46 protein-coding genes and 1 riboswitch (1 of these 47 running past the window's edge) are annotated in these 57,671 nt (G+C 72.2%); of the genes, 23 read left to right on the top strand and 23 right to left on the bottom strand.

Annotated elements, in window-relative coordinates; translation table 11 throughout:
• Positions 1-1,272: the 3' portion of a DUF5691 domain-containing protein gene (locus G6W55_RS26420; protein WP_175523308.1), read on the top strand. The gene continues 378 nt to the left of window position 1, outside the view; only the last 1,272 of its 1,650 coding nucleotides appear in the window; the start codon falls outside the window, past its left edge; its stop codon occupies positions 1,270-1,272.
• On the opposite strand, the gene G6W55_RS26415 is transcribed toward G6W55_RS26420, so the two are convergent.
• Positions 1,250-1,666, bottom strand: coding sequence for a cobalamin B12-binding domain-containing protein (locus G6W55_RS26415; protein WP_030788043.1), 417 nt, complete (start codon positions 1,664-1,666; stop codon positions 1,250-1,252). The two genes, G6W55_RS26420 and G6W55_RS26415, sit on opposite strands and share 23 nt — an antisense overlap.
• Before the next feature lie 397 nt (positions 1,667-2,063).
• Here G6W55_RS26415 and G6W55_RS26410 point away from each other — a divergent pair, with 397 nt between their 5' ends.
• Together G6W55_RS26410 and G6W55_RS26405 are read left to right on the top strand one after the other, a co-directional pair.
• A complete protein-coding gene (locus tag G6W55_RS26410; RefSeq protein WP_175523307.1) occupies positions 2,064-2,987 on the top strand; it encodes a triacylglycerol lipase in 924 nt (307 codons plus the stop codon).
• A 269-nt stretch (positions 2,988-3,256) separates the two neighbouring features.
• Positions 3,257-4,756: a M23 family metallopeptidase gene (locus G6W55_RS26405; RefSeq protein WP_175523306.1), complete on the top strand. Its 1,500-nt coding sequence runs from the start codon at positions 3,257-3,259 to the stop codon at positions 4,754-4,756.
• A gap of 67 nt (positions 4,757-4,823) precedes the next feature.
• On the opposite strand, the gene pcrA is transcribed toward G6W55_RS26405, so the two are convergent.
• Entirely contained in the window at positions 4,824-7,313 is a 2,490-nt protein-coding gene (gene pcrA / locus G6W55_RS26400) for a DNA helicase PcrA (RefSeq protein WP_175523305.1), read from the bottom strand.
• A 245-nt stretch (positions 7,314-7,558) separates the two neighbouring features.
• A riboswitch (cyclic di-AMP (ydaO/yuaA leader) is annotated at positions 7,559-7,728 on the top strand.
• A 7-nt stretch (positions 7,729-7,735) separates the two neighbouring features.
• Between pcrA and G6W55_RS26395 the strand changes: the two genes are divergently transcribed.
• From G6W55_RS26395 to G6W55_RS26385, 3 genes are all read left to right on the top strand, one after another.
• Complete coding sequence (locus G6W55_RS26395; RefSeq protein WP_175523304.1) at positions 7,736-8,893, top strand: NlpC/P60 family protein; 1,158 nt, start codon at positions 7,736-7,738, stop codon at positions 8,891-8,893.
• A gap of 117 nt (positions 8,894-9,010) precedes the next feature.
• Positions 9,011-10,018 carry a tellurite resistance/C4-dicarboxylate transporter family protein gene (locus G6W55_RS26390; RefSeq protein ID WP_175523303.1) on the top strand — a complete coding sequence of 336 codons (1,008 nt, stop codon included), beginning with the start codon at positions 9,011-9,013 and terminating at the stop codon, positions 10,016-10,018.
• A gap of 481 nt (positions 10,019-10,499) precedes the next feature.
• Positions 10,500-11,579 carry an NlpC/P60 family protein gene (locus G6W55_RS26385; protein WP_175523302.1) on the top strand — a complete coding sequence of 360 codons (1,080 nt, stop codon included), beginning with the start codon at positions 10,500-10,502 and terminating at the stop codon, positions 11,577-11,579.
• A gap of 24 nt (positions 11,580-11,603) precedes the next feature.
• Here the strand turns inward: G6W55_RS26385 and G6W55_RS26380 are convergent, their stop codons facing one another.
• Both G6W55_RS26380 and G6W55_RS26375 read right to left on the bottom strand, forming a co-directional pair.
• Entirely contained in the window at positions 11,604-12,407 is an 804-nt protein-coding gene (locus G6W55_RS26380) for a response regulator transcription factor (RefSeq protein ID WP_217687382.1), read from the bottom strand.
• Positions 12,404-13,696, bottom strand: coding sequence for an ATP-binding protein (locus G6W55_RS26375; protein ID WP_175523301.1), 1,293 nt, complete (start codon positions 13,694-13,696; stop codon positions 12,404-12,406). The genes G6W55_RS26380 and G6W55_RS26375 overlap by 4 nt, the downstream gene beginning before the upstream one ends.
• A 179-nt stretch (positions 13,697-13,875) precedes the next feature.
• Here G6W55_RS26375 and G6W55_RS26370 point away from each other — a divergent pair, with 179 nt between their 5' ends.
• Positions 13,876-15,501, top strand: coding sequence for a PspC domain-containing protein (locus G6W55_RS26370; RefSeq protein WP_375372474.1), 1,626 nt, complete (start codon positions 13,876-13,878; stop codon positions 15,499-15,501).
• Positions 15,502-15,996: 495 nt separating this feature from the next.
• Here G6W55_RS26370 and G6W55_RS26365 read toward each other — a convergent pair whose 3' ends face one another.
• Both G6W55_RS26365 and G6W55_RS26360 read right to left on the bottom strand, forming a co-directional pair.
• Complete coding sequence (locus G6W55_RS26365) at positions 15,997-16,530, bottom strand: DoxX family protein (RefSeq protein WP_175523300.1); 534 nt, start codon at positions 16,528-16,530, stop codon at positions 15,997-15,999.
• A gap of 169 nt (positions 16,531-16,699) precedes the next feature.
• The gene (locus tag G6W55_RS26360) at positions 16,700-17,989 is read right to left on the bottom strand and encodes a hypothetical protein (RefSeq protein ID WP_175523299.1); all 1,290 of its coding nucleotides are present in this window, start codon (positions 17,987-17,989) and stop codon (positions 16,700-16,702) included.
• Between the two features lie 201 nt (positions 17,990-18,190).
• Here G6W55_RS26360 and G6W55_RS26355 point away from each other — a divergent pair, with 201 nt between their 5' ends.
• Both G6W55_RS26355 and G6W55_RS26350 read left to right on the top strand, forming a co-directional pair.
• Positions 18,191-19,105 carry a DUF4429 domain-containing protein gene (locus tag G6W55_RS26355; RefSeq protein WP_175523298.1) on the top strand — a complete coding sequence of 305 codons (915 nt, stop codon included), beginning with the start codon at positions 18,191-18,193 and terminating at the stop codon, positions 19,103-19,105.
• Positions 19,106-19,296: 191 nt separating this feature from the next.
• On the top strand, positions 19,297-19,620 hold the full coding sequence (locus G6W55_RS26350; protein ID WP_244369837.1) for a hypothetical protein: 324 nt from the start codon (positions 19,297-19,299) through the stop codon (positions 19,618-19,620).
• A 22-nt stretch (positions 19,621-19,642) separates the two neighbouring features.
• On the opposite strand, the gene G6W55_RS26345 is transcribed toward G6W55_RS26350, so the two are convergent.
• A protein-coding gene (locus G6W55_RS26345; protein ID WP_375372473.1) for an IS5 family transposase occupies positions 19,643-20,472 on the bottom strand; the annotation gives its coding sequence in 2 pieces (ribosomal slippage) (positions 19,643-20,131 and positions 20,134-20,472; 828 coding nt in all).
• Positions 20,473-20,539: 67 nt separating this feature from the next.
• A complete protein-coding gene (locus tag G6W55_RS39630; RefSeq protein WP_175523295.1) occupies positions 20,540-21,265 on the bottom strand; it encodes a helix-turn-helix domain-containing protein in 726 nt (241 codons plus the stop codon).
• A 252-nt stretch (positions 21,266-21,517) separates the two neighbouring features.
• Between G6W55_RS39630 and G6W55_RS26335 the strand changes: the two genes are divergently transcribed.
• From G6W55_RS26335 to G6W55_RS26325, 3 genes are read left to right on the top strand one after another with little or no spacing between them, the layout of a single operon-like run.
• Positions 21,518-22,192, top strand: a complete 675-nt coding sequence (locus G6W55_RS26335) for a DUF4097 family beta strand repeat-containing protein (protein WP_175523294.1) — start codon at positions 21,518-21,520, stop codon at positions 22,190-22,192.
• A 36-nt stretch (positions 22,193-22,228) separates the two neighbouring features.
• A complete protein-coding gene (locus G6W55_RS26330; protein WP_175523293.1) occupies positions 22,229-23,263 on the top strand; it encodes an ATP-binding cassette domain-containing protein in 1,035 nt (344 codons plus the stop codon).
• Positions 23,260-24,024 carry an ABC transporter permease gene (locus G6W55_RS26325; protein ID WP_175523292.1) on the top strand — a complete coding sequence of 255 codons (765 nt, stop codon included), beginning with the start codon at positions 23,260-23,262 and terminating at the stop codon, positions 24,022-24,024. Before G6W55_RS26330 ends, G6W55_RS26325 begins: the two co-directional genes overlap by 4 nt.
• 11 nt (positions 24,025-24,035) lie before the next feature.
• Here the strand turns inward: G6W55_RS26325 and G6W55_RS26320 are convergent, their stop codons facing one another.
• Entirely contained in the window at positions 24,036-24,830 is a 795-nt protein-coding gene (locus tag G6W55_RS26320; protein WP_030788096.1) for a class II aldolase/adducin family protein, read from the bottom strand.
• 161 nt (positions 24,831-24,991) lie between these two features.
• On the opposite strand from G6W55_RS26320, the gene G6W55_RS26315 reads away from it, so the two are divergent.
• Positions 24,992-25,465 carry a pyridoxamine 5'-phosphate oxidase family protein gene (locus G6W55_RS26315; protein WP_175523291.1) on the top strand — a complete coding sequence of 158 codons (474 nt, stop codon included), beginning with the start codon at positions 24,992-24,994 and terminating at the stop codon, positions 25,463-25,465.
• Between the two features lie 16 nt (positions 25,466-25,481).
• On the opposite strand, the gene guaA is transcribed toward G6W55_RS26315, so the two are convergent.
• A complete protein-coding gene (gene guaA / locus G6W55_RS26310; protein WP_085207907.1) occupies positions 25,482-27,056 on the bottom strand; it encodes a glutamine-hydrolyzing GMP synthase in 1,575 nt (524 codons plus the stop codon).
• A 320-nt stretch (positions 27,057-27,376) separates the two neighbouring features.
• Between guaA and G6W55_RS26305 the strand changes: the two genes are divergently transcribed.
• Positions 27,377-27,658 (top strand): chorismate mutase, encoded by a 282-nt coding sequence (locus G6W55_RS26305; protein WP_030788107.1) that lies wholly within the window; start codon positions 27,377-27,379, stop codon positions 27,656-27,658.
• Between the two features lie 687 nt (positions 27,659-28,345).
• Here G6W55_RS26305 and G6W55_RS26300 read toward each other — a convergent pair.
• From G6W55_RS26300 to G6W55_RS26270, 7 genes are all read right to left on the bottom strand, one after another.
• Positions 28,346-30,124, bottom strand: coding sequence for a GMC oxidoreductase (locus G6W55_RS26300; protein WP_175523314.1), 1,779 nt, complete (start codon positions 30,122-30,124; stop codon positions 28,346-28,348).
• Positions 30,125-30,177: 53 nt separating this feature from the next.
• The gene (locus G6W55_RS26295; RefSeq protein ID WP_175523290.1) at positions 30,178-31,809 is read right to left on the bottom strand and encodes a succinic semialdehyde dehydrogenase; all 1,632 of its coding nucleotides are present in this window, start codon (positions 31,807-31,809) and stop codon (positions 30,178-30,180) included.
• A gap of 143 nt (positions 31,810-31,952) precedes the next feature.
• Positions 31,953-33,623 carry a serine/threonine-protein kinase gene (locus tag G6W55_RS26290; RefSeq protein ID WP_175523289.1) on the bottom strand — a complete coding sequence of 557 codons (1,671 nt, stop codon included), beginning with the start codon at positions 33,621-33,623 and terminating at the stop codon, positions 31,953-31,955.
• 109 nt (positions 33,624-33,732) lie between these two features.
• Positions 33,733-35,379 carry a serine/threonine-protein kinase gene (locus G6W55_RS26285; protein ID WP_175523288.1) on the bottom strand — a complete coding sequence of 549 codons (1,647 nt, stop codon included), beginning with the start codon at positions 35,377-35,379 and terminating at the stop codon, positions 33,733-33,735.
• Between the two features lie 58 nt (positions 35,380-35,437).
• Positions 35,438-37,207, bottom strand: a complete 1,770-nt coding sequence (locus G6W55_RS26280; RefSeq protein ID WP_175523313.1) for a serine/threonine-protein kinase — start codon at positions 37,205-37,207, stop codon at positions 35,438-35,440.
• Positions 37,208-37,351: 144 nt separating this feature from the next.
• Positions 37,352-39,862 (bottom strand): protein kinase, encoded by a 2,511-nt coding sequence (locus tag G6W55_RS26275; RefSeq protein ID WP_175523287.1) that lies wholly within the window; start codon positions 39,860-39,862, stop codon positions 37,352-37,354.
• A 130-nt stretch (positions 39,863-39,992) separates the two neighbouring features.
• Positions 39,993-42,035, bottom strand: coding sequence for a serine/threonine-protein kinase (locus G6W55_RS26270; protein WP_175523286.1), 2,043 nt, complete (start codon positions 42,033-42,035; stop codon positions 39,993-39,995).
• A 248-nt stretch (positions 42,036-42,283) separates the two neighbouring features.
• Between G6W55_RS26270 and G6W55_RS26265 the strand changes: the two genes are divergently transcribed.
• On the top strand, positions 42,284-43,330 hold the full coding sequence (locus tag G6W55_RS26265; RefSeq protein WP_309243822.1) for a serine hydrolase domain-containing protein: 1,047 nt from the start codon (positions 42,284-42,286) through the stop codon (positions 43,328-43,330).
• Positions 43,331-43,371: 41 nt separating this feature from the next.
• On the opposite strand, the gene G6W55_RS26260 is transcribed toward G6W55_RS26265, so the two are convergent.
• A complete protein-coding gene (locus G6W55_RS26260; RefSeq protein WP_030788134.1) occupies positions 43,372-45,078 on the bottom strand; it encodes a glycerol-3-phosphate dehydrogenase/oxidase in 1,707 nt (568 codons plus the stop codon).
• Positions 45,079-45,372: 294 nt separating this feature from the next.
• Here G6W55_RS26260 and G6W55_RS26255 point away from each other — a divergent pair, with 294 nt between their 5' ends.
• Both G6W55_RS26255 and G6W55_RS26250 read left to right on the top strand, forming a co-directional pair.
• A complete protein-coding gene (locus G6W55_RS26255) occupies positions 45,373-46,587 on the top strand; it encodes a nucleotide sugar dehydrogenase (RefSeq protein WP_175523285.1) in 1,215 nt (404 codons plus the stop codon).
• Between the two features lie 160 nt (positions 46,588-46,747).
• Positions 46,748-47,350, top strand: a complete 603-nt coding sequence (locus G6W55_RS26250) for a hypothetical protein (RefSeq protein WP_175523284.1) — start codon at positions 46,748-46,750, stop codon at positions 47,348-47,350.
• A 76-nt stretch (positions 47,351-47,426) separates the two neighbouring features.
• Here G6W55_RS26250 and G6W55_RS26245 read toward each other — a convergent pair whose 3' ends face one another.
• The 4 genes from G6W55_RS26245 to G6W55_RS26230 all read right to left on the bottom strand — a co-directional run bounded on the left by G6W55_RS26245 (position 47,427) and on the right by G6W55_RS26230 (position 51,988).
• Complete coding sequence (locus tag G6W55_RS26245) at positions 47,427-48,551, bottom strand: GuaB3 family IMP dehydrogenase-related protein (RefSeq protein ID WP_030788143.1); 1,125 nt, start codon at positions 48,549-48,551, stop codon at positions 47,427-47,429.
• A 143-nt stretch (positions 48,552-48,694) separates the two neighbouring features.
• Complete coding sequence (gene guaB, locus G6W55_RS26240; protein ID WP_175523283.1) at positions 48,695-50,203, bottom strand: IMP dehydrogenase; 1,509 nt, start codon at positions 50,201-50,203, stop codon at positions 48,695-48,697.
• Between the two features lie 178 nt (positions 50,204-50,381).
• Complete coding sequence (locus G6W55_RS26235; RefSeq protein ID WP_030788147.1) at positions 50,382-50,969, bottom strand: sigma-70 family RNA polymerase sigma factor; 588 nt, start codon at positions 50,967-50,969, stop codon at positions 50,382-50,384.
• 407 nt (positions 50,970-51,376) lie between these two features.
• Entirely contained in the window at positions 51,377-51,988 is a 612-nt protein-coding gene (locus G6W55_RS26230) for a response regulator transcription factor (RefSeq protein ID WP_003948568.1), read from the bottom strand.
• 379 nt (positions 51,989-52,367) lie between these two features.
• Between G6W55_RS26230 and G6W55_RS26225 the strand changes: the two genes are divergently transcribed.
• Positions 52,368-52,697 (top strand): WhiB family transcriptional regulator, encoded by a 330-nt coding sequence (locus G6W55_RS26225; RefSeq protein WP_030788151.1) that lies wholly within the window; start codon positions 52,368-52,370, stop codon positions 52,695-52,697.
• Between the two features lie 90 nt (positions 52,698-52,787).
• Here G6W55_RS26225 and G6W55_RS26220 read toward each other — a convergent pair whose 3' ends face one another.
• Positions 52,788-53,687: a LysR family transcriptional regulator gene (locus tag G6W55_RS26220; RefSeq protein WP_175523282.1), complete on the bottom strand. Its 900-nt coding sequence runs from the start codon at positions 53,685-53,687 to the stop codon at positions 52,788-52,790.
• A 92-nt stretch (positions 53,688-53,779) separates the two neighbouring features.
• On the opposite strand from G6W55_RS26220, the gene G6W55_RS26215 reads away from it, so the two are divergent.
• The 5 genes from G6W55_RS26215 to G6W55_RS26195 all read left to right on the top strand — a co-directional run bounded on the left by G6W55_RS26215 (position 53,780) and on the right by G6W55_RS26195 (position 57,449).
• A complete protein-coding gene (locus G6W55_RS26215) occupies positions 53,780-54,448 on the top strand; it encodes an MOSC domain-containing protein (RefSeq protein ID WP_175523281.1) in 669 nt (222 codons plus the stop codon).
• Positions 54,449-54,538: 90 nt separating this feature from the next.
• Positions 54,539-55,312: an SDR family oxidoreductase gene (locus tag G6W55_RS26210; RefSeq protein WP_175523280.1), complete on the top strand. Its 774-nt coding sequence runs from the start codon at positions 54,539-54,541 to the stop codon at positions 55,310-55,312.
• Between the two features lie 93 nt (positions 55,313-55,405).
• Positions 55,406-56,113, top strand: a complete 708-nt coding sequence (locus G6W55_RS26205) for an ester cyclase (RefSeq protein WP_175523279.1) — start codon at positions 55,406-55,408, stop codon at positions 56,111-56,113.
• Positions 56,114-56,291: 178 nt separating this feature from the next.
• Positions 56,292-56,882 (top strand): DUF4352 domain-containing protein, encoded by a 591-nt coding sequence (locus tag G6W55_RS26200; protein WP_175523278.1) that lies wholly within the window; start codon positions 56,292-56,294, stop codon positions 56,880-56,882.
• Between the two features lie 60 nt (positions 56,883-56,942).
• The gene (locus G6W55_RS26195; protein WP_254876455.1) at positions 56,943-57,449 is read left to right on the top strand and encodes a hypothetical protein; all 507 of its coding nucleotides are present in this window, start codon (positions 56,943-56,945) and stop codon (positions 57,447-57,449) included.
• Positions 57,450-57,671 lie beyond the last annotated feature (222 nt).

Below are 57,671 nucleotides of genomic sequence, written 5' to 3'. Positions count from 1 at the left end.
TCCCTGCCGGCGCTGCTCGACGCGGCCCGCGCGCGGACCGACCTGCGTCCGGCGGCGCTGGAGTTCGCCGGGCCGCGCGCCCTGTGGCTGGCCCGGCTGAACCCGGACTGGCGGTTCGCCCTGCGGGCCACGCCGGGTGGGGGCGGCGCGCTGCCCGGCCCGCGGGAGACCGAGCGGATCGCGACGCTGTGGCGGGAGGGCCTGTTCGCCGAGCGGGTCGCGGTCCTGTCGGCGCTGCGCGCCCGGGACGCGGACGCCGGGCGGGAGCTGCTCGTCTCGACCTGGCCGACCGAGCGCGCCGAGGACCGGCTGATGTTCGTCGACTCGCTGCGCACCGGGCTCGGCGCGCGCGACGAACCGTTCCTGGAACAGGCGCTGACCGACCGCAGCCGTACGGTCCGGGCGACCGCGGCGGAGCTGCTGTCGGCGCTGCCGGGGTCGGCGCTCGCGGCGCGGATGGCGGTCCGGGCCGGGGCCTGCGTGTCGGTGGACCGCACCCGGGACACGCCGACGCTCGTGGTCGAGGCGCCCCACGAGTGCGATCCGGGCATGGAGCGGGACGGCGTGTCGCCCAAGCCGCCCGCCGGCCGCGGGGAGCGGTCGTGGTGGTTCGGCCAGCTCGTGGAGTCGGCGCCGCTCGCCACCTGGCCGGCGCGGCTGGGCGGCCGTACGCCGCGCGAGATCCTGGCGCTGCCGGTGGCGGACGACTGGCTGGGCGAGCTGCACGCGGCGTGGTGCCGGGCGGCCGTCCGGCAGCGGGACGCCGACTGGTCGCGGGCGCTGCTCGGAGCGCCGTCGGCGCCGGGGGCGGGCGGTCCCGGCGCGGTCTCCCTCGCCGAGCGGGCGAAGCTGCTGGGCACGCTGCCGGTGGGCGAGCGGGCGGCCTGGGTGGCCGGGTTCATCGCGGCGCACGGGCTGTCGGAGGCGTTCCAACTGCTCGGGGTGTGCGCGGTGCCGTGGGCCGAGCCGCTCGGACGGTCGGTGGTGGACGCGCTCAACATCGCGCGGGACGCCGGGAGTTACCCGTGGAGCTTCAGCGGGGTGATGGGGCTCGCCGAACGCTGTCTGGATCCGTCGGAGGCGTCCCGGCTGGACGGTCTGCTGGCCGTGCCCGACGAACCGGAGGACGCCTCTCCGGGCGCCGGGAGCTACTGGGCGGAGGCGTTCCAGCGGCTGGGGTCGACGCTGCGGCTGCGGGCGGTGATGAGAGCGGAGTTCGGCCCCGCGGGCCCGCTGCCGCTGCCGGGGGTCACGCCCCGGCCGGCTGCCTGACGTTCGTCCGGACCCAGTCCACGATGGACGCCGTGGTCGCCCCCGGGGTGAAGATCTCCGCGACGCCCTTCTCCTTCAGCGGCGCGATGTCCGCCTCGGGGATGATGCCGCCGCCGAAGACGAGGATGTCCGCCGCGTCCCGCTCCTGGAGCAGCTCGATCACGGCGGCGAAGAGCGTGTTGTGCGCCCCGGAGAGGATGGAGAGACCGATCGCGTCGGCGTCCTCCTGGATCGCGGTGTCGACGATCTGCTCGGGGGTCTGGTGGAGACCGGTGTAGATGACCTCCATACCGGCGTCGCGCAGCGCCCGCGCGATCACCTTGGCCCCGCGATCATGGCCGTCGAGCCCCGGCTTGGCGACCACCACGCGGATCGGACCGGCTGCCACACCCATCACTGCCTCCATGTCACTGCTTCCATGAAGCGACTCCGTCCATCCTCGATGGCCCGGCCACCCCGCGCCACACCGCCCGGGGGAGTGAACGAACGTTATCTCCAGCATCCCGCAACCGGCAGTTTCGTGGTGCCGACCGAGGGGGAAATCACACGATGGGACAACTTCACCGCGCACTGTCCCCCCGCGCCACGGGGGAGCAGCCGCACACGGGAGCCGCACGAGGTCGCCGTACCGCCGCGCCGCAGGCCGCGCGACGCGGTGGTACGGCGCACCGGCATCGGTACGACCGGACCGCAGGGCGGGCCGGCCGCGCCCCTCGTCGGTCTGCGTCGCGACTTCCACGAGGGCACACGGGGGACGGAGCAGTCGTCCGCGTGCCGACAGGAGGTCGGCCATGCAGGTCACCCGGGCGCTGGAGCCCCTTCTCCCCTTGTGTCAGCGACTGCTTCCGAACCTGCCGGGCCTGCCCGCCGTGCCGCTCAGACTGGCCGGGCTCTCCGCGACGCTCCTGAAGGCGACGGCCCTGGAGATCGCGATCCTCGCCGGCCACCTCCTCCTCTATCCGTCGGGCATCATCCAGGAGCGCAGGGCCGCGGCCTCCACCGACGACCCGGGCACGGGCGGTACGACAAGCGCCGACGGCGGGGACGGTCCCGTGCCGCTGCCCACCCAGGCCCCGCCCCCGGTGGTCCTGCTGCACGGCTTCATCGACAACCGTTCCGTGTTCGTCCTGCTGCGCCGCAGCCTCGCCCAGCACGGCAGGCACCGGGTGGAGTCGCTCAACTACTCCCCGCTGACCTGCGACATCCGGACCGCCGCCGAGTTGCTCGGCCGGCACATCGAGGAGATCTGTACGCGCACCGGCAGCAGCCGGGTGGACGTGGTCGGGCACAGCCTCGGCGGTCTGATCGCCCGCTACTACGCGCAGCGGCTGGGCGGTGACGTGCGGGTGCGGACGCTGGTCACCCTCGGCACCCCGCACTCCGGCACCCGGGTCGCGCCGCTGGCCAACGCTCATCCGATCGTGCGCCAGATGCGGCCCGGCTCGGCGCTGATCGAGGAGCTGTCCCGGCCCGCACCGGGCTGCCGGACCCGTTTCGTCAGCTTCTGGAGCGACCTCGACCATCTGATGGACCCGTTGGAGTCCGCCTGCGTGGACCACCCCGATCTGCTGGCGGAGAACATCCGGGTGACCGGGATCGGGCATCTCGCCCTGCCCGTCCATCCGGCCGTCGCGACGGGGATACGGCAGGCCCTCGACGCCGCGCCCGAGGACGCCGAAACCGCCCCGGCCGCCGGCGGACTGACGGTCGCCTGACGCCTCAAGGCCCACGCACAGCCGGCCCAGAGCCGCCCCAGAGCCGAATCACACCCGGCTCAGACCGCCTCAGGACCGCTCCAGGCCCCCAAAACCTCGAACACTCTTCGAACATAGGGCCAAAATCCGTGCCCGCCCTCCCCCGAATCAGGGCCGAATGCCCCTTTCCCCCGGGCACGAAACCTGCGGAAGATTGTCGCGCCCGCATACCGCCGGGTACAGTCACCGCACTGCTCTGGCAGCCCCTGTTGTCGGCGAAAGAGAAGTTGGTGAACGACCGTCACCCGTCGGGGAGCACGACCGCCCCGGCCCCGGCTTCCGACGCCGACCCGGCGCACTACACGTCGCCGTACGGCGCGCAAGCGGAAGCCCAGTACGACGGCTTCACCACGTACGAACACGGTTACGCCACAGGCCACTTCACGGCCGACCCCCTCTTCGGCAGCCTCCCCGCGGACGGCTCCGCCACCGGCGGGTACGACGGCGCCCAGTGGAACACCGGCGGCCACCAGACCCTGGACTACGACCCCTACGCGGGTCACCAGGCGGTCTACGACACCGGCGGCTACGACATGAGCGGCTGGTCCGCCGCCGGACAGCAGCCGGCCGTGATCCCGCCGCAGGGCACGACGACCGACACCAGCGGCTGGGGATATCCCTTCCAGGGAGCGGACGCCCTCCAGGAGAACTCCTGGAGCCGGCCCGACCAGTCGCACCCCGCCGACCCGACCCAGCAGTGGGAATGGGGCACGCAGACCTTCGACACCGGTGCCTACGACGCCACGCAGTGGAACACCGACGGCGACGAGCACACCGCGGCCGCCGACGCGTACGACCAGCCGGCCGAGGTCCCCTTCGATCAGCAGGCCACCGCCACCTTCGACCAGGTCGGCCATGACGAACCCGCCGACGGCGACGAGGAGTCGACGGCCACCGGCGAGCTGCCCGCCGTCTCCGAGCGGCCCCTGCTCGACGACCAGGAGGAGCCGGTCTTCGTGCCCTCCTCCCGGGTCGCCGCCCGCGGCGCGAGCCGTTCCCGTCGCAGGCCGCCCGCGAAGCGCTCCGCGCTGCTGACCGTCGCCGTCCCCTCGGCCTGTGTGATGGGCGTCGCCGGTATCGCCGCCGCCTCGGTCGCACCGCTCGGCGGCAGTGACGACAAGGACACCACGGCCTCCGCCGCCGACGCGCAGCCCGTGAAGCCGTCCGCCGCCAACAACAAGCTCGACGCCCAGCTCGAGACGCTGAGCGCCGAGGCCGACGACTTCGGCGACCGGGTCAGCCGTACCCAGGAGCGCATCGACCTCAAGGCGCAGCAGGAGGCCGAGAAGAAGAAGGCCGCCGCCGAGGCCGCCCGCAAGGAGCGGCTGCGCCCCAAGTACGCCCTTCCGGTCGCCCAGCGCGGACTGAGCGCCTACTACGGCCAGGCGGGCATCAACTGGATGTCCCAGCACACCGGCATCGACTTCCCCGTGGCCTACGGCACTTCGGTGGTGGCGGCGACCGACGGCACCGTCCGCACCCAGTGGAACAGCGCCTACGGCAACATGCTGATCGTGACGGCGAAGGACGGCACGGAGACCTGGTACTGCCACCTCTCCAGCTACCGCGTCGCCTCCGGTACGACGGTGAAGGCCGGCGATCCGGTCGCGTACTCCGGCAACTCCGGCAACTCCACCGGCCCGCACCTGCACTTCGAGGTCCGGCCGGCCGGCGGTTCGGCCATAGACCCGCTGTCGTGGCTGCGCAGCCACGGACTCGACCCGACGTAGGACCTTTCGACACTCCGGTCCGGCCCCCGCTCCTCGTCCGTCGAGGCGGGGGCCGTTCCCGTCGTCGTCACAGCTTCTCGACCGGCGCGTACCGCAGCAGCAGCCGCTTCGGCTTGGTGTCGCCGAAGTCGATCGTGGCCTCGGCGTTGGCGCCCGTGCCCTTCACCCCGACGACCGTGCCCAGTCCGAACTGGTCGTGAGTGACCCGGTCGCCGACGGACAGCGCGACCACCGGCTTCTCCGCCGCGCCCCGGCGCGTCGCGAAACCCGACGCGCCGGAGGCCGAGGAGCGCGAGCGGGACGAGGACAGCGAGGCCGCGACCCCGGACACCGGCCCGGAGGACACCGGCGCGGCCGCGCCCGTCCGCTTCCAGTCCACGTGCGTGCCCGGGATCTCCTCCAGGAACCGGGAGGGCGGGTTGTACGACGGCTGGCCCCAGGCGCTGCGCAGCGTGGAGCGGGTGAGGTAGAGCCGCTCCCGCGCGCGGGTGATGCCGACGTAGGCCAGTCGGCGTTCCTCCTCCAGCTCCTTGGTCTGGCCGAGGGCGCGCATGTGCGGGAAGACGCCGTCCTCCATGCCGGTGAGGAAGACGACCGGGAACTCCAGGCCCTTGGCGGTGTGCAGGGTCATCAGGGTGATGACGCCCGAGCCGTCCTCGTCCTCGTCGGGGATCTGGTCGGAGTCGGCGACCAGCGCGACCCGCTCCAGGAAGTCGGAGAGCGAGCCGGTCTCCTCGCCCTCACCCGACTCCTGCTCGAACTCCAGGGCCACGGCGGCGAGTTCCTGGAGGTTCTCGATGCGGGTCTCGTCCTGCGGGTCGGTGGACGCCTGCAACTCGGCGAGGTAGCCGGTGCGTTCGAGCACGGCCTCCAGGACGGTGGCGGGGCCGGCGCCGGACTCGACGATCGTGCGCAGCTCGTCCATCAGGACGTTGAACCGCTTCACGGCGTTGGTGGAGCGCGCGGCCATGCCGTACGCCTCGTCGACGCGCTTGAGCGCCTGCGGGAAGCTGATCTTCTCCCGCTGGGAGAGCGCGTCGATCATCGCCTCGGCGCGCTCGCCGATGCCGCGCTTGGGCACGTTGAGGATGCGGCGCAGCGGGACGGAGTCCTCCGGGTTGGCAAGGACCCGCAGATAGGCGAGGACGTCCCGGACCTCCTTGCGCTCGTAGAAGCGGACCCCGCCGACGACCTTGTAGGGCAGGCCGACGCGGATGAAGACCTCTTCGAAGACACGGGACTGGGCGTTGGTGCGGTAGAAGACCGCGACGTCACCGGCCTTGGCGTCGCCCGCGTCCGTGAGGCGGTCTATCTCGTCGGCGACGAACTGCGCCTCGTCGTGCTCGGTGTCGGCGACATAGCCGGTGATGCGCGCGCCCGCGCCCGCGTTGGTCCACAGGTTCTTGGGGCGGCGGGACTCGTTGCGCTCGATGACCGCGTTGGCGGCGGACAGGATGGTCTGCGTGGAGCGGTAGTTCTGCTCCAGCAGGATCGTCGTCGCGTCCGGGTAGTCCTCCTCGAACTGGAGGATGTTGCGGATCGTCGCGCCCCGGAAGGCGTAGATCGACTGGTCGGCGTCACCCACGACGCACAGCTCGGCCGGCGGCACGTCGAACTCGTTCGGAGGGACGTCGACGGGGTGCTCGGAGGTGCCGACCAGCTCCCTGACCAGGGCGTACTGGGCGTGGTTGGTGTCCTGGTACTCGTCGACCAGGACATGCCGGAAGCGGCGGCGGTAGTGCTCGGCGACATCGGGGAAGGCGCGCAGCAGATTGACCGTCGTCATGATCAGGTCGTCGAAGTCGAGGGCGTTGGCCTCGCGCAGCCGCGACTGGTACATCGCGTACGCCTGGGCGAGGGTCTTCTCGAAACCGTCAGTGGCTTGGGCCGCGAAGTCCTCCTCGTCGATCAGCTCGTTCTTCAGGTTGCTGATCTTGGCGCTGAAGGACTTGGGCGGGTAGCGCTTGGGGTCGAGGTCCAGATCGCGGCAGACGAGCGCCATCAGACGCTTGGAGTCGGCGGCGTCGTAGATCGAGAAGGAGGAGGTGAAGCCGAGCTTCTTCGACTCGCGCCGCAGGATCCGCACGCACGCGCTGTGGAACGTCATCACCCACATCGCGTTCGCGCGCGGGCCGACGAGCTGCTCGACGCGCTCCTTCATCTCGCCCGCGGCCTTGTTGGTGAAGGTGATCGCGAGGATCTGGCCCGGGTGGACCTGGCGCTCGGCGAGCAGGTGGGCGATGCGGTGGGTGAGCACGCGCGTCTTGCCGGAGCCGGCGCCGGCCACGATGAGCAGCGGGGTGCCGGCGTGCACGACGGCCGCGCGCTGGTTGTCGTTCAGCCCGTCCAGGAGGGCCGCCGCGTCCAGCACCGGGCGCGGGGCGCCGTCGCGGTAGTGGGCGTCCCGGTCCGGGGGCGTGTCGAACTTCCCGCCGAACAGATCCTCCGGAAGGTGCTCCGGAGAGTGATCGTCCTCGGGCGGCGGCGGGGGCTCCTCCTCATGGGCGCGGGGGCCCTGGAGGTCCGCCAGGAAGCTGTCGTCAAAGAGGCTGCTCATCGCTCTCCGAGTCTAGGGGGCGCCACTGACAACCGGTCCCGGTCCCCGAAACATCCCGCCACTCACCTTCCGGGGCGGCCTTATCACGACCCGTGATCGAGCGGGGGCACTTTTCCTCAGGTCACGAAAATGTATCGGACATATCACCCATCAACCTTCACAAGGGCCACACACGTTGGCTACGGTGCCGAACAGGCCGTACGACCTCCACCGGCGAACCTCGCCGGGCCGCGCGGCCTCCGCCGAGTCCGGCCACGCCCCTTCCGCACGGCGCCCGGAGCCGGGGACCCACCGAAACTCCGGGGTGAATCGGCCCCACTCCCCGCCCTGCGCGGGGACAGGCCGTAGGGCAACCCTTCCGAACCACCCGCCCGAACCCGACAGCTAACCCGGTAGGCGGACGATGGAAGGAGTCGCCTCCTTTGGCGTCGCAGCACCGCAAGCCACGGCGTGCCTCCGGTCCGCGCGTGGCGGGCATCCGCACACCCGCCCTCGCCACCGCCGCCCTCACGTCCGTGGCCCTGTTCTCCCAGTCGGCGAACGCCGCCCCCTCCTCGGACGACGGCACCCCGAGCCTGGAGGAGGTCGAGAAGAAGGTCGGCGACCTCTACCGCCAGGCCGAGTCGGCGACCGAGAAGTACAACGCCGCCAAGGAGAGGACGACCACCCAGCGCAAGCGCGTCGCCGGTCTCCTCGACGACGTCGCCCGGCGCACCCAGAACCTCAACGAGGCGCGCGAGGAGCTGGGTTCCTTCGCCGCCGCCCAGTACCGCACCGGAGCCGCCGCGCCGGACACGGCGACCTTCCTGCTCGCCGACACCCCGCAGGACTACTTCGACCAGGCCCAGCTCATGGGACGCCTGACCGAACGTCAGAAGAGCATGGTCGACGACTACGTCACCGAGCAGTCGACGACGATGCGGAAGCGCCAGGAGGCCGGTGAGGGTCTCGCCGCGCTCACCGACACCCAGCGCGAGCTGAAGACCGCCAAGGCGACCGTCCAGAAGAAGCTCGCCACCGCGCGCGAGCTGCTGTCCCGGCTGACCGCCCAGGAGCAGGCCCGGCTGGCGGCGATCGAGCGACAGCGCCAGGAGGAGGCCGCGCGCAAGGCGGCGGAACTGGCCCAGCGGCAGGCGGCCACCGCGCCGGCCACGGACACGGGCACGCCGTCCCCGTCCCCCTCCCCCACGTCCTCGTCCTCTCCGGGCGGCGGCACGGTCTCCACCAAGGCCGAGAAGGCGCTCGCCTTCGCCCGCGCGCAGATCGGCAAGCCGTACGTCTGGGGCGCGACCGGCCCCGGCTCCTACGACTGCTCCGGCCTGACCCAGGCCGCCTGGAAGGCCGCCGGGGTCACCCTGCCGCGCACCACCTACGACCAGGTGACCTTCGGCACCACCGTCTCCCTCGCCGACGCCCGCCCCGGTGACCTGGTGTTCTTCTACGAGGGCGTCAGCCATGTCGGCATCTACATAGGCAACGGCATGATGATCCACGCCCCGAAGCCGGGCACGTACGTGCGCGAGGAGTCGGTCTACTACGACGGCGAGTCGGCGATCCACAGCGTGGTCCGGCCGGCCTGACGCACCGCACACGCGCGTGCGCCGCTTTCCGGCGGTACGCGCGCGTATGCCGGTTTTTCGCCGCCCCCGCGCGCGTGCCCCCGCTCACGGCGCCGCTCACTCCCTAGCATCGGCTCCATGCCCGGCTCCCCCTCCCCCGCGCCCTCCTCCGGTCCCGCCGGTCCCGCCCTTCGTGCCTGGTGGGCGGAGCGTCCCCCGGCGGCCGGGGCCGCCGTGATGGCGACCGGCATCCTGTCGATCGCCCTGCACCTGGCCGGCCACGAGGGCCTGTCGCGCGTGATGCTGGCGCTGGCCGGCGCCGGCTGGGTGGGGCTGGCCGCGGACTTCGTCCTCCGGCTGGTGCGGGAGCGCGAACGCTGGCTGTCGGAGGCGTCGACACCGGGCGGGCTGACCGCCGTGGCCGCCACGACCGTCCTCGGGACCCGCCTGTCGACGCTGGGCTGGCCGGTCCCGGCCGCGGCGCTGCTGGCGGTCGCGGCGGTCCTGTGGCCGGTACTGCTGCTGCGCGTCATGCGGCACTGGACGCGGCGGATGCCCGGGGCGGTCTTCCTGTGCTGTGTGGCCACCGAGGGGCTCGCGGTGCTGGCGGCGACCCTGGCCGCGGAGGAACTGACGGAGTGGCTGGCGCACGCCGCGCTGGTGCTGTTCTGGCTGGGGCTGGTCCTCTACGTGCTGATGCTGGCGCGCTTCGACCCGCGGCAGGTGACCGAGGGCGCCGGGGACCAGTGGGTGGCGGGCGGGGCGCTCGCCATCTCGGCGCTCGCGGGCACGAAGCTCATCGCGGCCGACAGCCCGCAGATGTACCTGTGGAACGTCGACGACGAGCACGTCCTGCGCACGGTGACCATCGCCCTGCTGGTCCTCGCACTGGGCTGGTACGTCGTCCTGCTCGTCGCCGAGATCGTCCGGCCGCGTCCGCGCTTCGACGTGCGCCGCTGGGCGACGGTCTTCCCGATGGGGATGACGGCGGCGGCGCTGCTGTCCGCCGTCCCCGCCCTCGGCATCGACTGGCCGAAGCGGCCCGGGGAGGTACTGCTGTGGGTCGCGGTGGCGGTGTGGCTGGCGGTCGCGGTGGCGGCGGCCCTGGCGGCCCGCGCGACGATCGGGGCCGCGCGGCCGCGCTGAACCGTGCTGCACGGACACGGACACGCACACGCATATATGCGGCTTCCATAGCAGCCCGCCGCTCCGGAGCGTCCTCGAACGGTCGCTTCGGTCAACGCGCCACGCGAAGCCGACCGCTCCTGTTCGCCTCCCCGGTCGGAAACGGTCATCCGGCGGCCCCCTCATGCCACTTCCGCACATCGCGTTACCGACCCGACACAAACGGGCCTAGCGTCCTCCCCCAGGTGACCGGCTCCCCACCGCCGCCCGGGCCAGGGGCGGCAGTCGGCCACCACCGCCGAGAAAGTCCGGCGGCGGCCGGCTCCCCCTGTGCGGGCCGTCGCCGGACGCGTCAGCCGCAGCCCCCCGGGCCGTCCGTCCGCTCACACGACGGCCCCGGATCCGGGGCCGCGGCCCGCCGACCGGCCGGGCCGATCCCCCTTCGGTCCGCCGCCGGGCCACGCGGACGAGGCGGTCGGACGAAAGGACGTGCAAGTCCCACGTGGCAGTGCACCGAAAGCCCCGACAGCGCTCATTCGGCGGCCACAAGGCCCGTACGGCGTTCACGCTCGCCCTTGCCGGGGCGGCGACGGCGACCGCCTTCGACGGGACCGGACAGGCCGAGCCGAATCTGACACCCGCGCAGGTCAAGGCCAAGGTGGACCGGCTGTACCGGGAGGCGGAGGAAGCCACCGAGAAGTACAACGGCGCCCACGAGAAGGCCACCGCCGCCGAGCAGCGCCTGAAGTCCCTGCGCGACGAGGCGGCCCGCAAGGAGGAACGCCTCAACTCGGCCCGCGAGAAGCTGGGTTCGATGGCGGCCGCGCAGTACCGCGACGGCGGGCTCGGCCCCGCCGTCCAACTGGCGCTCTCCGACGACCCCGACGGCTATCTGGACGGCGCCGCCTTCGCCGAACGCGCCGGTGACCGCCAGTCGGCCGCCGTCAGCCGGGTCCGCCGGCAGCTCCGCGAGATCGAGCAACTGCGGGGCTTCGCCCGCCTCGAACTCACCACGCTCAGAACCCGCCAGGCCGAACTGAAGAAGCACAAGGCGACGATCACCGGCAAGCTGGACGCGGCCCGCACGCTGCTGTCCCGGCTGACCGAGGCGGACCGGGCCCGCGTCACGGGCTCCACCGCGACCGGCGGCGGCACCGGCACCCGCGCCTCCCGGGCCACGACGGGCGCCCGCGACACCCTCCGGACGCCCGGCTCCACCGCGGGCGCGCCCACCGCCCGCGCCGCGGCCGCCGTCTCCTACGCCTACTCCAAACTCGGCAGCCCGTACGTCTGGGGCGCGACCGGGCCGAACGCCTTCGACTGCTCGGGGCTCGCCCTGGCCGCCTACCGATCGGCCGGGATCTCCCTGCCCCGCACCACCTACGCCCAGATCGACGCCGGCCGACGGGTCTCCCGCTCCGAACTGCTCCCCGGGGACCTGGTGTTCTTCTACTCCGGCATCACCCACGTCGGCATCTACATCGGCGACGGCCGGATGATCCACGCCCCCAACCCCTCGGCGCCGGTCCGGGTGGCACCGATCAGCGAGATGCCCTTCGCCGGGGCCACGCGCGTCGTGTGAGAGCGGCCGGGAGGGCGCCCGCGCTCACACCAGGCGCCGTGCCGTCGCCCAGCGGGTCAGCTCATGACGGTTGGACAACTGGAGCTTGCGCAGCACCGCCGAGACATGCGACTCGACCGTCTTCACCGAGATGTAGAGCTGCCGGGCGATCTCCTTGTACGCGTACCCGCGGGCGATGAGGCGCAGCACCTCGCGCTCGCGCTGCGTGAGACGGTCCAGGTCCTCGTCGACCGGGGGCGCGTCCGTGGAGGCGAAGGCGTCCAGGACGAACCCGGCGAGGCGCGGCGAGAACACCGCGTCGCCCTCCTGCACCCGGAAGATCGAGTCGACCAGGTCGGTGCCGGTGATCGTCTTGGTGACATAGCCCCGGGCGCCGCCCCGGATCACCCCGATCACATCCTCCGCCGCGTCCGAGACGGACAGGGCGAGGAACCGCACCGGCTGCTCGGCGTCCCCCGTCAACCCGGCACAGCGGCGCAGCACTTCGACCCCGCCGCCGCCCGGCAGATGGACGTCGAGGAGGACCACCTCGGGACGGGTCGCGGTGATGACGGTGACCGCCTGGTCGACGTCCGCCGCCTCCCCGACCACCTCCACGCCCGTCTCCTCGGTCCGGCCGATCTCCGCCTGCACGCCGGTGCGGAACATCCGGTGGTCGTCGACGAGGACCACCCGCACCCGGCGCCCGCTCCCGCCGTCGCCCGCGCCGGTCCCGGCCGCCCCGGCCGCTCCTGTCGTGCCGATCTCCTCGGTCGATCCGGTCGATTCGGCCGCCCCGGTCGCCCCGGTCGCCTCGGTGGGTCCCGTCGCCTCGGTCGGGTCGCTCATGACGTGTTCTCCGCCCTCTCCATCTCCAGCTCGACCTCGGTGCCGCCGCCGGGGACCGCCCGCAGCCGCGCCGTGCCGCCGTTGCGCTCCATGCGGCCGATGATCGATTCTCTGACGCCCATCCGGTCGGCGGGTATCGCGTCGAGGTCGAAGCCGGGGCCGCGGTCCCTGACGGACACGAAGACCGTCCTGCCCTCGACTTCGGCGTAGACCTGCACCGCGCCGCCCTCGCCACCGTACTTGGCGGCGTTCACCATTGCTTCGCGCGCGGCCTGCATCTGTGCGCCGACCCTCTCGTCGAGCGGGCAGTCGCCCACGACCACCACCTCGATCGGGACGCCGTGCTTGTCCTCGACCTCCGCCGCGTTGCGCCGGACCGCGTCGGCGACCGTGGCCGGCTCGTCCTCCTCGTCCTTGCCGGTGCCCTCGGGTTTGTAGAGCCAGGTGCGCAGGTCGCGCTCCTGGGCGCGGGCGAGACGGCGCACCTCGCTCGCGTTCTCCGCGTTGCGCTGGATCAGGGTCAGGGTGTGCAGCACCGAGTCGTGGACGTGTGCCGCGACCTCGGCGCGCTCCTGGGCGCGGATGCGCATCAGCCGCTCCTCGGAGAGGTCCTGGGTCATCCGGACCAGATACGGCCCGGCGAGCAGCGTGATCCCGACGAGCACGGCGAGCGCCGCCTGGAGCACCGAGCCGAGATGTGCCGCGGAGCCCTGGAGGACGAAGATGCCGGAGACACCGGCGGTGACCAGGAGGACTCCGCCCACGGCCCGCAGGAGCGTGAGCGTCCGGCGTCTTCGGCCGGCCGCGACCCAGCGGGCCCGCCGGGCGTTGTCCGCCTGCCGCCAGACCAGGGCGACACCGGCGCCGACCAGGACGGCGGGCAGGAGGTACGCCTTGGCCCCGCTGCCCAGGTTCACATTGCCGACGAAGACCATCGCGACGACGACCATGAGGAGCAGGGCGACGATCTGCCCCTTGTCCGGCTTGCGCGCGACGAGTCTGCGGCGGCCGTCGGGCGCGGTCTCGGTGGAGACGAGGGACGGCGGCCTCTGGCCGCCCACCCCGCCGACGCCGAGCGGCACGAAGAACCAGAAGGCCGCGTACAGCAGGGCACCGAGGCCGTCGGCCATGAACAGGCCCACGAACACGAGCCGCACCCACACGACGGGCAGGCCGAGATGCCCGGCGAGCCCCCGCGCCACACCACCCAGCCAGCGTCCGTCACTGCTGCGGTAGAGCTTGCGCGGCGGCCGCGGTTCGACGAGTGGCGCTGCTGCGGCTTCCGGCATGCCAACGATGCTCACACAGCCGTCCGGCCCGGGCATCAGGGTTCGCCCCCGAGACGCCCCTGATCTTCGGCCCCGCCGCGGGGCGAACGCCTCCCGGGTGCGGGCTCGGGGCGGATATCAGGGTCCGACCAGGGTCGTCCCGACTGCCGCCGGGGCCGTTCGACCGCCACCATGGACGCATGGCAGATCACCAGCACGCCGAGGACTCCGTGCCCGACGGGGACACCCCGTCGACCGGCACGCCCGGCGCCGCGGGTGAGAACACGGACGCAGGCGCAGACACAAGCTCAGAGCCGGACGCAGACACCGGTACAGACACAGACACCAATACAGAGACAAGGACAGGAGCGGCGGGGGCGGTGAAGGACACGCAGAACGGCGTCGGGATGACCGCGGCCGAGGCCGCGATCGGCGCCGCGATGGCGAGGGAGTACCAGGCGGGTCCGGGCTCCGGTGCGGGGCCGGGCTCGACGGACGACCCCGGTGCCCCGGGTATGACGGAGGGCACCTCCCCCGCTCCGCCGGCCAGATTCCGGCGCGACCGGCGGCACAAGATGATCGCGGGCGTGTGCGCGGGACTCGGGCGGCAGTGCGACATGGATCCGGTGATCTTCCGGATCACCCTCGCCGTGCTCTCCGCGACCGGCGGCATCGGCCTCATCTTCTACGGCTTCGCCTGGCTGCTCGTCCCCTACTCCGACGACGACCAGAACGAGGTGCGCAGACTGCTGACCGGCCGGGTCGACGGCCAGGCCCTCGCGGCCGTGCTGTTCGCGCTGGTCGGCTGCGGGGTGTTCCTGTCGATGCTGAAGAACGGCGGGGTGCTGACCTTCGCCGTCGTCCTCTCCCTGCTCCTCGCGGGCGCCGGGTACTGGTCGCGGCACCGGGACTCCTCGGCGCCCGACCCCCTCGCCGCACAGGCCGTCGCCGACGCCCCGCCGGAGGCCCAGGCACCGCCGGCGCCGACGGCCTACCCGTCCTGGTGGCGCGACCCCATCGTCAAGGACGGCACGCACGACGGCGGCACCGGCTATCTGTGGGGCCCCCGGGACTATCGTGGCCGGGCCTTCGAAGCAGGCATCCGGGTCGACCTGACCGGTCACGGCCTGCCCGAGGACATACCCGCCCCGCCCGGACCCTCGCGCCGGGCGGCCGGGCCCCGCTGGATCGGCGGGTGGGTCTTCCTGTTCGCCCTCGCCGTGGGCTTCGCCGCCACCCGGCTGACCTGGGACCACCAGCCGCTCGGCACCAGCCTCCAGGCCGGTCTGGCGTCGGCGCTCGCGGTGTTCGGCCTCGGCATCGCGGTCAGCTCGTTCCTCGGGCGGACGGGAGCGGGGTCGGTGTTCCTGGCGATCGTCACAGCGGCCCTGCTCGCGGCGTCGTCGGCCCTGCCCAAGGACGTCGGCACCGACTGGGTCGACCGGACCTGGCGTCCGGTGGCGGTGGCGGACGTACGGGAGTCGTACGACCTGGGCACCGGGGACGCCACGTTGGACCTGTCCGGGCTGGACCTGGCGAAGGGGCAGACGGCACGCACCAGCGCCGAGGTGGGGCTGGGCCGGCTGCGGGTGATCGTGCCGCCGGACGCGACCGTGAAGCTGAGCATCGACGTGGGCCTGGGCGACATCCGGCTCCCGGGCGACAACAAGAAGGACGTGGACGTTCAGCCGGGCCGGCAGAAGGAGACGACCCTGCCGCCGCAGTCGGACAGAGAAGGCGGCAAGGACAGCAACGACGGCGGGACGCTCGACCTGGACCTCCATGTCGGCGTCGGACAGGTGGAGGTGAGCCGTGCTGCGTCATGAGTTCCAGCCGGGACGGCTGGTCGCCGGTGGCTTCCTCGTCCTCGCGGGCGTCGCCTACGCGGGGGACGCGGGCGGCCTGTGGGAGGTGCCGTGGTTCGCGGTGATCCCGATGGTCGTGGGCGGCCTCTGCCTGGGCGGCGCGGCGGGCGTGGTGGCCCACGCGGTACGCGCCGGACACGGCGGGCACGGGAGACACGGTGGCCGTGGCGGGCACGGGGGTCATGGCGGGCCAGGGGGTCATGTCGGGCTCGGTGGCCACGAAGGTCATGGCGGACGCGGTGACCCCGGCAGGCATGGAAGTCACGGCGGGCGCGGCGGGCGCGGCGGGCAGGGTGACCCCGGTGGGCATGGCCCCGGCCCCGGTCGGCACATACCGACCGGGGCCGGGGACCCGGACTCGCCGTACTGACCGGATACGGGGGCCGGGGCCAGGGCCGGAACCGGGGTCGGGACCAGGACCGGCAGTCCCGCCCCGCCCCGCCGGACCGGCTCGGGTTACGTCAGGCCCTCCACGCGCTCCCGGCGCCTTCGGCGCCAGGCCGCGTCCAGGGAGAGGACGGGGGCGCCCGCGAGGATCAGGGGGATCCAGGCCATGAGGTAGGGGAGGTCGTTGCCGTAGTAGTAGGGCTCGGCGGACCAGCTCACGGTCAGCCAGAGGCTGAGCGAGATCAGCGCCCCGCCGAGGGCGGCGAGGCGGGTCAGCAGACCCACCAGGGCGCCGATGCCGACGGCGAGTTCGCCGAGGGCGATGGCGTAGCCGAAGCCGACGGGGTTCTTCAGGGCCAGGTCGACCAGGGCCGGGATGGCCGAGGAGTCACGGACGGCGCGCATGGTGTCGCCGATGGAGCCGGCGCCGCCGTCCTTCATGAAGGCGCTGTCCGTGAGTTTGTCGAGACCGGCGTAGATGAAGGTGACGCCGAGGAAGATCCGCAGGGGAAGCAGGGCGTACCGGGTGGCGGTGTCCCGCCAGTCCCGGCCGCCGCCGTCGGGATAGGGAGAGTACGTGTCACTTCTCATGCCGTGAGTCATCGCCCGAGCCGCCTCTCGCCCGCCGTGGTGGGGGGAACCCTCAACAGACCATACGTACCGAACGAGAACAGCGCTCAACCGTCCGCGCCCGGAGCAGGCCGGCCGGGCCGGGCCGACCGAGCCACAGTCACGGCAACGGCAACGGCAACGGCAACGGCAACGGCAACTGTCACTCGGTGACGTCGATGGCGTACCGGTTCGTCTCGACGCCGGCCGCGGTGACGACCTGGACCTCGACCCGGCCGGGTTCCACGTCGGCGGGGACGGGGACGGTGAGGAGGGCGTCGCTCGGGTTGCTGAAGCCACCGGTGACCGGGACGAGCGGGACATGGACATGGACGGGGCCGATACGGACGACCATGCGGGAGAGCCGGTCGGCGGTCTGGGCGCCGGGCGGGACGAATCCGGCGCCGCGGATCTCGATGTCGTCGCCGGTGCGGATCGGGGCGTCGAGGTCACCGGCCTCGCGGGAGCGGACGACGGAGAGGATGACGGGGCGGCCACCCTCCGCGTACTTCCCGGCGAGGTAGGTCGCGGCCGAGACGAGGACCACGACCGCGAGGCCCCAGGGCAGGTCGGGGAGCTGGTCGGGGCGGCGGGCGAGCCGGACCGCGGCGAAGACCAGGGCGACGGCGCTGATCACGACGTACTGGATGTCGGCGAAGGTGCCGCGGCCGGAGTCGTCGGTGAGCAGGTCGGCGGCGCGGGGGCGGTGCGCGCGGACCTTCTGGAGCCGCTGGCCGAACACCCGCAGTCCGACCACGCGGCGCACCAGGACGGCGATGCCGCAGACCACGGCGAGGACCGTCACCACGCCGGCGCCGCGGGCGAGGTCGAGGCCGGAGATCAGGGCGTCGCGTTCGGCGGGACCTGAGGCGGCGGCGAGCCGGCCGACGAGGACCAGGACGGCGTAGGCGACGAGGAGGACCCAGGACGCGGCGACCGCACGGGAGGTGGACAGTCGGTTGTCCTCGCCGATGACGGGGGCGAGTGCGCCGCCGCGGGCGCGGTGGAACCAGGAGGCGGCGGTGAGCGCACCGGCGACGACGAGGGCGGCAAGGAGTCCGGCGGTGCGGGCGCTGCTCCAGCCGGCGCCGATCGCGGTCAGGGCCTGGACCAGCAGCAGGGTGACCACGGCTGCCCACACCGTGCCGGCGGTGCGGACCCAGAGGCGGCCGAGCCATGCCTCGCCCTCGGCGCGGCCGCGGTCGGCGACGAGTTCGGCGGACTGGGTGAGTTCCTCGGAGACCCACTGGCGGGAGGCCGAGGCCGAGTGGGCGACGGCGGCCGGAAGGCCCTGCCCGGCCGCGAACTCGTCGCGCTTGAGCAGGAATTCGGCGACCGCGCGCCGGTGTCCCGCGCGGGCACCGTGCGGACAGTCCCCGCAGGTGCAGCCGCCCTCGTGCGGGCCCGGACCCGCTCCCGGACCCGCACCCTGTCTCGCCTCCTGCACCGCCACGTCCGACGCCTGCCTTCCCCATGACCCGAACGGACGGCGGCCTGTGTGGAACCTGTTCGGGATCCCGGCCGCCGTCGTATGGACAACTCCCCTTTGATGTCAGCGAATTGTGCCCTACCGCACACCTCCCGCCCTCGGCAGGTCCGGTCAGCGCGGGTGATGTCGGGCGGGCCGTGTTGACCCGGCTGCGAGAATTTCCGTATGGCCGAGATCATCCAGCGGGACGGGACCTGGGCCTTCGACGGCACGACGGTCCGGATCACGCCGGGACTCCACCGTTCCGTGCCGCTGTTCCGGCAGTCGTACGGGGAGATCGCGGTGCCGCTGGAGGCGGTCGCCGGGGTCGTCTACGAGCCCGAACGCAGGCGGGGGCGGCTGCGGATGCGGCTGCGGGAGGGCGCCGACCCGCTGCTCCAGGCGACGGGCGGACGGCTGCCCGACGCGGCGGATCCCTACCGGCTGGCCGTGGACGTGGACCGGGCCGGGGTCGCCGAGTACGTGGCCGAGGAGATCCGGCACGCGCTGCTGCTCGACGGCGTCCCCAAGGAGCCGGCCGGCACCTATCTGCTGCCCGGTCCTCCGGTGCCGGTGTCGGTCCGTTCCTCCGACGGCAGGGTCTCGTTCGACGGGACGCAGGTGCGGATCGACTGGGCCGACACCTCGGACCGGGTGAAGCGGGCGACGGGGCCGCGCGTCATCGCCGTGGCGGACCTGGTGCATGTGGAGTGGCTGCCCAACTCCGGCTACGAGGACGGCTTCCTGCGGTTCGCGACCCGGGAGACGGTGTTCTCGAAGCTGCCGCCGGAGAAGGATCCGTACGCCCTGGACCTGTGGGGCAATGTGCGCCGGGATCTGCTCACCGCCCTGGTGGCGACGGCGGTGACCGCGCGGCTGCCGCACCCCTCCGCCCGCACGGAACGGACCCGTCCGGCGGATCCGCCGGACGGTACGCGGCCTCGGCGGCGCCCCGCGTCCGTGCCCGCGCAGGCCGACCATCACGACGTACTGCTGCGCCGGCTGCGGGAGTTGGGTGAGCTGCATCGCGACGGGGTGCTCACGGACGAGGAGTTCACCCGGACGAAGTCCGTGATACTGCGCGGCTTCCGCACGGTCTGAGCGGCAACCGACTAGGGCCTGTCTCCTTGGCGAAGAGCCCTCCCCTCCGGACGAAAAATCTGGCGACCCGAGGGGACGGCTCGGCTACCGTCGCGCGGGGAGGTAGACGAGTGTCCTGGCCATCTGTGATCATCCTTGTCTCCGCGGAGCGACGCCCGTCACTTGAAGGGCGAATCCGTTCCTTTGAGCTCGTGCATGATCCCGTGACGGGCGATGAAAGGCTGCACCAGCACGGGTACTCGTACTGCATCGACCTCTCGGGCGGGATCCTCGCGGATTACGAGCCAGAGGAACTTGAGCAGGTGAGGACCCGGATCGGCGATCCGTACGCGGTCTATGTGTCGTGCCAGTCAATGGACGCGGCCCGTGCATTCCTCCGCGATGTCCTGCCCGACGTAGACGGTCTTGTCGACACCAACCACCACGAGATCCTGCAGTCGAGCGCCTTCCTCACGCTGGTGGACCGTTATCCCGGATGGGACTGGCGCCGCCAACCGAGCACAGACCTCCAGTAGACCGGCTCACGTCGGTTTCCTCTCACCTGCGTGCCCAGATGAGGATGGCGGCCAGGTGTAGTGCGGCCTGATATGCGACAGCAAGCTTGTCCGTCCTCATCGCAAGGCCCCGCCACTGCTTGATCCGAGCGATGCACCGCTCGACGGCATTGCGTTCCTTGTATGTCTCGGCGTCGAAACCGGGCGGGCGACCTCCGGCGCGTCCTCGCCGGAGGCGGTGGCCGATCTGATCGGCGGGCTGCGGAATGACCGCGCGGATGCCACGTCGACGGAGGTGTCCACGGATCGCGCGGGAAGAGTAGGCGCGATCCGCAAGGACGACTGTGGGGCGGGTTCTTGGTCTGCCGAGTCCGCTCCGCGGGATCCGGATCCCGGCCATGACCGCCTCGAAGGCCGGCGCGTCACCGGCCTGGCCCGCGGTGACGTGGATGGACAGAGGCCGGGCCCGGCTGTCACTGGCCAGGTGGACCTTCGTGCTCAAGCCACCGCGGGAGCGTCCAAGTGCATGGTCCTCGGGCTCGGATCGGCCGGGCGCCCCTTTTTCCTGGCTCCGGCCGAATGCTGGTGAGCCCGGCAGACGGTGGAGTCCACCGAGACTGTCCAGCCCAGGTCGTCATCGGCGTCCGCTCCTGCAAGGACCGCCGCAAAAACCCGTTCCCATGTGCCGTCCCTGGCCCACCTGATCAGGCGTTTGTGCGCGGTTTGAAAGGAGCCGAGCTCTTCTGGCAGGTCGCGCCAGGGTGAGCAGGTGCGGTACTTCCACGCGATGGCTTCGAGGGTGCGGCGGTGGTCGGCCCACCGTCGTCCACGGACCGGATCCGCCGGCATCAGCGGCTCGATCCGGTCCCACATCGCATCAGTGATCACTAACCGGACAGGCACATCCGATCAACTGATCAGCCCATCAAAGAGACACGCTCTAGGTGGCATCCGTCGCGGGCCTGGTGCGGAGGATCTCGCGGGCCTGTTCCGCGGCGCGGGCCGTGCTCTCGGAGACGAAGTCGAGGAAGCGGGCGATGTTCTCCAGCCGGACGGCGGCCGGGGTGCCGGGGACGAAGACCTGGACGCCCTCCCGCGCCGTCTCGACGAGTTGGGCGATGGACCGGGCGCTGGCCATCATCGACTGGTACCAGACGTCGTCGTCGACGACATAGCGGTCACGGCGGCGTTCGTCGCGTTCCCGGCGGACGAGGCCCTGGCTCTCCAGGAACGCGATCGCCTTGGACACGGACGCCGGGCTCACCTGGAGGCGCTGAACGAGTTCGGACGCGGTGAGGCTGCCGGTGTCGGTGAGGGTGAGACAGGCCAGGACGCGCGCCATCATCGACGGCATGCCGGAGGCCGTCATGACGGTGGTGAGCGTCTCCTCGTAGGCGCGCACGGCCTCGGCGTCCCGCCCGTACGCCTGCTCGGGCGCCCCGGTCCCGCGCGGGGCGGGCTGTCGGCGGCGGTGGGCGCGGCGTTCGGTGGCCCGGTGGGCCAGGTCGGCGCGGTAGGCGGTGGGTCCGCCGTTGCGCAGCACCTCGCGGGTGATCGTGGAGGTCGGCCGGTCGAGGCGTCGGGCGATCTCGGCGTAGGCGAGGCCGTCGGCCAGTCCCAGCGCGATCTCCCGGCGTTCCTGCTGGGTGAGCCTGCCTCCCGGCATCGCGGCCTCCTCCGTGCGTGCCCTTCGAGGGGCCCGGTGGCCCTCGGCGGCGTCAGCATAGCGTTCGACGGCATTTCATTGCAACGAACGGGCTGACCTTCATTGCATTAAGGTCGAGTTCATTGCAATGAATTCACTCAATCTACCTGCGAATACTGCGATCCAGCGCAATAAGTTCGTTGCCAGTTTCATGAACGCAACGTAGCTTTTCCTCTATCAGAAACAGAAAACAGTGAGTCAGAGGAGAACGCGATGCAGCAGTTCGCAACCCCCGCCCCCATCTCCGCCGTCCTCGACGTCCAGGCCGGAGAGGTGCGGGTCATCGCCGCCGACCGCGATGACACCACCGTCGAGGTCCGGCCCCTGAACCCCGCCAAGAACCGGGACGTGGAGCTGGCCGGGCGGACGACCGTCGAGTACGCCGACGGCGTCCTGCGGGTCACGGCCACGGCACCGGCGAGGAGCCGGATCCTCGGCCCGGCCGGATCGGTCGAGGTGACCGTGCGCCTGCCCGCCGGCTCCCGCGTCGAGGCCACGTCGGCCGGCGCCGGGTTCCGGGGGGTCGGGCGGCTCGGGGAGGTCACCTTCGACGGCGCCCACGGCCAGGTCAAGCTGGACGAGACCACGGGCGCCCGCCTCACCGTGCAGGCCGGGGACGTCACGGTCGGCCGCCTCGGCGGACCCGCGCACATCAGCACCCAGCAGGGCGACATCCGGATCGCCGAGGCCACCGGGGGCACCGTCACGCTCCGCACCACGCAGGGCGACATCTCGGTCGGCGCCGCCCGCGGCGTCTCCGCCTCCCTGGACGCCGGCACCACCCACGGCCGGATCCGCAACGCGCTGACGAACACCGAGGGCACCGCCGCCGCGCTCACCGTCCACGCCACCACCGCCCACGGCGACATCACGGCCCACAGCCTGTGATCCACCGACCGACACACACCTGAGGGGGCACCTGTCATGACCGACCCGACCGGCACCGACCCGGCCATCGAGGCGCACGGCCTGCGCAAGTCCTATGGCGACAAGACCGTCCTGGACGGCGTCGACCTGACCGTCCGGCGAGGCACGGTCTTCGCGCTGCTGGGACCGAACGGCGCCGGCAAGACCACCGCCGTGCAGATCCTCTCCACGCTCGTCACCGCCGACGGAGGCCGGGCCCGGGTCGCGGGCCACGACCTCGCCGCCGAGCCGCAGGCGGTCCGCGCCGCGATCGGTGTCACCGGGCAGTTCTCCGCCGTCGACGGTCTGATCACCGGCGAGGAGAACATGCTCCTCATGGCCGACCTGCACCATCTGTCCCGGCCCGAGGGACGGCGGGTCGCCGCCGGACTGCTGGAGCGCTTCGACCTCACCGAGGCCGCCGGAAAGCCCGCCGCCACCTACTCCGGGGGCATGAAACGCCGTCTCGACATCGCCATGACCCTGGTCGGCGACCCGCGGATCATCTTCCTCGACGAGCCGACCACCGGTCTCGACCCCCGCTCCCGTCACACCATGTGGCAGATCATCCGCGAGCTGGTCGCGGGCGGGGTCACCGTCTTCCTCACCACCCAGTACCTGGAGGAGGCCGATCAGCTCGCCGACCGGATCGCCGTCCTCGACGGCGGCCGGATCGCCGCGCAGGGCAGCGCCGACGAACTCAAGCGGCTCGTCCCCGGCGGCCATGTCCGGCTCCGCTTCACCGACCCCGCCGCCTACCGCAGCGCCACCACCGCACTGCAAGCCGGCACCGCACTACAAGCAGGCACCGCACCGCAAGCAGGCACCGCACCGCAAGCCGTCACCCGCGACGACGAGGCCCTCGCCCTCCGGCTCCCCAGCGACGGCAGCCAGCGCGCCCTGCGCTCGCTCCTGGACCGGCTCGACGCCGCCGGCGTGGAGGCCGCCGAACTGACCGTGCACACCCCCGACCTGGACGACGTCTTCTTCGCCCTCACCGGCGACGCCACCGTCCCCGGCCGCCCCGACCACCCCAAGGAGTCCGCACGATGAGCACCCTGGCCCTCGCGATCCGCGACTCCTCCACCATGCTGCGGCGCAACCTCCTGCACGCCCGCCGCTACCCCTCCCTCACCCTCAACCTGCTGCTCACGCCGGTCATGCTCCTGCTGCTGTTCGTCTACGTCTTCGGCGGCACCATGAGCGGCGGCGCGGGCCGCTCCGCCTACCTCGCCTATCTCGTCCCCGGCATCCTGCTCATGACGATCGGCTCGACCACGGTCGGCACCGCGGTGTCCGTGGCCACCGACATGAACGAGGGGATCATCGCCCGCTTCCGCACCATGGCCATCCACCGCGGGTCCGTCCTGTTCGGCCATGTCGCGGGCAGTGTGATCCGGGCGCTCGCGAGCGTCGTCCTGGTCGGCGCGATCGGGGTCGCCATGGGCTTCCGCTCCACGGACGCCACCGTCCTGGAATGGCTCGCGGCCTTCGGACTGCTCGCGCTGTTCGCGCTGGCGTTCACCTGGATCGCGGTCGGCATGGGGATGGGCAGCCCGAACGCGGAAGCGGCGAGCAACAGCGCCATGCCGCTGATCCTGCTGCCCCTGATATCCAGCGCCTTCGTGCCGCTGGAGAGCATGCCGGGCTGGTTCCGGCCGGTCGCCGAGTACCAGCCCTTCACCCCCGCCATCGAGACCCTGCGCGGACTCCTCCTCGGCACGGAGATCGGTCACAACGGCTGGATCGCCCTGGTCTGGTGTGCGGCCCTCACCGTCCTCGGCCACCGGTGGTCCAGGAAGCAGTTCGGCTGAGCCCGTACGGCTCAGCTCAGCAGATCCGGCTCACTGCGGCTGATGTCCTGCCACAGGGGCTGGTAGTTGATCCAGGCCACCAGGTCGCCGCCCAACTGCTCCCGGGTGGCGACCGCCGCCTTGTGGTCGATCAGGACCGGGCGGCCGGCCGCGCGGGCCGTTAGCTGGACCTGGCTGGAACGCTCCATGGACAGGAACCACCAGGCCGCCGCGTCCACCGAGTCCCCGACGGTCAGCAGCCCGTGGTTGCGCAGCACCAGCGCCTTGCGGGAGCCGAGCACCCGGGCGATGCGCCGGCCCTCCTCGGCGTCCACGGCGACGCCGGTGTAGGCGTCGTACAGCGCCACGTCCTCGTAGAAGGCGCAGCTCTCCTGGGTGATGGGGTCCAGCAGTTCGCCGAGGGCGGCGAGGGCGCGGCCGTGCACCGAGTGGCAGTGGGCGACGGCGACGACGTCCGGGCGGGCCGCGTGGACCTGGGAGTGGACGGTGAAGGCGGCCTGGTTGACGTGGTAGCGGCCCTCGACGACCTGTCCCTCGGAGTTGACCAGCACCAGGTCACTGACGGTGACGTGCTTGAAGGGCATGCCGAACGGGTTGACCCAGAAGCAGTCGCTGAAGTCGGGGTCGCGGGCGGTGATGTGACCGGAGACGCCGTCCTCGAAGCCCATCCGCCCGAACAGACGCACGGCGCCCGCCAGGCGTTCCTTGCGGTGCCGGCGCTCGTCCTCCACCGAGTCGTGCATCGGCGGCATGGCGAACTCCAGCCGATCGGTGGGCAGCGGGGCAGGCGGCGTGGGCCCGTGCATCGGTCCTCCAGCACTGGGTGGGTGTACGGGCGGAAGTTACCGTCGGTCAGCGCAGGAGAACAGGCTTGTTATGCAACGATGACGTCCGGCACCGCGACACCACACAAGATCGCGCCAAAATGGCGACAGGAGATGTCGGGTATCGGGGTCAGACTCGGTGCATGGCATCGACATGGGCGGCCTTCGCCGCAGCCGAAACCGATCTCGCGACGACCGTCGAGCAGCGCTTCGGCGCGTACACCCACCATGTCCTCGCGACCCTGCGCCGGGACGGCTCGCCGCGCACCTCGGGCATCGAGGTCCGTTTCCTCGGCGGGGAGGTGTGGCTCGGGATGATGCCGGACTCGCTGAAGGCGCTCGATCTGCGCCGCGATCCGCGGTTCGCGCTCCAGGCCAACCCGGGCGAGGGCACCACGATGGGCGGCGGGGACGTACGGATCGGCGGCCGGGCGGTGGAGGTGACGGACCCGGCGGCCAAGGCGGCGTACAGGAAAGAGGTGGAACCGCCGGAGCCGTTCCACCTCTTCCGCACCGAGCTGACGGAGGTCGTACGGACCTACGTCGAGGACGAGACGTACCTGGTCACCCAGGTCTGGAAGCCCGGAGAGCCGGTGCGCACCCTCAAACGGACCTGAGCCTCAAAAGGGAGACCTACTCCCACTCGATGGTGCCCGGCGGCTTCGAGGTCACGTCGACGACGACGCGGTTGACGTCCCGCACCTCGTTGGTGATCCGGGTGGAGATCTTCGCCAGGACGTCGTACGGCAGCCGTGACCAGTCGGCGGTCATGGCGTCCTCGGAGGAGACCGGGCGCAGCACGATCGGGTGGCCGTAGGTGCGGCCGTCGCCCTGGACGCCGACGCTGCGGACGTCGGCGAGGAGGACCACCGGGCACTGCCAGATCTCGCGGTCGAGTCCGGCGGCCGTCAGTTCCTCGCGGGCGATGGCGTCGGCGTCGCGCAGGAGGTCGAGGCGCTCCTTGGTGACCTCGCCGACGATGCGGATGCCGAGGCCGGGGCCGGGGAAGGGCTGGCGCTGGACGATCTCCTCGGGCAGGCCCAGTTCCTGGCCGACCATCCGGACCTCGTCCTTGAACAGCTTGCGCAGCGGCTCGATGAGCTTGAACTCGAGGTCCTCGGGGAGGCCGCCGACGTTGTGGTGGGACTTGATGTTGGCGGTGCCGGTGCCGCCGCCGGACTCCACCACGTCGGGGTAGAGGGTGCCCTGGACGAGGAACTCGACCGCCGGGCCCTCGTCGGCGATGATCTCGGCCTGGGCCTGCTCGAAGACGCGGATGAACTCGCGGCCGATGATCTTCCGCTTCTCCTCGGGGTCGGAGACCCCCTTGAGGGCGGTGAGGAACCGCTCCTCGGCGTCGACGACCTTGAGCTGGACGCCCGTCGCGGCGACGAAGTCCTTCTCGACCTGCTCGGTCTCGCCCTTGCGCATCAGACCGTGGTCGACGTAGACGCAGGTGAGCTGGGAGCCGATGGCCTTCTGCACGAGGGCCGCGGCCACCGCGGAGTCGACACCGCCGGACAGACCGCAGATGGCGCGCCGGTCGCCGACCAGCTCGCGGATCGCGGCGATCTGCTCGTCGATCACATTGCCGGTGGTCCAGTCGGGGGTCAGGCCCGCGCCCCGGTAGAGGAAGTGCTCCAGGACCTGCTGGCCGTACGTGGAGTGCAGGACCTCGGGGTGGTACTGGACGCCGTAGAGCTTCTTCTCGTCGTTCTCGAAGGCGGCGACCGGGACGACGTCCGTGGAGGCGCTGACGGTGAAGCCCTCGGGGGCGGCGGAGCAGGCGTCGCCGTGCGACATCCAGACCGCCTGCTCGGCGGGGGTGCCCTCGAAGAGGGTGGAGGACGTCCGGGAGACGTGCAGATCGGTGCGGCCGTACTCGCGGGCGCCGGTGTTGTCGACGGTGCCGCCGAGGCTCTGGGCCATGAGCTGGAAGCCGTAGCACATGCCGAAGACGGGGACGCCGGCCTCGAAGATCGAGCGGTCCAGACGGGGCGCGCCCTCCTCGTACACCGACGAGGGGCCGCCGGAGAGGATGATCGCCGCCGGGTTCTTGGCGAGCATCTCCTCGACCGGCATGGTGCTCGGCACGATCTCGCTGTAGACCCGGGCCTCGCGGACCCGACGGGCGATGAGCTGGGCGTACTGCGCGCCGAAGTCGACGACCAGGACGGTGTCGGGGGCGGCGGGGGTCGCTGATGACACGGGTTGCCTTCCGGCGGTGAGCGAGGTGTGTGTGGGGCCGAGTCTACCGGGCGCCGGGCAGGCTCCTCGGGGCCGAAGCCGTCTCACGATCCGAACCGTCTTGGACACCCGGGGACACCACGGCATACTGGCCGCATGCTCACGCACCCGGCCTTCCTCTTTACCTATGGCATCCGGCCCACCGGCTGCCATGGTCGTGCTGCTTGAGCAACTGACGAGCGACTTCCCAGGCGCCCCGGGCCGACAAGGTCCGGGGCGCCTGTCGTTCGCGGACCTTCTCGCTCCGGGGCGGCCTCACCCGAATCCGAAGAGGAGCCCCCATGACCGCGACCGACGTGACCGGCGCCCGTACCCCCGAGGCGGCCGAGGTGATCACCGGTGCCCGTGAGCGCATCGACGCGCTCGACGACCGGATCATCGGTCTGATCCAGGAGCGGACCGCCGTCTCCGCCGTGATCCAGGAGGCCCGGATCACCTCCGGCGGCCGGCGGGTGAACCTCTCCCGCGAGATGGAGGTCCTCGGCCACTACCGGGACGCGCTGGGCAAGCCCGGCACCGCGCTCGCCCTGACGCTGCTCGAACTGTGCCGCGGTCGCATCTGAGTTCGGTCCTCCTCTCACCCGTACGGCGCGTGACCGCCCCCGGCACGCTTCGTTGGTCCCGGTGTCCGTTCCAGCCAGGTGCGGGCCCGGAAGAACCACGCGTGGATCACTGGAGCGTTGAGGCGTACGGATCGTGCCGTGCGCCGTGGGACCTCGCTCCAGCACGTGACCGGACGGCAGGGGACAGCAGCCCGGTCACCAGAGAGAACGGCCGGCCTCGGGGACGCCCGGGGCCGACCGGCTGACACCGCAGAAATGCATCCAGGGCTGGACCGAACGGTTGCGGGGACCGTCCACATCCAGCACGATGCACACCAACCCCGCCCCCCGATACATGAGTCCAGCGGCGCAACCCCCCGGCGCCGCTCCCAGGCACCGGCGCTGCCCTGACGCCGGTGCTGACGGTGAAGAAGGGCCCCGTGGATCCGTCCCACGGGGCCCTTCGTCATGCCCGGAACCCCTGTCCCACCCGGACCCCTCTCGATGTGACCCACCTCACATAAAGAATCTGTGAGGACGACGCAACTCCCCGGGGACTTCGCCGGTCACACCTACCGAATACCGGAACAAGGACCACTTCCGTCTCCGCCAAGGCCGACGGAACACGACTTGAACGGCATGACGAAGGGACCTGCGCTCGGAGGGGGGCGCAGGTCCCTTCGTCGTGTCGTCACCGGGCCACCGGTGTCACTCCTTCGGCGGCACCGCCGGCATCCCCAGGAACGGCAGCCGCAGCGCGCCGAAGGCGTCCGCCGGGACCGCCGGTTCGGCCGGCTCCACCGGCCGCAGCCGCTCGTACGGCTCCCCCTGCGCCGGGCGCGGATCCTCCTCGCCCTTGTTCGGCCAGTACGACATCGCGCGCTCGGCCTGCGCGGTGATGGTCAGCGACGGGTTCACGCCCAGGTTCGCGGAGACCGCGGCGCCGTCCACCACCGAGATCCCGGGATGGCCGTACAGCCGGTGGTACGGGTCGATGACGCCCGACTCGCGGGAGTCGCCGATCGGACAGCCGCCCAGGAAGTGCGCGGTGAGCGGGGTGCCCATCAGCTCGCCCACGTTGGAGCCGGCGAAGCCGTTGATGTCGGCGGCGATCGCGGTGGCGGCCTCGGAGGCGGCCCTGATCTGCTTGGGGTTGGGCGCGCCGTGGCCCTGACGTGCGGTGAGCAGGCCCTTGCCGACGCCGGACGGTTTCAGATACGTCGTCAGCGAGTTGTCCAGCGACTGCATCACCAGGCCGATGATGGTCCGCTCCGACCAGCGCCGGTTGGACAGCGAGCGCAGCATCAGCAGGGGGTGGCGGGCCGCGTTGGCCAGCCAGCCGGCCACCCGCGAGGAGCCCTCCGCGTACGGCACCTGGAGGATCGACAGACCGCCCATCGAGTTGGAGCCCTTGCCGTAGCGCACCGGCTCGATGTGGGTGTTCTCGTCCGGGTGGACGGACGACGTGATGGCGACACCGCGGGTGAAGTCGACCTTCGCCGCGCCGGTCGCCCTGCGGTAGCGGCGGTCGTCGGTCTGGGCGCCCACCAGGGCCTCGGAGTTGGTGCGGGTCAGCTCGCCGAGCCGGTCGGAGAGGTACGGCAGCCGGCCGGTCGACCTCATCCGGTGCAGCAGGGTCTGGGTGCCGTAGGTGCCGGCCGCCAGGACGACCCGGCGGGCCGTGAAGGTGCGGCCGCGCCCCTTGCGCCGGTCGTCGGTCGGCAGGGTGGCGATGGCATAGCCGCCCCGCGAGTCGTCGGTGACCGAGACGACCGTCGTCAGCGGGTGCACGACCGCGCCCGCCTGCTCGGCGAGGAACAGGTAGTTCTCGTTCAGGGTGTTCTTCGCGCCGTGCCGGCAGCCGGTCATGCACTCGCCGCACTCGGTGCACGCCTTGCGGGACGGGCCCGCCCCGCCGAAGTAGGGGTCGGCCACGGTGTCGCCGGGCGCCGCCTTCGCCGTGCCGTCGGCGTCCTCGCCGTCACCGAAGAAGACACCGACCGGCGCCATGTGGAAGGTGTCCCCGACACCCATGCGCTCGGCGGCCGCCTTCAGGTGCACGTCCGAGGGGGTGGTCGTCGGGTTGAGCCGTACGCCGAGCATCCGCCGAGCCTGGTCGTAGTACGGCTTCAGCTCGTCCTGCCAGTCGGTGATGTCCCGCCACTGGGGGTCCTCGAAGAACGGCTTCGGCGGGACGTAGAGGGTGTTGGCGTAGTTGAGGGAGCCGCCGCCGACGCCCGCGCCGGCCAGGACCATGACGTTGCCGAGCAGATGGATGCGCTGGATGCCGTAGCAGCCGAGCTTCGGGGCCCACAGGTAGTTCCTGAGGTCCCAGGAGTTCTTCGGCAGGGTCTCGCGGGTCCAGCGGCGGCCGGCCTCCAGGACGCCTACGCGGTAGCCCTTCTCCGTCAGGCGCAGGGCGGTCACCGAACCGCCGAATCCGGAGCCGACGACGATCACGTCGTAGTCGTAGGCGTCTTGGGGCACGGGTGTCTCCTCGTCGAGTCTCGTGCGGGTGCTGCGGGTGCCGCGGGTGTCGCTCACCGGAACCGGAACGCCTTCATCAGTCTCAGGCTGCGGCTCATGAACTGCGCGTACTTCTCGTCGTCCATGCCCAGCGAGGGCGCCATCGGGAGCAGGCGCTGGCGGGCGACCGTCTGGGCCTCGGTGTACTTGAGGATGCCCTCGGAGCCGTGCCGGCGGCCGAGTCCGGAGTCCTTCATGCCGCCCATCGGGGACTGGACGCTGCCGTAGGCCGGGGCGTAGCCCTCGTTGACGTTGACCGTGCCGGTGCGCAGCCGGGCCGCGACGGCGGCGCCGCGCCGGCCGTCCTTCGTCCAGACCGAGGCGTTCAGGCCGTACGGCGTGGAGTTGGCCAGCTCGACGGCCTCGTCGTCGGTCGAGAAGCGGTAGACCGAGACGACGGGGCCGAAGGTCTCCTCCGCGCACACGGCCATGGGCTCCACGACGCCGTCGAGGATGGTCGGCTCGTAGAAGTAGGGGCCGATGTCCGGGCGGGCCACCCCGCCGGCGACGACCTTCGCGCCCTTGGCGACCGCCTCGGCGACGTGCCGCTTCACGGTCTCCAACTGGCGCTCTCCCACCAGCGATCCCATGTCGGCGCCGTAGGCGAGGGAGGTGCCGAGGCGCATGGCCTTGGTGCGGGTCGCGAAGCGCTCCAGGAAGGCGTCGGCGACCGACTCGTGGACGTAGAGCCGCTCGATGGAGATGCAGAGCTGGCCGGCGGAGGAGAAGCAGGCGCGGACGGCGCCCGCGGCGGCCTTCTCGATGTCGGCGTCGTCGAGGACCAGCATGGCGTTCTTGCCGCCGAGTTCGAGGGAGACGCCGACCAGCCGGGCGGCGGCGCCCTGCGCGACCTCGCGGCCGGTGCGGGTGGAGCCGGTGAAGGAGACGTAGTCGGCGTGCCGGACGACCTCGGGGCCGACGACCGGGCCCTCGCCCAGGACGACCTGGAAGACACCGGCGGGCAGTCCGGCCTCGATGAGCAGGTCACGGGCCCACAGCGCGGTCAGGCAGGTCTCCGTGTCGGGCTTCATGACGACCGCGTTGCCCGCGACGAACGCCGGGAGGGCGTCGCCGACGGACAGCTCCAGCGGGTAGTTCCACGGGGCGATCTGGCCGACGACCCCGCGCGGGTGGCGCAGTTCGGTGACCTTCGTCAGGGTCGGCACGGCACCGGCGTGCCGCTTCGGCCGGAGGTAGGCGGCGGCCCGGCGCCCGTAGTGGCGGGCGGCGACCGCGACGGCCTGCACCTCCTCGTGGGCGTGCAGCCGGGCCTTGCCGGTCTCCAGTTGGATCAGGTCGAGGACCTCGGCCTGGCGGGCGAGCACCAGATCGTGGAAGCGCAGCAGGACGGCGGCCCGCTCCCGGACCGGGATCCGCTCCCAGACGGCCTGGGCGGCGCGGGCCGCCTCGTACGCCCGCGCCACGTCCTCGGGGGTGGACTCGGGCAGCTCGGCGAGCACCTCGCCGGTGAACGGCGTGTGGTTCACGGTCCGGCCGGAGCCGACGACGCCCTTGGTGAGCTGGGCGACGAGCTGGGGGGTGACGACGTCGGCGGCGGTGCGGACGCCGGCGGGGGCGGGAGCGAGGGGATTGGTGCCCGTGCCGGGGTCGGTACCGGTCTTTTCCGGGGCCTGCGAGTCGGTCATGACGCGCAGGGTATGACGCCGGAGGGACTTTGGGTACCCGCCGGTAATAGGGATTCACCGACCGCACACAAGCCGCCAGTGTTCACTGGCAACAAAGCCGCTGATCAGGACGTTGTGCGCCGGGCTTCGGCCCACGCCGTCCTCTACAGCTTGTCGATCCGGAGATTGGCGATCGCCGTGCGGGCCACGTCCCGGCCGCGTTCGGTGAAGTCGCCCTTGCCCGGGTAGGCGACGGTCAGCTTGTACATGTCGCCGGCCGAGGACTTGTAGTAGAAGAGCCGCAGTTCACGGGGGCGCGGGTTCTGGGAGTCGTCGGTGGTGTACCGGACGGTGTTCGCGGCGGCCTTGTGGCCCTCGAAGGTGACGTTGTCGTCGGTCTCGGTCTTCGCGCCCTTCGGCATGTCGAGGCGGTAGCTGCCGCGCTCGGTGAACTCGGCGTCGTCGGCGTACATCTCGGCGGCCGCGGACGGCTTGATCTCGTTGCCGGTGTCCTCCGCCTTGCGGGCCACCGTCAGCACCACGGACACCGCGCCGCTGGGGTCGGTGTAGCTGACCCAGTGGCTGTCGTCGGAGTCCCGCTCGGGCACGGCCCGCTGGTAGTCGGCGGGGAAGGCGAGGGTGGCGGTGACGTCCTTCTCGGCGGCCGTCTTCCAGTCGTCCGGCAGCGGTCCCGCGAACGGGTCGGCGTACACCAGGTACGCCGTCACCGCCGCCGCGACGGCCGCGGCACCGAGCCCGAGCCACGCCTTGAGGCCCAGCCGGCGGCGCGCCACGGGCACTTCGACGTGCCGTACGACCTCTGTGGGCGCCGGGGCCGGTGCGGGCGGGTTCGCCGCGGCCGTCAGCAGGGCCCGGACCCGGGCGGCGTCGGGGCGGCGCGCCGGGTCCTTCTCCAGCAGCCCGTTGACGGCCTCGGCGAGGGGGCCCTGCGCGGCGGCGGGCGGCGCGGGCGCGGCGTTCAGGACGGACTGGAGGGTGGCCGGCGTGTTGCTGCGGCGGAACGGCGACACGCCCTCCGTCGCCGCGTACAGCACCACGCCGAGCGACCACAGGTCGGACGCCGGGCCGGGACGCTGGCCCAGCACCCGCTCCGGGGCGATGTACTCGGGCGAGCCGACGAAGCCGCCGGTGTCGGTCAGGTTGGTCTCGCCCTCGATCTGGGCGATCCCGAAGTCGGTGAGGACGACCCGGTCGTACCGGCCGAGCAGGACGTTGTCCGGCTTGACGTCCCGGTGCAGGATGCCCGCCGCGTGCGCGGCCTCCAGCGCGCCGAGCACCTCCAGGCCGATCGTGGCGGCCTCGCGCGCGCCGAGCGTGCCCTCCTGGAGGGCGCTGCCGAGGGAACGGCCGTGGACCAGCTCCATCACGATCCACGGCTTGCCGTCGACGACGGCGACGTCGTGCACGTTGACGACCGCCGGGTGGTCGAGCCGGGCGGCGGCGCGGGCCTCGCGACGCATCCGCTCGTAGGCGTTGGCCCGTTCCCGCTCGGGAAGGTGGTCGGGGACACGGGGTTCCTTGACGGCGACCTCGCGGTCCACCGTCTCGTCCTTCGCCCGCCATACGGTGCCCATCCCGCCGTGGCCGAGCTTGGCGAGCAGCCGGTAACGGCCCGCGATCAGACGGCCGGTGCCGGGCTCGGGCTCGGGGGGCGCCGCGAACTGCTGCGGCGGCACGGCGTGTTGCGGAGCCGGCGGCTGTGGCACGGAGGGTGGCACGGGGGGCTGCGCCACGGCGTGCTGCGCGTTCGGCGGTTGCAGAACAAAACTCGTCGTGTCGTCGGGCTCGTGGCCGACTCCCCCGTTGTGGCTCATGACTCCATCCATATCGCGCCAGGCAGGCCGGTATCCACCGGGCGGCCCCACCGGTCACAGACCCGTGACGCGTGACGTTCCTTATGCACCATTTACCGGACCGGTCGGGTCACCGGGCCACGAACGTGCCGACCGCGACGTCGAAGTACTCCCGCGCCTCCCGCACCTTGCCGACCGGCGCCGACACCCACACGTCGTACAGCCTGCCGTTCGCCTCCCAGCACAGGTCGTAGGTGTGCCGGGCGCCCTCCGCCGCGCTGAAGCCGTCCCAGGTGAACTCCCACAGCGCCGCCGGGTGTCCGTCGTGCTCGGTCTCGGTGACCCTGCCGTCGTGGTAACCCGGGTTGTTCTCCGGCCCCTTGGCCGCCGCGCGCTCCATCGCGCCGAGGGGGCCGCCGGGCGCCGGGTCCGCGATCTTGATGCCGAGCCGGAAGGTCTCCCCCGGCGACAGATAGAACACCCGCTCCCCCTGCGGCACCCGGGTGAACTCCTCCGGGACGGCCAGGGAGAACCCGGCGGGGTCCACGGCGAGCCGGTAGCCGGAGGGTGCGGTGGCGTGGTCGTCGGAGGCGGGGGCCGCGCCGGGGGTCGTGGAACGGGCGGTCGAGGGGCGCGGAGTGGAGGAGGACGCGCCGGTGCCGGACGGTGACGCCGGACCGCCGTGCGAGCCGGTCCCCGTCGGGCCGGGCACCGCGCTCGTCGGCTCCCGGGACGCCGAACTCGTGGGCGAGCCACCGCCGCCGCCCCCGTCGCCGTTCACCAGCAGCGCCGCCGCCGACACGCCCGCGCCCGCCATCGCGGCGACCAGCAGCGCGGCCACCAGCATTCCGCGCGGCGACCGCTCCCGGGCGGGCGCCTCCGGTGCCGTACGGGGCAGGTTCTCGCGGGTCGGCGTGTACCCGGACGACACCGGCGACGGCGTGTGCCCCGTGTCGCGGAAGACCCGCAGCAGCCGCTCCGCCTCCGCCGCGGCCAACCGCCGCTCGGGGTCGCGCTCCAGCAGTCCGCGGACCACCGGCAGCAGCGGCGCGGCCTGCTCGGGCGTGCGGATGTCGGCGAAGACGACGGCGTGCAGGATGCCGCCCAGCGAGTCGCGGCGGAACGGCGACTCGCCGCTCAGCGCGGTGCACAGCAGCGCGCCCAGCGACCACAGGTCGGACTCGGGCCCGGTGCGCGCCCCCGACATCCGCTCGGGCGCGGTGTACTCGGGCGAGCCGACGAACGACCCGGTCTCGGTGAGCGTGGTGGCGCCGGAGACCTGCGCGATCCCGAAGTCGGTGAGGACGACCCGGTCGTTGTCGCCGTCCAGCAGGACGTTCGCCGGTTTGATGTCGCGGTGCAGGACACCGGCCGCGTGCGCGGCGCGCAGCGCGCCCAGCAGCGCGATGCCGATCCGGGCCGCCTCGTCCGCGCCGATCGGGCCGTGCTCGGCGATCCGGTCGGCGAGCGAGCCGCCGTCGATCAGCTCCATGACGATGTACGGCCGTTCGCCGTCCTCGACGACGTCGTGCACGACGATGATGTGCGGATGGCTGAGCTGGGCCACCGCGCGCGCCTCGCGCAGGGTCCGGTCGCGCCGGCCGCGCGCCTGCTCGGCGGAGAGCGTGTCGTCCTGGATCAGCTCCTTGACCGCGACACGCCGTCCCAGCAGTTGGTCCGTGGCACGCCAGACCACGCCCATGCCGCCGCGCCCCAGCCTGGTCTCCAGCCGGTAGCGGCCCGCGATGATCCGGACGCCGTCCCCCTCGGTCCCCATACGCCCATCATGCCCCACCGGACGCCCCGCCTCCGGGTCGCCGACCGGCCAACCCCCCTCAGGAGGCGCCCGGTTCCCGCCAGCTCCGGAGCACGGACCGGAACTGCTCGGCCGTCCGCTCCCAGTCCTCGGCCGGGGACGACATGTAGATGATGTACTCCGTGCCGTCGCGGGCGATGTACGCCTCCTCGATGGCCCGGCGCGGCCCGGGGAACTCCGTGTCCTTCGCGAGCGCGGTCCACGTGTACTCCCATTCGGAGCCCCCGCGGTCGCGGTAGACGTTCTCCTCCAGGGTCACCGTCTTGTAGTCGACCAGCCGCTGGAGCTGCTGTTCGAGGTCCCGCTGATGGGCGTGGGCGCTGTCGAAGTCGGGCGAGGTGTCGATGGCGATCCGGACGAAGTGCTCGCCGCCGTCGGGGGTGTAGTCGACCTGCTTGAGGTCGCCGTCGTCCTGGAACAGCTCGCGCTCCCAGCCCTTCGGCAGCGAGAGACCGAACCCGAGCGGGTCGGTGATCGGCTCCCACGAGCGCGGCAGACCGTCCTGCGAGGTGGGCGTGGCGCTGGCCGAATCGCTCGGCGTGCCGGAGGCCGAGGCGGAGGCACCGGCCGAGGTGGAGGGGGACGGGGACTCGCCGGACTCTCCGGCGTGGGAGCGGCCTCCGGCGCCGTACTGCTGGAGGACCACCGCCGTGCCGCCGCCGACCAGCGCGGCCACGGCGACCACCAGGGCCAGGGTGCGCAGCCTGCGGCGCCGCGAGGGGCGCGCGGAGGTACGCGGCGCGCCGTACGCGGGGACGTGCGCGGAGGGGCCGCCGGGACCCGCGTGGCCGGGGTGGCCGGTGTGGGCGTTGTGGTGCGGAGGGCCGACGAGTGTCTGTCCGCCCGGGCCCGCGGGGCCGCCCGGACCCGCCGGGCCGACAGGGACGGTCGTCGCGGTGTCCGGGCCGCCGTACTGGGCCGGCACGAACACCTGCGCGCCGCCCGGACCGCCGGGACCGCCGGGACCGCCCGGGCCCCGGCCCTCCGCCGCGTCGGCGAGGAGCCGTTCGGCCTCGGCGGTGGCCGGGCGGGTGGCCGGGTCCTTGCGGAGCAGGGCGGTGATGACATGGCCGAGCGGCCCGGCGTACCGGGTCTCGTCGGCCTCCTCCTCGACCACGGCCTGGAGCGTGGACAGCGGCGAGGTCCGCCGGAAGGGCGAACGCCCCTCGACCGCCGTGTACAGCGTCGCGCCGAGCGCCCACAGGTCGGAGGCCGGGCCGGGGTCCTGGCCGCGCACCCGCTCCGGCGCGAGGTAGTCCACCGAGCCGACGACCTCACCGGTCCGGGTGATGGTGCTGTCGCCCTCGATCTGGGCGATGCCGAAGTCGGTGAGGAGGACCCGGCCGTCGTCGGCGAGCAGCACATTGCCCGGCTTGACGTCACGGTGCAGCACGCCCGCGGTGTGCGCGGCGCGCAGGGCGCGCAGCACCCACAGGCCGATCCGGGCCGCCTCGGCGGGCTCGATCCGGCCGTCCTCCGTGACCGCGTCGGCCAGCGAACGGCCCTCGACCAGCTCCATCACGATCCATGGGCGGCCGTCGTGGTCGAGCACGTCATGGATGGTGACCACGGCGGAGTGGTTGATCCGCGCCGCGGCCCGGGCCTCCGCCTGAGTGCGCGCGAGGAGCCGCTCCCGGTCGCTCTCGGAGACGTAGTGGGCGGCGGTCAACTCCTTCACCGCGACGGCCCGGTGCAGCAGTTCGTCGTGCGCGCGCCACACACGGCCCATGCCGCCGCTGCCGATGGCCTCGGCCAGCCGGTAACGGCCCGCGACGAGCCGGCCCTGCATCTGATTCACGTTGCCCCGCAATGTTCTTGACAGGGTCAGCGTAAGGACCCCGGCGCCACCGGGGAACCTTCGCCGTCCCAAGGAGACCGCACTGTGACGGTTGTCGCTTCTGCCGCTTAACGGGAACCAGCGGGCGGAATGGGTTCAGCCGGTGTACTCGTAGCTTTCGGCGGCCTGTTCGAACAGCCGCGTCACCTCGTCCCGCTCCGCCTCGGGACCACGCACCTGGACCACGTGATAGCGCCCGTCGAGCAGGATCGCCAGGTTTCTGACGTACCGCTCGCGGCCGCCGTCGTTCCAGGTGAACTGGCCTTCGGCCATGACGCGTTCGCCGACCGTGGTGGTGCGCAGCCCGGAGGCGGTGGCCCAACTGGAGTCACGGTACGGCTGGAGTTCGCTCTCCTTCTCCCGCTGGTACACCATCGGATCCGTGCCGTTCGCGGAGGCGCTGTCCCGGCCGGGTACGACGATCAGCTCGAAGTCACCGTGCGTGTACACGATCTGGCCGCGGCCGTTCTTCGGCGTGCGGTCCCAGCCGTCGGCGACGGCGATCCGGAAACCGGCCTCGTCCTTACGGACGGTGAACCCGTCGGCGGCGTCGGAGCCACCCTCCGTCTCCGTGCCGTCCTGGGTGGTGCCGGAGGAGGCCGACGCGCCGTTCCCCGAGCCCGGCTCGGTCTGGTCGGGCCGGGGTTCGCTGCTCACCTCGGGCGCCTGACCGGCCGGCGGGGCGGTGGACCCGGCCCGCTGGGTGGCGTCGGTGCCGGACGCGCCGTCCTCACCGGCCTTCGGCATGAACAGCAGGGCGTACGCGAACGCCGCCGCCAGCACCAGCAGGATGAGCAGCAGCAGGGTGCGGCCGAGACTGCGCGGCTTGCGGCCCGTGTCGGGGCGGGCCCGCTTGTGCCGCGCGCGCGGTCCGGCGGCGGGCAGCCGGGCGGCGCGGCGCCTGCGCACCAGCTCGCCCTTGCGGCGCACGATCGGCAACCGGCTCGGGTCGGCGGGCGGCGCGGCGACCACGTGCGCGCCGGCCTCGGGCTCCGGCGCGGACCGCACCAGGGAGCGCAGCCAGCCGCGCAGTTCCTCGAAGTCCAGCCGCTCGGTGGGGTCCTGGCGCAGCAGCGACTCCACGACGGGCCGCAGCGAACCGCACTCCTCGGCGTAGGCGGGCGGCTCGGCGCAGACCATCTGCACCAGTTCGGCCGTGGACTCCTCCGGGTAGGGCGCGTGCCCCTGTACGGCCCGGAAGAGCAGCGCGCCGAGCGCCCACAGGTCGGTCGCGGGGCCGATGGGGGCGGCCAGTTGCCAGTTCTCGTGCACCGGGCCGGCCTGCTCGGGCGCCCACCGCTCGGTGACCGGTCCGACGACGGCCATCCGCGCCTGCCGCGCCCGCTCGGCGGCGAGGGCGGTGGCGGGGCCTCGGCGGGGGGCGGGGACGGGGGCCTGCTGGGGTGCGGAACCGGGGGCCACTCCGGCGGCGGCTCCTGCCGCTCCCGCCGCCACCAGGTCGTCCCAGCGGGTGCCGGAAGACGCCTCGGTGGAGGCGGGGACGTTCGGGGCGGGGGCGTGCGGGAGCGCGTGGCCCGTCCGGCCGGGTGCGCCCCGGACGCCGTACGGGTCGGCGATCTGGCCGGGAGGCGTCCCGAACGGCGACGACGTCCCCGCCGCCGCACCGTTCGCCGCAGCGCCGTTCGCGGCGGCGCCCTGGCCGTCGTCGAGCGGGGTGCGGGCCCCCGGCAGGGCGGCGCGTCCGTTCTGTGCCTCCTGGACCCGGGCCGCGGCCCGCGCGCCCGCGCGGTACGCCGCGATCGCCCCGGCCCGCGCGGCCCGGATGTCCTCGCCGCTGTCCACGGCCGCCCTGCGGGCCACCGCGGCGGACGGCCCGCCCGGCTGCTCCCCGCCGGGCAGCGGCAGCGCGCCGGCCGCCCGCGCCTCGATGGCCGCGCGCCGGGCCGCCTCGGGATCGGCGGCGCCGCCCGCGGGGTTCGGCGGGGCCGAACCACCGTTTCCGGGCGGGTCGTTGTCCTCCGCCGGGACCGGGTCGTACCCGCACAGCGCCTCTTCCGCCGCGCCGACGGCCAGCCCGGTCAGCATGACCCGGCCGTCGTCGCAGACCATGACCGTGCGCGCGGTGATGTTCCGGTGCACCCAGCCGTGCGCGTGCAGCACCCGCAGCGCCATCAGCACGTCGGAGGCGACCTCGGCGGCCCGGTACGGCGTCAGCGGCTTCTCGGCGAGCAGCGCGGCGAGCGGCCGCGCGGACACCAACTCGCTGACTATCCACAGCGAACCGCCCTCGGCGAACACGTCGAAGACCTGGTCGAGCCGGGGGTGGTCGGGGATGCTCGCGGCGGCCTGGGCCGCCTCGACGGCCCGCCGTACGACGGGATCGGCGGGCCTGCGCGGTCCGCCGCCGGCTCCCGGGCGGGCCCCGGGCCGACCCGCCGTGCGCTCACGTGCCGTGAAACCGGCGGGCAGTCCCTCCGCGTCGAGCACCTCGGCCTCGACGACCTCGGGCAACGGCACCTGCCGGACCAGGACTTCCTGTCCGCTGTAGGTGTCGAAGGCGCGGCTCTCGGTGAGTTCGTACTCGTCGGACGGCGGCAGCGGCAGGCGGTAGCGGTCGGCGAGCACCCGACCCGCATAGTCGTCCACGTTGCCTCCCCCGGCCACCTGGTGGTCACATTCGTTCGCAGCCATTCACGATACGTGCCGGAGGCAGGACCGGAGAGGGGATGCCCAGATATCGGGCCGCGCACGCGACCCGGACCCACCTCGGTCAGGGCTACTTCTTCGGCGTGAAGGTCTCCGTCAGCGTCTTCCAGGTGGACTTGCGCAGTTCGGAACCCCACTCGGCGGCCTTCGCCGTGTACATCAGCGCGTACCCCTGGCTGTCGCTGACGACGAAACCGCGGTCGATGGTGCGGTACTTGGTGCCGCTCTCCTGGTAGGTGAACTCCCAGTCGGCCGTGTTCCAGCCGCGGTAGTCCACCGCCTCTATGCGGATCTTCTTGTACTGCGAGCGCGTCATGTAGCGCTCCTGGCTCCGCCAGTCGGCGACCGGGTCGCCCTTGGGCGTGCTCGTCCAGGCGACGAGCAGCTTCTGTCCGTCGGGCCCGGTGAACCGGTCGCCCGCCGCGCCCGTCGACTCGAACTTCCAGCCGTCCGGCAGCCCGATCGAGTACCCCTGGCCGCCCTTGTACGTCGAGACGGCCCCGCCCTTCCCGGTGTCGGAGACCTCGGTCGCGCCGGTGGAGCCGTTGGTGGCGGTGCCGCTGTCCACGGTGGCGTCGTCGCCCGGGGTGGTCCCGGTCGCGGAGCCGTCCGAGGCGGAACCGTCGGTGCCGGTGCCGCCCTTCTCGTCGTCCTTGGTGTCGGCGCTCGCGCTGCCACTGGCCACGGTCTTGGCTCCGCCGCCGTTCGCCTTGCCGCCGGCGTTGTCGCCGTCACCGCCGCCCAGGACGAGGGCCAGCACGGTGCCCAGCACCGCCAGTGCCACCACCACGGCGATGATGACCAGCGTCCGCTTCGGCACCACGTCGGTGAGCGGCGCCCTCGGCACCTGGCGCGGCGGCAGATCCGGCGGGGTCATCACGGGCCAGCCGGAACTCCGGCCGCCGGACGCGCCGTTGACCGCCGTCGGCGAAGAAGAAGCCGTCGGCGAGGAGGAGGGGGAAGAGGAAGGGGAGGACGGCGAGGACGTGGTCGTGGGCGCCGTCCCGCCGACGGCGCTCCGCGTCCGCTCCGTCCCCACGGAGGCGGAGGCGGAGGTCGACGCGGTGCCGGACGACTTGGTCCGGGACGCGGCCGCGGTCGTCGCCGCGCCCGCCGCCACGGCGGCCTTGCGCACGGAGCGCAACGCCCCGCGCAGCTTCACGCCCGCCTCGGCCGAACCGCCGCGCCCCTCGGGGCTGCCGGGCTGCGCGGGCAGGGGGACGACCCGTGTCGCGTCCGACGGCTCGACGTCCTTGGGGTCGGGCGCGTGCAGCACCCGCTGGAGCTTGGCGCGGGCACCGGCGTCGTCGAGCCGCAGCTCGGGGTCCTTGGTGAGCAGGCCGTAGATGACGTCCCGGAGCGGGCCCGCGTTCTTCGGCTCCTCCAGCGGCTCGGTCATCACCGCGGTGAGCGTGGCGATGGCGGAACCCTTGTCGTAGGGGGGCGAGCCCTCCACCGAGGCGTACAGCAGTCCGCCGAGCGACCACAGGTCGGCCGCGGGGCCCGGCTTGTGGCCGCGGGCGCGCTCCGGCGAGATGTACGACGGCGCGCCGACGAGCATGCCGGTCGAGGTGATGGACGGGTCGCCCTCGACCTGGGCGATGCCGAAGTCGGTGAGCACGACCCGGCCGTCCTCGGCGATGAGCACGTTGGACGGCTTCACGTCACGGTGCAGGATGCCCTCGCGGTGCGCCGAGCGCAGCACGTCGAGGATGGCGAGCCCGACCTCGGCCGCGCGCCTCGGCTCCAGCACGCCGTCCTCGCGGATGACCTCGGCGAGCGACTTGCCCTCGACCAGCTCCATCACGATCCACGGCCGGTCGTCCTCGTCGACCACGTCGAAGACGGTCACCGCGCTGTTGTTGCGGATCCGCGCGATGGCCTTGGCCTCGCGCAGCGTCCGGGTGATCAGCCGGCGCTTCTCGTCGTCATCGATGTTCCCGGGGAACCGCAGCTCCTTGACGGCGACCGTGCGTCCGAGGGTTTCGTCCTCGGCGCGCCACACCGTCCCCATGCCGCCGCGGCCGAGTACGTCTCCCAGCCGGTACCGCCCGGCGAGGAGACGTGCGCTCTTGTCCTGACGGGATGTCCCCGCCCGCTCCGCCTCCGACATGCGTCCCCTCATGCAACCCGCCCTGACAGAGCCTCCATTGTCCCTCACCCGACAAGTGCCCGACGCCCAGGGTGCCCCTCACTTTCCCCGGGGAAGGGACCTTTCCGGCCAGAAGGTGCAGCACGCTTCGGCCAACCCCGCCGCGGGCACCACAGGAACACCCTGCATGATGACCCGACCGGGAACCGAGGGGAGCCCGGCGGGAACTCGGCGGGAACTCTCAGGATCTCGGTCAGGAAGGAGCGTCCGTGTCGTCGTCGTGGCGGAACCTGCTGGCCACGGCCGTGGCCGTGGTCCTGCTCGGCCTGGCCGGGACCGCCTCGCGGGCCGGTGCGGTCCCGCACCCGGACGACCTGCTGCCGCTGCTCGTGGCGCGGGGCGGCGCCCCCGCCGCCGCCCTGCTGGCCGAGGACGAATCCGGAATCCGCTACGGCGCGGCGGGATCCGGCATCGCCCGGGACGACCACTTCAGGGCGGGCAGCATCACCAAGACCTTCGTGGCGACGGTGGTGCTCCAACTGGCCGCCGAGCGGCGGCTGTCCCTGTCCGACACGGTGGAGTCCCATCTGCCGGGCCTGGTGCGCGGAGCCGGCAACGACGGGCGGGCGCTGACCCTGCGCGGCCTGCTCACCCACACCAGCGGCCTGTACGACTTCGCGCGCGACACCGGCGGCACGGTACCGGTGACCGCCCGTCAGGCCGTCCGTCTCGCGCTCGACCACCCTCCGTCCGAGCCCGGCCGCTTCGCCTACTCCAACACCAACTACGTCCTGCTCGGCCTGGTCGTCGAACAGGTCACCGGCCGCTCCTACGCCCGCGAGGCCGAGCGCCGGCTGATCGCCCCGCTGGGTCTGACCGGCACCTCCTTCCCCGGTTCCCGCACCTTCCTGCCGGTGCCGCACGGGCGTGCCTACGACGAGGACGGACGCGATGTCACCGCGCTCGACCCGCGAGTCGCCGGGGCGGCGGGCGAGTTGGTGACCACGCTCGCCGATCTGGACCGCTTCTACGCGGCGCTGCTCGGCGGGGCCCTGCTGCCCGCCCGGGAGCTGGACGAGATGCTCGACACCCGCACCGCGCACGGCGCGTACGGCATGGGCCTGTTCCCCACGAAACTCGCGTGCGGTGTCACGGTGTGGGGTCACAACGGCCGCATCCCGGGCAGCTTCGTCCGCACGGCGGCAACTCTCGACGGCCGACACGTCCTCACCTTCCGGGTGAACACGACGGAGATAACCGACCCCGACGTCGAACCGGCCCTGCTCGCCGCCGAGTTCTGCCCTCACACCCCTTAGGCCTTGTGGCAGCCTGACCCGACGGACCTGGACCTGAGGGACTAGAGCGGCACGATGTCCGGTGCCCCCAGTCTCGCCGCGTCCGCCGTCAGGTCGTCGGGCTGGAGCTGGGACTCGCGTTCCGCCTCCACTCGCTTCTCGTAGTGGGCGACCTCGCGTTCGACGTGGTCCTTGTCCCAGCCCAGTACCGGTGCCATCAGCTCGGCGGCGTCGCGGGCGCTGCGGGTGCCGCGGTCGAAGGTCTCGATGGAGATGCGGGTGCGCCGGGTGAGGACGTCGTCCAGGTGGCGGGCGCCCTCGTGCGAGGCGGCGTACACGATCTCGGCGCGCAGATAGTCGTCGGCGGCGGGCAGCGGCTCGCCGAGCGACGGGTCCGCGGCGATGAGGTCGAGGACCTCCTCCGCCATCGAGCCGAACCGGTTCAGCAGGTGCTCCACCCGGACCACGTGCAGTCCGGTCCGGGCGGCGATCCGCGCCCGCGCGTTCCACAGCGCGCGGTAGCCCTCCGCGCCCAGCAGCGGCACGTCCTCCGTGACGCAGTCGGCGACCCGCTGGTCGAGTCCGCGCACCGCCTCGTCCACGGCGTCCTTGGCCATCACCCGGTACGTCGTGTACTTGCCGCCCGCCACCACGACCAGGCCGGGCACCGGATGGGCGACGGTGTGCTCGCGGGACAGCTTGCTGGTGGCGTCCGACTCGCCGGCCAGCAGCGGGCGGAGTCCGGCGTAGACGCCCTCGACGTCGTCCCTGCTCAGGGGGACCGCGAGCACGGAGTTGACGTGTTCGAGGAGGTAGTCGATGTCGGCGCTGGAGGCGGCCGGGTGGGCCTTGTCGAGGTCCCAGTCGGTGTCGGTCGTGCCGATGATCCAGTGCCGGCCCCAGGGGATGACGAACAGCACGGACTTCTCGGTGCGCAGGATCAGCCCGCTGGTGGAGCTGATGCGGTCCCTGGGCACGACGAGGTGGATGCCCTTGGAGGCGCGGACGTGGAACTGGCCGCGCTCGCCGACCATCGCCTGGGTGTCGTCGGTCCACACACCGGTGGCGTTGACGATCTGCCGGGCGCGGATCTCGTACTCCCCGCCCGCCTCGACGTCCTGCACGCGCGCGCCCACGACCCGCTCGCCCTCGCGCAGGAAGCCGGTCACCCGCGCACGGTTGGCGGCCTTCGCGCCGTAGGACACGGCGGTGCGCACGAGGGTGGTGACGAACCGGGCGTCGTCCATCTGCGCGTCGTAGTACTGCAACGCGCCGACCAGGGCGTCCTTCCTCAGCGCGGGGGCGACACGCAGGGCGTGACGGCGGCTCAGATGGCGGTGCGCGGGCAGGCCCCGGCCGTGGCCGCGGGCCATGGACATCGCGTCGTAGAGCGCGACGCCCGAACCCGCGTACAGGCGCTCCCAGCCCTTGTGCTGGAGCGGATAGAGGAAGGGCACCGGCTTGACCAGGTGCGGGGCGAGCCGCTCCAGCAGCAGTCCGCGCTCCTTCAGGGCCTCGCGGACGAGGGCGAAGTCGAGCATCTCCAGATAGCGCAGGCCGCCGTGGATCAGCTTGCTGGACCTGCTCGACGTGCCCGACGCCCAGTCGCGTGCCTCGACCAGGCCGGTGGACAGGCCGCGGGTGACGGCGTCCAGGGCGGTGCCCGCGCCGACCACGCCGCCGCCGATCACCAGCACGTCGAGTTCGCGCTCGGCCATGGCCGCCAGTGACTCGGCTCGCTGCGCCGGCCCGAGTGTCGCTGTCCTCACCGCTGCCTCCCGCTGTCCGTCACGCGAGCCCCTCCCGTCAGGGCGAGGCCCGTCCCGTATCACCCATGCCCAGAATTGTGACCTTGTTGCCGCGCTTCAGCCACCACGCACCCCCAGCCTGTGGACAACTTCGGACGACAGAAAAAACCGCTGATCAAAACGGCAGATCAACACAGCCGATCAATCCCACATAACGGTCATATTTACTCCTAGTCTGACATTGCGCTCGCTCGTCCTGTCCACAGGGCTTGCGCACCTGTCCCGCTTCGGTTATTGGGAAGGACGGCCCACGCCATGCCCGCAGATCTCGCCGTCATCGGACTCGGCCCGCTGGGCCTGCCCCTGGCCCAGGCCGCGGTCGCCGCCGGCATCCCCACGCTCGGCTACCGGACCGGCACCGGCCCCGAGGCGGGCTCCCTCAGCCCCGCGGAGCTGCGCCGGATGCTCTCGGGGGGCTTCCGGCACGCCACCAACCCCGCCGAGCTGGGCCGGGTGCGCACCGCCGTCATCTGCGCCCCCACCCCGCGCGACGCGGACGGCGGACTCGACCTGTCCCAGGTGGAGGCCGCCGCCCGCACCCTGGGCGCCCGGCTGCGCCCGCACACCACCGTCATCCTGGAGTCGCCCGTGTACCCGGGGACGACGGAGGAGCTGCTGCGGCCGCTGCTGGAGGAGGCGTCCGGGCTGCGCGCGGGCCGCGACTTCCACCTCGCCTACTCCCCCAGCCGGGTCGACCCCGGCAGCCGCTCCTACTCCCCGGCCAACACGCCGAAGGTCATCGGCGGACTGACCCCGGCGTGCACCGAGTCGGCGGCAGCGTTCTACGGCCGGCTCACCGACAAGGTGGTCCGCGCGCGGGGCCTGCGGGAGGCCGAGACCGTGCAGCTCCTGGAGACCAACTTCCGGCACGTCAACATGGCGCTGGTCAACGAGATGGCCGTCCTCTGCCACGACCTCGGCGTCGACCTGTGGGACGTCGTGCGCTGCGCCGAGACCAAGCCGTTCGGCTTCCAGGCGTTCCGTCCGGGGCCCGGCGTCGGCGGCCACTCCGTCCCGCTGGACCGCACCGGCCAGCCCGGCAGCCCGCTGCGCATGGTGGAACTGGCCCAGCAGGTCAACAACCGGATGCCGCGCTACGTCGTCCAGCGCGCCGCCGCCCTCCTCAACGAGCACGGCAAGTCGGCCCGCGGCGCGCGCGTGCTGCTGCTCGGCGTGACCTACAAGGCCGACCTCGCCGACCAGCAGGGCTCCCCCGCGCGCGAGATCGCGATGCGGCTGATGGAGCTGGGCGCCGCGGTGAGCTACCACGACCCGCACGTGCCGTCCTGGAGCGTCCTGGACCGCCCGGTCCCGCGCGCGGACTCCTACTACGAGGCGGCGGCCGACGCCGATCTGACGATCCTGCTCCAGCAGCACCGCACGTACGACCTCCAAGGGCTGTCCGTGAAGGCCCAGTTGCTGCTGGACACCCGGGGAGCCACCCCGACGGGGGCCGCGCACCGGCTCTGAGCGGGCGGGATGCCCGGAAGACGGCAGATAAATGACAGATGAAGAGGGCGGCGATGCCCTGCTACTCTGCGGCGACTTCTCGCACGCACGTGTGTGCGAGAACGCGTCGCTCCTGTCGCCGCTCTCTTCTTCTCGTCCGTCCCGTGGGGGGATATCTGTCATGACCGAGTCAGCTCCGCCGTCCCCGGCCCCGTCGTCCCCGTCCGAGCCGCAGCCCGTCGACGGCAACCCGTACGCCCAGCCGGCCGCGGACACCGCCGCTCCGGCCCCTGCTCCGGCTCCCGCCCCGGTCACGGGCGGCAACCCCTTCGCGGCCCAGCCGGGCGCCGTACCGCCGCCGTTCCCGGCCGCCCCGCGCCAGGGCAACCTCGTCCTCGGCCTGCTCACCGCCCTCGTGGTCGCCCTGGTCACCGCCGGGATCTACGGCGGCATCGTGGGCGCCACCGAGTACGAGATCGGCTACGCGGCCGTCGGTGTCGGCCTCCTCGTCGGCTTCGCGGCCGGCAAGGTCGGCGGCGCCAACCCGGTGCTGCCCGTCGTGAGCGCGGTCCTCGCCCTGGGCGCGGTCTACCTGGGCCAGATCATCGGCATCGGGATCATCATGGCCGACATCGCCGGGGTCTCCGCGACGGAGATCTTCACCGAGCACCTCGACCTGATCACCGAGGGCTGGAGCGAGGAGGCCGACGCGCTGTCCTTCGTCTTCCTCGGCCTCGGCGCGTTCGCCGCGTTCTCCGGCGCGAAGAAGGGCGCCGTCGCCTGACACCCGACGCACGACGAGGGCCCGTCCGTACCCACGGACGGGCCCTCACACGTACACGCGCGCGTGCGGTACGGCGTCAGCGGCGGTGCACGGAGTCCGCGACCGTCACCTCGACGCGCTGGAACTCCTTCAGCTCGCTGTAGCCGGTGGTGGCCATGGCGCGGCGCAGGGCGCCGAAGAAGTTCATCGAGCCGTCCGGGGTGTGGGACGGGCCGGTGAGGACCTCCTCGATGGTGCCGACCGTGCCGAGGTCGACCTTCTTGCCGCGCGGCAGCTCCTCGTTGACCGCCTCCATGCCCCAGTGGTGGCCGCGGCCCGGCGCGTCGGTCGCGCGCGCGAGGGGCGAGCCCATCATCACCGCGTCGGCGCCGCAGGCGATGGCCTTGGGCAGGTCGCCGGACCAGCCGACACCGCCGTCCGCGATGACGTGCACGTACCGGCCGCCGGACTCGTCCATGTAGTCACGGCGGGCCGCCGCCACGTCCGCGACGGCGGTGGCCATCGGGACCTGGATGCCCAGCACGTTGCGGGTGGTGTGCGCGGCGCCACCGCCGAAGCCGACCAGGACGCCCGCCGCGCCGGTGCGCATCAGGTGCAGGGCGGCCGTGTAGGTGGCGCAGCCGCCGACGATCACCGGGACGTCCAGCTCGTAGATGAACTGCTTCAGGTTCAGCGGCTCGTGCGAACCCGAGACGTGCTCGGCCGACACCGTCGTACCGCGGATGACGAAGATGTCCACGCCCGCGTCCACCACGGCCTTGGAGAACTGGGCGGTGCGCTGCGGGGAGAGCGCGGCCGCCGTGACCACGCCGGAGTCGCGCACCTCCTTGATACGGGCGCCGATCAGCTCTTCCTTGATGGGGGCGGCGTAGATCTCCTGGAGGCGGCGGGTCGCCGATTCCGCGTCCAGCCCGGCGACCTCGTCGAGCAGCGGCTGCGGGTCCTCGTGGCGGGTCCACAGACCTTCCAGGTTGAGGACGCCGAGACCGCCCAGCTCACCGATGCGGATCGCGGTGGCCGGGGAGACGACCGAGTCCATGGGGGCGGCCAGGAAGGGCAGCTCGAAACGGTAGGCGTCGATCTGCCAGGCGATCGAGACCTCCTTCGGGTCCCGGGTACGGCGGCTGGGGACGACGGCGATGTCGTCGAAGGCGTACGCCCGGCGGCCGCGCTTGCCGCGCCCGATCTCGATCTCAGTCACGTGTGTGGCCTTTCCCTGATGCGTTCAGCGTCTTCCAGTATCGCCGACGGGCACGACAAGGGCGGCCCCGGTGCTCCGGGACCGCCCCTGTGCGGACGTTCACGCGCGTGTGCCGCCGCGGCTCGCCGGCCGCGGTGGGCGGCTCACTTGTGGCGGCTGTAGTTCGGCGCCTCGACCGTCATCTGGATGTCGTGCGGGTGCGACTCCTTCAGACCCGCCGAGGTGATCCGGACGAACCGGCCGTTGTCCTGGAGGTCCGGGACGGTGCGGCCGCCGACGTAGAACATCGACTGGCGCAGACCGCCGACGAGCTGGTGGACGACCGAGGAGAGCGGGCCGCGGTAGGGCACCTGGCCCTCGATGCCCTCCGGGATGAGCTGCTCGTCGGAGGCGACGCCCTCCTGGAAGTAGCGGTCCTTGGAGAACGACTTGCGGTCGCCGCGGGACTGCATGGCGCCCAGCGAGCCCATGCCGCGGTACGACTTGAACTGCTTGCCGTTGATGAACAGCAGCTCGCCCGGGGACTCCTCGCAGCCCGCGAGGAGGGAGCCCAGCATCACGGTGTCGGCGCCCGCGACGAGCGCCTTGGCGATGTCGCCGGAGTACTGGAGGCCGCCGTCGCCGATGACCGGGACCCCGGCCGCCTTGGCGGCCAGCGCGGCCTCGTAGATGGCGGTGACCTGCGGGACGCCGATACCGGCGACCACGCGCGTCGTACAGATGGAGCCCGGTCCGACCCCGACCTTGATGGCGTCCGCGCCGGCGTCGACCAGGGACTGGGCGCCGTCGCGCGTGGCGACGTTGCCGCCGATCACGTCCACGCCGGAGGAGTTCGACTTGATCTTGGCGATCATGTCGCCGACCAGCCGGGAGTGGCCGTGCGCGGTGTCGACGACGATGAAGTCGACGCCCGCCTCGATCAGGGCCTGCGCGCGCTCGAAGGAGTCACCGGCGACACCGACCGCGGCGCCGACCAGGAGCCGGCCCTGGCCGTCCTTGGCGGCGTTCGGGTACTTCTCGGCCTTGACGAAGTCCTTGACCGTGATCAGGCCCTTGATGACGCCCTCGTCGTCGACCAGCGGCAGCTTCTCGATCTTGTGCTTGCGCAGCAGCTCCATGGCCTCGACACCGGAGATGCCGACCTTGCCGGTGACCAGCGGCATCGGGGTCATGACCTCGCGCACCCGGCGGCTGCGGTCCGACTCGAAGGCCATGTCGCGGTTGGTGACGATGCCGAGCAGCTTCTTGTTGCCGTCGGTGACCGGGACGCCGCTGATGCGGAACTTGGCGCAGAGCGCGTCCGCCTCGGCGAGCGTGGCGTCCGGGTGGATGGTGATCGGGTCGGCCACCATGCCGGACTCGGAGCGCTTCACCAGGTCGACCTGGTTGGCCTGGTCCTCGATGGAGAGGTTGCGGTGCAGAACGCCGACGCCGCCCTGACGGGCCATCGCGATCGCCATGCGCGACTCGGTGACCTTGTCCATGGCGGCGGAGAGCAGCGGGATGTTCACCCGCACGTTCTTGGAGACGTACGAGGCGGTGTCGATCTCGTCGGGAGCCATGTCCGACGGGCCCGGCAGCAGCAGCACGTCGTCGTAGGTCAGCCCGAGGGTCGCGAATTTGGCGGGCACTCCGTCGACGTTGGCAGTCATGACACCTTCCCCAAATGGCCTTGATCGGTGCGGATGTCCATGCTAACGGGAAGCGCACCCCCCGAATTCCACGGTTCTTCCACGGTCCGACACCCGTGCGGGCTTCGTATGTTCGTACGGAATCGGCGGCCTCCCTTCTCAGGAAGTGCCGAAACCGAAGGCGGCCCGGGGCTGTCCGCTACTGCTCGGCGAGCGCGCGCAGCCGGCTGAGGGCGCGGTGCTGGGCCACCCGGACCGCTCCGGGTGACATTCCCAACATCTGTCCGGTCTCCTCGGCCGTGAGCCCCACGGCGATCCGCAGCAGGAGCAGCTCCCGCTGGTTCTCGGGCAGGTTGGCGAGCAGTTTCTTGGCCCATTCGGCGTCACTGCTGAGCAGGGCGCGCTCCTCGGGGCCGAGGGAGTCGTCGGGCCGCTCCGGCATCTCGTCCGAGGGGACGGCCGTGGAGCCGGGGTGGCGCATGGCGGCGCGCTGGAGGTCGGCGACCTTGTGGGCGGCGATGGCGAACACGAAGGCTTCGAAGGGCCTGCCGGTGTCCCGGTAGCGGGGCAGGGCGAGCAGGACCGCGACGCAGACCTCCTGGGCGAGGTCCTCGACGAAGTGGCGCGCGTCGCCGGGCAGCCGGGACAGCCGGGTGCGGCAGTAGCGCAGCGCCAGCGGGTGGACGTGGGCGAGCAGGTCGTGGGTGGCCTGCTCGTCGCCGTCCACTGCGCGATGGACGAGTGCCCCGATGGTGCCCACGGCGTTGACCGCCTCGTCGTCGCGCATCGGTCCATGGTGCACTGCGGCACTTGCGTCCGCCGCACCGTGCCCGTCGTTGTGCACCGAAGCGTTATGAGCAGGTGCGCCGGAAGTCATCCCCTGCGCCCTCCCCTTCCGCTCGACCGACTCGTTCCCGAGGAACTCCACACCTCAAGGATGCGGCATCCGCGGCGAAACGAGCAGCGGGCCTCCGAGGGGGCCCCGTGCCACCCCCGCCCGCCGCCCGGCGGGCGGGGTCGTCCCCCGGTCTTCCGACCCCGTCCGAGCTGGGAGTTCCGCTCATGTCCCCGCTCCCTCCGCTGAGTGACCGGCGGACGTCGAGCCGCCCGGACCGGGCCTGGGGGACCGCTCCGGTCCCCCGGACGGCCGAGCGCCCGCACGGCCCGCGCGGGCAGGTTCCGCGCGGGCAGGTCCTAGCGGACCAGGCCCCACCGGAAGCCGAGTGCCACCGCGTGCGCGCGGTCCGAGGCGCCGAGCTTCTTGAACAGCCGGCGGGCGTGGGTCTTGACAGTGTCCTCGGAGAGGAACAGCTCGCGGCCGATCTCCGCGTTGGAGCGGCCGTGGCTCATGCCTTCGAGCACCTGGATCTCACGCGCGGTGAGCGTGGGCGCGGCGCCCATCTCGGCCGAGCGCAGCCGACGGGGGGCCAGGCGCCAGGTCGGGTCGGCGAGCGCCTGCGTGACGGTCGCCCGCAGCTCCGCGCGCGAGGCGTCCTTGTGCAGATAGCCGCGGGCGCCGGCGGCGACCGCGAGGGCCACGCCGTCGAGGTCCTCGGCGACGGTGAGCATGATGATGCGGGCACCGGGGTCGGCGGACAGCAGCCGCCGCACGGTCTCGACGCCGCCCAGGCCGGGCATGCGTACGTCCATCAGAATGAGGTCCGAGCGGTCGGCACCCCAGCGGCGGAGGACTTCCTCGCCGTTGGCCGCCGTCGTCACGCGCTCGACGCCGGGCACGGTCGCGACCGCGCGGCGGAGCGCCTCTCGGGCAAGCGGGGAGTCGTCGCAGACGAGGACGGATGTCATGGCCGCCCTCCGCAGCTGATGCGCGTCACCTTGTGCCTCCAGGCTGGTACGAAATCGTCACCTGTGCGGTCGACCGTCTCGGACGCCTGCCCGAGCGTTTGTGTTTTCAACCGCCTCGCACTCTCAACGACGGTCACTCGAAAGAGTTACGGGGCTACGTGCACTCTTCGGCACTCTACGTGAGGGGGCGGACACGGTGGAGGGAGCCGCGCGGACCCTCAAGCTTTCATCACAACCCATGCCCCATTTGGCGCCATTTCTTCCCTTTAGCTGGTGTCTGAGGCTAGATTCGCAATGAGTCATATTTTCATCTCCTTAGATCGTAGTTGTACGGTCGTGGGCACCGTATCCGCTCTGAACGGCTACAAGGGGTCACGCAATGGCAGATTTCTCCCGCCTTCCCGGACCGAACGCGGACCTGTGGGACTGGCAGCTCCTGGCTGCCTGCCGCGGGGTGGACAGTTCGCTCTTCTTCCATCCGGAAGGTGAGCGCGGGGCGGCTCGGAGCGCTCGAGAGAACTCGGCCAAGGAGGTCTGCATGAGGTGCCCGGTCCGCGCACAGTGCGCGGCACACGCGTTGGCGGTCCGTGAGCCGTACGGCGTGTGGGGCGGTCTGACCGAGGACGAGCGCGAAGAGCTGATGGGACGGGCGCGCAACCGTCTGGTGTCGGCGTCGGCAGGCGCGAGAGACACCGCCTCGAACACATGAAGGAACGTTTCTGCATGCTTCTGTGAGGGCTGCGGGCATTCCGGAGAACGGCGGGCACACGCGCGTGCCCGCCGTTTTCGATGTCCAGGTTCAGGACGGCGCGGCCGCGCGCTCCAGTTGCTCCAGGGTCGCCGCCACCGCCGGCACCTGGGCCAGGTCGGGCAGGGTCAGCGCGACGATCTCCCGTCGCACCGCCGGTTCCAGCCGCACCGCGCGTGCGCCGCGCGGCCGTACCGACTCGATGGCGAGCTCGGGCAGGACGGCCACGCCGAGACCGGCGCCCACCAGGCCGACCACCGCCGGGTAGTCGTCCGTGGCGAAGTCGATCCGGGGGGTGAAGCCCGCGCGCTCGCACACCTCCACGAGCTGGCCGCGGCAGCGCGGGCAGCCCGCGATCCACGGTTCGGCGGCGAGTTCGCCGATGGCGACGGACTCCGCGCGCGCGAGCCGGTGCCGTTCGGGGACGAGCGCGACCAGCCGGTCCGCCAGCAGCGGCCGTACGACCAGGTCCTCCCACTCCTCGGCGGCGCCCGCGCGCGGGTAGCGGAAGGCGAGCGCCACGTCGCAGTCGCCGCCGCGCAGGATCTCGACCGACTCCGGGGGCTCGGCCTCCTCCAGGGAGACGCGGGTGCCGGGGTGGGCGGCGCGCAGGGCGGCCAGCGCGGTGGGCACCAGGGTGGAGCTGCCGCTGGGGAAGGAGACCAGCCGGACCCGGCCGGCGCGCAGCCCGGCGATGGCGGCGACCTCCTCCTCGGCGGCGGTGAGGCCGGAGAGGATGCCGGCGGCGTGCCGTACGAGGGCCTCGCCGGCCTGGGTCAGCCGCATCTCGCGTCCGCTGCGGACCAGCAGGGGGGTGCCGACGGACGCCTCCAGGGCCTTCATCTGCTGACTGACGGCCGGCTGGGTGCAGCCCAGCTCGCGCCCCGCGGCCGAGAAGGAGCCGGTGGCGGCGACGGCGCGCAGCACACGGAGATGACGGGCCTCGATCATGCTCCGAGCATAGCTTCATGCATAAGCGGAGCTTGGACACGGCGCCGAAAATTGCGTCGACACTTTGATCAGGAGTCTCGTACCGTACGGTCATGAGGCTTCTGTCAGTCAACCTGGGCCGCCCGAAGAGCGTGCCGTACACCGACAATCCGCAGGGTGTGACCGGGATCGACAAGCGGCCGGTCGAGGGGCCGGTGCGGGTCGCCGCGCCGGGTCCGAAGGGCGTCGCGGGCAGCGGTCTGGCCGGGGACGCGGTGTGCGACCTGCGTCATCACGGCGGCGACGACCAGGCGGTGTACGCCGTCGCGCGCGAGGACCTCGACGACTGGGAGCGTGAACTCGGGCGCACGCTGGGGCACGGCGCGTTCGGCGAGAACCTCACCACCGAGGGACTGGACGTGTCGGGGGCGCGGATCGGCGAGCGCTGGCGGATCGGGCCGACGGTCGTGCTGGAGGTGACCGGCGGGCGGATACCGTGCCGGACCTTCCAGGGGCATCTGGGTGAGAAGGGCTGGGTCCGGCGGTTCACGCAGAAGGCCGCGACGGGCGCGTATCTGCGGGTGATCGAGCCGGGTGAGATCCGGGCGGGGGACGCGATCGAGATCGTGCACGTCCCGGACCACGAGGTGACGGCGCGGATGGAGTTCCAGGCCACGACCACCCACCGCGAACTGCTGCCGCGGCTGCTGGAGGCGGAGGACGCGCTGCACGCGGAGACGCGGGCCGCCGTCCACAAGTACCTGACGAAGTACGGCGGCTGAGCGACCGTCAGAGAGGGCACGTGGTGAGGACCGTCGAGAGGGCGCGTGCGGACGGCGGACGCGCCGGCTCCGGGTCACTAACCTTCTGCCATGACAACGGCTCTCATCACGGGTTCGACCGCGGGAATCGGCGCCGCGTTCGCGCGCAGACTGGCTGCGGACGGCCATGATCTCGTCCTCGTGGCCCGGGACACCGAGCGGCTGCGCGAGCAGGCGACCGAACTGCACGACCGGCACGGCATCGAGGCGGAGGTGCTCACCGCCGACCTCTCCGGCGACCCCGGCATCGAGGCGGTGGCCGCCCGGCTCGGTGACCGCAAGAACCCCGTCGACCTGCTGGTCAACAACGCGGGCTTCGGCAACAAGGGCCGCTATCTCGACGTGTCCATGGCCGACGAGCTGACGATGCTCAAGGTGCACTGCGAGGCGGTGCTGCGGCTGACCTCGGCGGCGGCCGAGGCGATGCGGGAGCGGGGGCGCGGCGGGGTGGTCAACGTGGCGTCGGTGGCCGCGTTCGTGCCGCGCGGGACGTACGGGGCGTCGAAGGCGTGGGTCGTGCAGTTCACGCAGGGCGCGGCGCGGGATCTCGCGGACAGCGGGGTGCGGCTGATGGCGCTGTGCCCGGGGTTCGTGCGGACCGAGTTCCATGAGCGGGCCGGGATGGGGACGGACAACATCCCCGGCTGGATGTGGCTGGACGCGGACAAGCTGGTGGCGGCGGCGCTGGCGGATCTGGCGCGCGGAAAGTCGGTGTCGATCCCCGATCCGCGGTACAAGGCGCTGATGGGGCTGGTGAAGGTGACACCGCGCGCGCTGTTGGGCGGGATCTCGTCCCGGACGGGCCGGAAGTACGGACCGCAGTGACCGGTACGAAACGATGACCGGTGCGGAAACGGCGACCGGTGCGAAACTGGACATACAGGCAACACCGGACCCGGGGGGACCGGAGGCGGCGTCATGACGTTCGTACAGCTCATCGACTGCAAGACGAGCCGGTTCGACGAGATGGACCGGCTGATGGACACCTGGGTCGAACAGACCCGGGGCAAGCGGACGGCGACGCACGCGGTGGTGGGCAAGGACCGCTCCGACGCGTCGCACTTCATCGAGATCGTGGAGTTCCCGTCGTACGAGGAGGCGATGCGGAACTCGAATCTGCCGGAGACCGACAAGGTCTTCCGCGAGCTGGTGGCGCTGTGCGACGAGATGCCGACGTTCACGGACCTCGACGTCGTACGGGACGAGAAGCTGTACGCGGCGACGGCACGCCAGTTCTTCGAGACGGTGGGCACCCCGGGCGACCTGCCGCCACTGAACGGCTTGATGGCGGAGAACTACCACGACCATGACCCGTCCAACGAGCAGGACGTGATCGGCATGGACGCGATGCGCCGCGAGGCGGACATGTGGCGCGGCGCCTTCGACGTGCGCTTCACCATCGAGGACCAGATCTCCGAGGACGACCGCGTCTGCACCCGCTGGACGTTCGCCGGCACCCACCACGGCGACTTCATGGGCCTGCCCCCCACGGGCCGCGAGGTCACCATGACCGGCACGACCGTCTTCCGCTTCGACGACGACGGCAAGATCGCCGAGGGCTGGTGGCAGTACGACCGCCTCGGCCTGATGTCCCAACTGGGCGCCCTCGACCCCCTGGAAACCTGACCCCACCCAGACCCGCCCGCGAAGGGAGAAACCCCCGCTCCCCCGTTCCACGATGGGACGGGGGTTTCTTCGCCCGAACCGCCTCCCACCTCCCGCTTCCCGGCACTCGGCGTGCGGTGTCCGCCGCGCGGACCGAGCATGGACACAACCACACCGGCCGGCACCTCCGGGAGGACCGATGCGCCGCCTTTCCGTGTTACTGCTCGCCGGGCTGACGGTGACCGCCGTCGGCTGTTCCGACGACAAGACGGTCACCACCGCTCCGGAGAGCACTCCGGCCACCTCCCCGACCTCGGTCGCACCGGAGCAACCGTCCTCCACCGCGCCGACGGCCACGCCGTCCAAGAAGGCGGCGTCGGTCGGGGACACGCTCGGGGTCCGGGGAATGGAGGACGGTGAGTCGCTCGCCGTGACCGTCGTGAAGGTCGTCGACCCGGCCGGCGCCGCGAACGAGTTCTCCTCTCCCGACCCCGGCACACGTTTCGTGGCCGTCCAGTTCCGGCTGAAGAACACCGGCACGGCGGTCTATTCGGACTCGCCGAGCAACGGGGCGCGGCTGGTGGACGCGCAGGGGCAGCAGTTCGACGCGTCCTCCGACGAGACGGCGGCGGGCCCGGACTTCCCCGGCAGCGTCACGATCGCCCCCGGGGACACCGGCCTCGGGTTCGTGGCCTTCGAGGTGCCGGTCGCCTCGGAACCGGCCAAGGTGCAGTTCACGATGGCCAGTGGCTTCGCGGACGACACCGGTCAGTGGAACATCACCCGCTGAGGCGGTGGATGCGGGCGGCGGCTAGGGTCGGCGGTCACGAGACCGTGTACGAGGAGAGCCTTGACCATCTGTCGCGGCGCCCGGTTCTTCGCGGCGCTGGCCGCCGTCGTCTGTCTGACCGCGTGTTCGGGCGCGGATGCGGGTGGCGCCAGCGCCTCCGATGAGCGTTGGCCGCAGTGGGACGAGAGCGGCGGCGTGGCCGAAGTCGTCGCGTTCATGAACGTGGCGGTTCCCGAGGGGGCCACGGAGGCCAAGGGGGCCATTCAGATCAATCCGCAGGAGGACATCTTCCTTCTCTCCTTCGTCACGGACGAGGAGAAAGCCGAGGACATCGCGGAGGACCTGGTCTCGGAAGAGCCCCTGCGAGTGAGGAAAGGGGACTCCGCCGAGGGGGAGCGCTTCGGGCACCTCGGGCTGTCTGAACCGCAGACGCTGAAGGAAGTGCGCTGGGCCGGGGTGTGCCCACCCTGCGTGAACGACGGCCGCCGCCCGAAAGTGCAGTGGATCGACATCTACGTCGAGACACTCAAGGCCGGTCGGGCCCGGGTCTATCTGCAAGCGTTCTGACGTGCCGAGACCCGGCACCCCCCGATGAAGGGGGTGCCGGGTCTCAGGGGTGACCGTGGGGTCAGTGGGAGTGGCCGTGGCTGTGGCCCGCGGCGGCCGGCTCTTCCTCTTCCTTCTTCTCGACGACCAGGGTCTCGGTCGTCAGGAGGAGGGAGGCGATGGAGGCGGCGTTCTCCAGGGCGGAGCGGGTGACCTTGACCGGGTCGATGACGCCGGCCTTGA

Origin of the sequence: Streptomyces sp. CAI-85, assembly GCF_013363615.1 — a bacterium.
In the GTDB taxonomy this organism is placed as follows: Bacteria; Actinomycetota; Actinomycetes; order Streptomycetales; family Streptomycetaceae; genus Streptomyces; species Streptomyces antibioticus_B.
Note: the sequence above shows the minus strand (reverse complement) of the source record. Positions and strands in the feature narration are given on the sequence as shown.

Bases quoted from the DNA above. Each gene is read 5' to 3' on its own strand.
- G6W55_RS26415 (WP_030788043.1), bottom strand. From the start codon at position 1,666: ATGGGTGTGGCAGCCGGTCCGATCCGCGTGGTGGTCGCCAAGCCGGGG.
- G6W55_RS26410 (WP_175523307.1), top strand. From the start codon at position 2,064: ATGCAGGTCACCCGGGCGCTGGAGCCCCTTCTCCCCTTGTGTCAGCGA.
- pcrA (WP_175523305.1), bottom strand. From the start codon at position 7,313: ATGAGCAGCCTCTTTGACGACAGCTTCCTGGCGGACCTCCAGGGCCCC.
- G6W55_RS26390 (WP_175523303.1), top strand. From the start codon at position 9,011: ATGCCCGGCTCCCCCTCCCCCGCGCCCTCCTCCGGTCCCGCCGGTCCC.
- G6W55_RS26380 (WP_217687382.1), bottom strand. From the start codon at position 12,407: ATGAGCGACCCGACCGAGGCGACGGGACCCACCGAGGCGACCGGGGCG.
- G6W55_RS26375 (WP_175523301.1), bottom strand. From the start codon at position 13,696: ATGCCGGAAGCCGCAGCAGCGCCACTCGTCGAACCGCGGCCGCCGCGC.
- G6W55_RS26370 (WP_375372474.1), top strand. From the start codon at position 13,876: ATGGCAGATCACCAGCACGCCGAGGACTCCGTGCCCGACGGGGACACC.
- G6W55_RS26365 (WP_175523300.1), bottom strand. From the start codon at position 16,530: ATGACTCACGGCATGAGAAGTGACACGTACTCTCCCTATCCCGACGGC.
- G6W55_RS26355 (WP_175523298.1), top strand. From the start codon at position 18,191: ATGGCCGAGATCATCCAGCGGGACGGGACCTGGGCCTTCGACGGCACG.
- G6W55_RS39630 (WP_175523295.1), bottom strand. From the start codon at position 21,265: ATGCCGGGAGGCAGGCTCACCCAGCAGGAACGCCGGGAGATCGCGCTG.
- G6W55_RS26335 (WP_175523294.1), top strand. From the start codon at position 21,518: ATGCAGCAGTTCGCAACCCCCGCCCCCATCTCCGCCGTCCTCGACGTC.
- G6W55_RS26330 (WP_175523293.1), top strand. From the start codon at position 22,229: ATGACCGACCCGACCGGCACCGACCCGGCCATCGAGGCGCACGGCCTG.
- G6W55_RS26325 (WP_175523292.1), top strand. From the start codon at position 23,260: ATGAGCACCCTGGCCCTCGCGATCCGCGACTCCTCCACCATGCTGCGG.
- G6W55_RS26320 (WP_030788096.1), bottom strand. From the start codon at position 24,830: ATGCACGGGCCCACGCCGCCTGCCCCGCTGCCCACCGATCGGCTGGAG.
- G6W55_RS26315 (WP_175523291.1), top strand. From the start codon at position 24,992: ATGGCATCGACATGGGCGGCCTTCGCCGCAGCCGAAACCGATCTCGCG.
- G6W55_RS26305 (WP_030788107.1), top strand. From the start codon at position 27,377: ATGACCGCGACCGACGTGACCGGCGCCCGTACCCCCGAGGCGGCCGAG.
- G6W55_RS26295 (WP_175523290.1), bottom strand. From the start codon at position 31,809: ATGACCGACTCGCAGGCCCCGGAAAAGACCGGTACCGACCCCGGCACG.
- G6W55_RS26290 (WP_175523289.1), bottom strand. From the start codon at position 33,623: ATGAGCCACAACGGGGGAGTCGGCCACGAGCCCGACGACACGACGAGT.
- G6W55_RS26285 (WP_175523288.1), bottom strand. From the start codon at position 35,379: ATGGGGACCGAGGGGGACGGCGTCCGGATCATCGCGGGCCGCTACCGG.
- G6W55_RS26280 (WP_175523313.1), bottom strand. From the start codon at position 37,207: ATGCAGGGCCGGCTCGTCGCGGGCCGTTACCGGCTGGCCGAGGCCATC.
- G6W55_RS26270 (WP_175523286.1), bottom strand. From the start codon at position 42,035: ATGTCGGAGGCGGAGCGGGCGGGGACATCCCGTCAGGACAAGAGCGCA.
- G6W55_RS26255 (WP_175523285.1), top strand. From the start codon at position 45,373: ATGCCCGCAGATCTCGCCGTCATCGGACTCGGCCCGCTGGGCCTGCCC.
- G6W55_RS26250 (WP_175523284.1), top strand. From the start codon at position 46,748: ATGACCGAGTCAGCTCCGCCGTCCCCGGCCCCGTCGTCCCCGTCCGAG.
- guaB (WP_175523283.1), bottom strand. From the start codon at position 50,203: ATGACTGCCAACGTCGACGGAGTGCCCGCCAAATTCGCGACCCTCGGG.
- G6W55_RS26235 (WP_030788147.1), bottom strand. From the start codon at position 50,969: ATGCGCGACGACGAGGCGGTCAACGCCGTGGGCACCATCGGGGCACTC.
- G6W55_RS26230 (WP_003948568.1), bottom strand. From the start codon at position 51,988: ATGACATCCGTCCTCGTCTGCGACGACTCCCCGCTTGCCCGAGAGGCG.
- G6W55_RS26225 (WP_030788151.1), top strand. From the start codon at position 52,368: ATGGCAGATTTCTCCCGCCTTCCCGGACCGAACGCGGACCTGTGGGAC.
- G6W55_RS26220 (WP_175523282.1), bottom strand. From the start codon at position 53,687: ATGATCGAGGCCCGTCATCTCCGTGTGCTGCGCGCCGTCGCCGCCACC.
- G6W55_RS26215 (WP_175523281.1), top strand. From the start codon at position 53,780: ATGAGGCTTCTGTCAGTCAACCTGGGCCGCCCGAAGAGCGTGCCGTAC.
- G6W55_RS26210 (WP_175523280.1), top strand. From the start codon at position 54,539: ATGACAACGGCTCTCATCACGGGTTCGACCGCGGGAATCGGCGCCGCG.
- G6W55_RS26205 (WP_175523279.1), top strand. From the start codon at position 55,406: ATGACGTTCGTACAGCTCATCGACTGCAAGACGAGCCGGTTCGACGAG.
- G6W55_RS26200 (WP_175523278.1), top strand. From the start codon at position 56,292: ATGCGCCGCCTTTCCGTGTTACTGCTCGCCGGGCTGACGGTGACCGCC.